At 58.6% G+C, this 46422-nt stretch carries 42 protein-coding genes, 4 tRNA genes, 1 pseudogene and 1 riboswitch; of the genes and pseudogenes, 34 read left to right on the top strand and 13 right to left on the bottom strand.

All coding sequences use genetic code 11. The features are described 5' to 3' along the window. Together AACY30_RS26875 and AACY30_RS26880 are read right to left on the bottom strand one after the other, a co-directional pair. Nucleotides 1-177 (bottom strand): annotated as a pseudogene (locus tag AACY30_RS26875) (ribonucleotide-diphosphate reductase subunit beta); the annotation flags it as partial. 577 nt (nt 178-754) lie between these two features. After that, entirely contained in the window at nt 755-1024 is a 270-nt protein-coding gene (locus tag AACY30_RS26880; protein WP_339472067.1) for a DUF2790 domain-containing protein, read from the bottom strand. 397 nt (nt 1025-1421) lie between these two features. Here AACY30_RS26880 and acs point away from each other — a divergent pair, with 397 nt between their 5' ends. From acs to argR, 7 genes are all read left to right on the top strand, one after another. Then, nucleotides 1422-3377 carry an acetate--CoA ligase gene (gene acs / locus AACY30_RS26885; protein WP_339420780.1) on the top strand — a complete coding sequence of 652 codons (1956 nt, stop codon included), beginning with the start codon at nt 1422-1424 and terminating at the stop codon, nt 3375-3377. Between the two features lie 632 nt (nt 3378-4009). Next, the gene (locus AACY30_RS26890; RefSeq protein WP_339420778.1) at nt 4010-4795 is read left to right on the top strand and encodes an ABC transporter substrate-binding protein; all 786 of its coding nucleotides are present in this window, start codon (nt 4010-4012) and stop codon (nt 4793-4795) included. Between the two features lie 90 nt (nt 4796-4885). Further along, on the top strand, nt 4886-5575 hold the full coding sequence (locus AACY30_RS26895; RefSeq protein WP_032886746.1) for an ABC transporter permease: 690 nt from the start codon (nt 4886-4888) through the stop codon (nt 5573-5575). After that, nucleotides 5572-6270 (top strand): ABC transporter permease, encoded by a 699-nt coding sequence (locus tag AACY30_RS26900; RefSeq protein WP_339457272.1) that lies wholly within the window; start codon nt 5572-5574, stop codon nt 6268-6270. Before AACY30_RS26895 ends, AACY30_RS26900 begins: the two co-directional genes overlap by 4 nt. Before the next feature lies 1 nt (nt 6271). After that, nucleotides 6272-7384, top strand: a complete 1113-nt coding sequence (locus AACY30_RS26905; protein ID WP_339472069.1) for a succinylglutamate desuccinylase/aspartoacylase family protein — start codon at nt 6272-6274, stop codon at nt 7382-7384. Nucleotides 7385-7411: 27 nt separating this feature from the next. Then, nucleotides 7412-8176: an ABC transporter ATP-binding protein gene (locus AACY30_RS26910; protein WP_339472070.1), complete on the top strand. Its 765-nt coding sequence runs from the start codon at nt 7412-7414 to the stop codon at nt 8174-8176. A gap of 160 nt (nt 8177-8336) precedes the next feature. After that, nucleotides 8337-9317: a transcriptional regulator ArgR gene (gene argR / locus AACY30_RS26915; RefSeq protein WP_049711881.1), complete on the top strand. Its 981-nt coding sequence runs from the start codon at nt 8337-8339 to the stop codon at nt 9315-9317. A gap of 3 nt (nt 9318-9320) precedes the next feature. On the opposite strand, the gene AACY30_RS26920 is transcribed toward argR, so the two are convergent. Then, a complete protein-coding gene (locus tag AACY30_RS26920) occupies nt 9321-15212 on the bottom strand; it encodes a dermonecrotic toxin domain-containing protein (protein WP_339541422.1) in 5892 nt (1963 codons plus the stop codon). 246 nt (nt 15213-15458) lie between these two features. On the opposite strand from AACY30_RS26920, the gene AACY30_RS26925 reads away from it, so the two are divergent. The 7 genes from AACY30_RS26925 to astE all read left to right on the top strand — a co-directional run bounded on the left by AACY30_RS26925 (nt 15459) and on the right by astE (nt 23318). After that, complete coding sequence (locus tag AACY30_RS26925) at nt 15459-16679, top strand: aspartate aminotransferase family protein (protein ID WP_339472072.1); 1221 nt, start codon at nt 15459-15461, stop codon at nt 16677-16679. 243 nt (nt 16680-16922) lie between these two features. After that, on the top strand, nt 16923-17942 hold the full coding sequence (gene aruF / locus AACY30_RS26930) for an arginine/ornithine succinyltransferase subunit alpha (protein ID WP_339472074.1): 1020 nt from the start codon (nt 16923-16925) through the stop codon (nt 17940-17942). Between the two features lie 52 nt (nt 17943-17994). Then, entirely contained in the window at nt 17995-19020 is a 1026-nt protein-coding gene (astA, locus tag AACY30_RS26935; protein ID WP_339541423.1) for an arginine N-succinyltransferase, read from the top strand. Further along, the gene (astD, locus tag AACY30_RS26940) at nt 19017-20486 is read left to right on the top strand and encodes a succinylglutamate-semialdehyde dehydrogenase (RefSeq protein WP_339541437.1); all 1470 of its coding nucleotides are present in this window, start codon (nt 19017-19019) and stop codon (nt 20484-20486) included. Before astA ends, astD begins: the two co-directional genes overlap by 4 nt. A gap of 154 nt (nt 20487-20640) precedes the next feature. Continuing rightward, entirely contained in the window at nt 20641-21987 is a 1347-nt protein-coding gene (gene astB / locus AACY30_RS26945; RefSeq protein ID WP_339541424.1) for an N-succinylarginine dihydrolase, read from the top strand. Nucleotides 21988-22011: 24 nt separating this feature from the next. Beyond that, a complete protein-coding gene (locus AACY30_RS26950) occupies nt 22012-22302 on the top strand; it encodes a hypothetical protein (RefSeq protein WP_003214319.1) in 291 nt (96 codons plus the stop codon). A gap of 11 nt (nt 22303-22313) precedes the next feature. Then, nucleotides 22314-23318 (top strand): succinylglutamate desuccinylase, encoded by a 1005-nt coding sequence (gene astE / locus AACY30_RS26955; protein WP_339472076.1) that lies wholly within the window; start codon nt 22314-22316, stop codon nt 23316-23318. 56 nt (nt 23319-23374) lie between these two features. Here the strand turns inward: astE and AACY30_RS26960 are convergent, their stop codons facing one another. Next, nucleotides 23375-23884, bottom strand: coding sequence for a 6,7-dimethyl-8-ribityllumazine synthase (locus AACY30_RS26960; RefSeq protein WP_065874001.1), 510 nt, complete (start codon nt 23882-23884; stop codon nt 23375-23377). Between the two features lie 96 nt (nt 23885-23980). Then, nucleotides 23981-24150, bottom strand: a riboswitch (FMN riboswitch). 190 nt (nt 24151-24340) lie between these two features. Between AACY30_RS26960 and ltaE the strand changes: the two genes are divergently transcribed. The 8 genes from ltaE to mgtE all read left to right on the top strand — a co-directional run bounded on the left by ltaE (nt 24341) and on the right by mgtE (nt 32082). Then, nucleotides 24341-25345, top strand: a complete 1005-nt coding sequence (ltaE, locus tag AACY30_RS26965) for a low-specificity L-threonine aldolase (RefSeq protein ID WP_339541425.1) — start codon at nt 24341-24343, stop codon at nt 25343-25345. 146 nt (nt 25346-25491) lie between these two features. Next, nucleotides 25492-28110 carry an alanine--tRNA ligase gene (alaS, locus tag AACY30_RS26970; RefSeq protein WP_339472078.1) on the top strand — a complete coding sequence of 873 codons (2619 nt, stop codon included), beginning with the start codon at nt 25492-25494 and terminating at the stop codon, nt 28108-28110. A 95-nt stretch (nt 28111-28205) separates the two neighbouring features. After that, entirely contained in the window at nt 28206-29447 is a 1242-nt protein-coding gene (locus AACY30_RS26975) for an aspartate kinase (protein WP_339472079.1), read from the top strand. Nucleotides 29448-29621: 174 nt separating this feature from the next. After that, nucleotides 29622-29810 carry a carbon storage regulator CsrA gene (gene csrA / locus AACY30_RS26980; protein ID WP_003175645.1) on the top strand — a complete coding sequence of 63 codons (189 nt, stop codon included), beginning with the start codon at nt 29622-29624 and terminating at the stop codon, nt 29808-29810. A 62-nt stretch (nt 29811-29872) separates the two neighbouring features. Continuing rightward, nucleotides 29873-29963, top strand: a tRNA-Ser gene (locus AACY30_RS26985). 108 nt (nt 29964-30071) lie between these two features. Continuing rightward, a tRNA-Arg gene (locus AACY30_RS26990) sits at nt 30072-30148 on the top strand. Between the two features lie 72 nt (nt 30149-30220). Beyond that, nucleotides 30221-30297, top strand: a tRNA-Arg gene (locus AACY30_RS26995). 339 nt (nt 30298-30636) lie between these two features. Then, nucleotides 30637-32082, top strand: a complete 1446-nt coding sequence (gene mgtE, locus AACY30_RS27000) for a magnesium transporter (RefSeq protein WP_065873997.1) — start codon at nt 30637-30639, stop codon at nt 32080-32082. Nucleotides 32083-32221: 139 nt separating this feature from the next. Here the strand turns inward: mgtE and AACY30_RS27005 are convergent, their stop codons facing one another. From AACY30_RS27005 to AACY30_RS27015, 3 genes are all read right to left on the bottom strand, one after another. After that, nucleotides 32222-32548, bottom strand: coding sequence for an Arc family DNA-binding protein (locus AACY30_RS27005; protein ID WP_003175643.1), 327 nt, complete (start codon nt 32546-32548; stop codon nt 32222-32224). Between the two features lie 377 nt (nt 32549-32925). Beyond that, nucleotides 32926-33105, bottom strand: coding sequence for a PA3371 family protein (locus tag AACY30_RS27010; RefSeq protein WP_339420755.1), 180 nt, complete (start codon nt 33103-33105; stop codon nt 32926-32928). 11 nt (nt 33106-33116) lie between these two features. After that, complete coding sequence (locus AACY30_RS27015) at nt 33117-33344, bottom strand: hypothetical protein (protein WP_339541426.1); 228 nt, start codon at nt 33342-33344, stop codon at nt 33117-33119. A gap of 325 nt (nt 33345-33669) precedes the next feature. Between AACY30_RS27015 and AACY30_RS27020 the strand changes: the two genes are divergently transcribed. From AACY30_RS27020 to AACY30_RS27030, 3 genes are all read left to right on the top strand, one after another. Continuing rightward, nucleotides 33670-33746: transfer RNA gene (locus tag AACY30_RS27020), tRNA-Arg, on the top strand. Nucleotides 33747-33894: 148 nt separating this feature from the next. Continuing rightward, the gene (locus AACY30_RS27025) at nt 33895-34425 is read left to right on the top strand and encodes a hypothetical protein (protein ID WP_339541427.1); all 531 of its coding nucleotides are present in this window, start codon (nt 33895-33897) and stop codon (nt 34423-34425) included. Beyond that, complete coding sequence (locus AACY30_RS27030; RefSeq protein ID WP_339541428.1) at nt 34422-34769, top strand: hypothetical protein; 348 nt, start codon at nt 34422-34424, stop codon at nt 34767-34769. Before AACY30_RS27025 ends, AACY30_RS27030 begins: the two co-directional genes overlap by 4 nt. A 79-nt stretch (nt 34770-34848) precedes the next feature. Here the strand turns inward: AACY30_RS27030 and AACY30_RS27035 are convergent, their stop codons facing one another. Further along, nucleotides 34849-35064 carry a DUF4224 domain-containing protein gene (locus AACY30_RS27035; RefSeq protein WP_339541429.1) on the bottom strand — a complete coding sequence of 72 codons (216 nt, stop codon included), beginning with the start codon at nt 35062-35064 and terminating at the stop codon, nt 34849-34851. A gap of 235 nt (nt 35065-35299) precedes the next feature. Next, the gene (locus AACY30_RS27040) at nt 35300-35689 is read right to left on the bottom strand and encodes a DUF2946 domain-containing protein (RefSeq protein WP_339541430.1); all 390 of its coding nucleotides are present in this window, start codon (nt 35687-35689) and stop codon (nt 35300-35302) included. A gap of 196 nt (nt 35690-35885) precedes the next feature. Here AACY30_RS27040 and AACY30_RS27045 point away from each other — a divergent pair, with 196 nt between their 5' ends. Both AACY30_RS27045 and AACY30_RS27050 read left to right on the top strand, forming a co-directional pair. Next, nucleotides 35886-36668 (top strand): hypothetical protein, encoded by a 783-nt coding sequence (locus AACY30_RS27045; RefSeq protein WP_339541431.1) that lies wholly within the window; start codon nt 35886-35888, stop codon nt 36666-36668. Nucleotides 36669-36924: 256 nt separating this feature from the next. Continuing rightward, nucleotides 36925-38310: an MFS transporter gene (locus AACY30_RS27050; RefSeq protein ID WP_339420749.1), complete on the top strand. Its 1386-nt coding sequence runs from the start codon at nt 36925-36927 to the stop codon at nt 38308-38310. Nucleotides 38311-38369: 59 nt separating this feature from the next. Here the strand turns inward: AACY30_RS27050 and AACY30_RS27055 are convergent, their stop codons facing one another. The 4 genes from AACY30_RS27055 to flgA form a co-directional block, all read right to left on the bottom strand. Continuing rightward, nucleotides 38370-39119: a flagellar brake protein gene (locus AACY30_RS27055; RefSeq protein ID WP_339472084.1), complete on the bottom strand. Its 750-nt coding sequence runs from the start codon at nt 39117-39119 to the stop codon at nt 38370-38372. Between the two features lie 96 nt (nt 39120-39215). Further along, nucleotides 39216-39686, bottom strand: a complete 471-nt coding sequence (locus AACY30_RS27060; RefSeq protein ID WP_339541432.1) for a flagella synthesis protein FlgN — start codon at nt 39684-39686, stop codon at nt 39216-39218. 48 nt (nt 39687-39734) lie between these two features. Further along, entirely contained in the window at nt 39735-40049 is a 315-nt protein-coding gene (gene flgM, locus AACY30_RS27065; protein ID WP_339541433.1) for a flagellar biosynthesis anti-sigma factor FlgM, read from the bottom strand. 140 nt (nt 40050-40189) lie between these two features. Beyond that, nucleotides 40190-40960 (bottom strand): flagellar basal body P-ring formation chaperone FlgA, encoded by a 771-nt coding sequence (gene flgA / locus AACY30_RS27070; RefSeq protein WP_339541434.1) that lies wholly within the window; start codon nt 40958-40960, stop codon nt 40190-40192. An 81-nt stretch (nt 40961-41041) separates the two neighbouring features. On the opposite strand from flgA, the gene AACY30_RS27075 reads away from it, so the two are divergent. The 7 genes from AACY30_RS27075 to AACY30_RS27105 form a co-directional block, all read left to right on the top strand. Beyond that, the gene (locus tag AACY30_RS27075; protein WP_339420744.1) at nt 41042-41974 is read left to right on the top strand and encodes a chemotaxis protein CheV; all 933 of its coding nucleotides are present in this window, start codon (nt 41042-41044) and stop codon (nt 41972-41974) included. Between the two features lie 43 nt (nt 41975-42017). After that, the gene (gene cheR, locus AACY30_RS27080; protein ID WP_065873988.1) at nt 42018-42845 is read left to right on the top strand and encodes a protein-glutamate O-methyltransferase CheR; all 828 of its coding nucleotides are present in this window, start codon (nt 42018-42020) and stop codon (nt 42843-42845) included. A gap of 243 nt (nt 42846-43088) precedes the next feature. Then, nucleotides 43089-43496 carry a flagellar basal body rod protein FlgB gene (flgB, locus tag AACY30_RS27085; protein ID WP_010208346.1) on the top strand — a complete coding sequence of 136 codons (408 nt, stop codon included), beginning with the start codon at nt 43089-43091 and terminating at the stop codon, nt 43494-43496. Nucleotides 43497-43499: 3 nt separating this feature from the next. Beyond that, on the top strand, nt 43500-43943 hold the full coding sequence (gene flgC, locus AACY30_RS27090; RefSeq protein WP_065873987.1) for a flagellar basal body rod protein FlgC: 444 nt from the start codon (nt 43500-43502) through the stop codon (nt 43941-43943). A gap of 16 nt (nt 43944-43959) precedes the next feature. After that, nucleotides 43960-44685: a flagellar hook assembly protein FlgD gene (gene flgD, locus AACY30_RS27095; RefSeq protein ID WP_339472088.1), complete on the top strand. Its 726-nt coding sequence runs from the start codon at nt 43960-43962 to the stop codon at nt 44683-44685. Nucleotides 44686-44716: 31 nt separating this feature from the next. Further along, nucleotides 44717-46021 (top strand): flagellar hook protein FlgE, encoded by a 1305-nt coding sequence (flgE, locus tag AACY30_RS27100; RefSeq protein WP_339472089.1) that lies wholly within the window; start codon nt 44717-44719, stop codon nt 46019-46021. 116 nt (nt 46022-46137) lie between these two features. Next, nucleotides 46138-46422, top strand: a 285-nt coding sequence (locus AACY30_RS27105) for a transposase domain-containing protein (RefSeq protein ID WP_339541435.1), incomplete at its 3' end; no start/stop codon positions are given.

The raw sequence follows: 46422 nt of genomic DNA on the forward strand, positions 1-46422 counted from the left end.
CTTGGCGCGCACGATGGCGGCGGAGTCATTGGCGGTGACGGCGCGGGCTTCGATGGCGGCGGCAGCGCCGGCACCGTCGAGGCGGTCCATGTTGGCTTCGGTGGCGTGGCCGGCGTTGGCGCCTTTGGTGGCTACTTCGCCTTCTTCTTCTTTGTCGAATTCGTCCCAGCTCAGCATGACGTGTCGTCTCCTGCGTGAGGGCTCAAAGGTGCCCGTGTGAAACCGGATGGTTGGGTGTTCACACGGCCCAGAGGCCGCGGTGGATCTTAAGGAATCGTTTGTTGCAGCAGCTAGCGCAGGCATTAAACGGAATAGGGTTACGGGTACTCTGCGTGAGGCTTGAGGTGCGGAGCGGTGCGTGCTTGCTCCTGCGGAGGCCTCAGGTCTGTCTCTTCGTCCCTGTGTAAAGGGATATTGCAGGCCCGATTTACCCGCGCATTGTAGGGGAAAAAAATGGGTTTGTGTTGGGACGGGTGGTCACGCAGACCGGTCAGAATGGCGTGTTTTTCGGCCAGAGCGCGGTTTTATAAGGCTTTGCTGGGGCTCGAAATTTTTGACGGACGGCGGGAGTTTTTTGTGGGGGAGGGAGAGTGGAAGGCAAGCATGGCTTTGGCGCGTGGCTGTGGCTAAAACCGCTATCGCCGGCAAGCCACACACACATTTGATTTGCGGTGTATTCAAGACTGGTTCTTGGCCGCAAGAACAATTTCTTGCGGCGGCCAAGATCCGGGGTTAAACCTGTCTTTATAAGTTATTACCCGTTAGAGCAACCATTGCCCATCACGTGGTAATTAAGAATATGACGCTGACCGTGCGAGTCTTCATATTCCATCTTCACCGGTACAACTTCGCAAACTTCCGGGACATTGCTCATCGACACTACTTTGGCGACGTCCAGGTGGGTGCTGTAAGTGTAGTCCTCAACAATCGGCGGGTTCTGGCCAGCCAGCTCAGTCGGGGCCTCGTCGGCCAGGGCGGCGGTGACGCACAAGCTGCTCAAGGCCATAACTAATAAAGCTTTCATTTCTTTACTTACCTTCTTCAGGGCGAAAGGGGGCACGGGGCCCTTGTGAGGCCACGTGTGTCACTTAGGATTGGTGAGTTCGGATTAACGTTGCCTTCGTGGGGGCTGTTGCGTTGTCAATCGCGGTGCCTTTGTTGGCGGAAGTGATTCTAGGCGTGTGGGTTATATTCATATACCCGCACTTTTGATAAACACTTTTGGCGGTTTTTGTAACAATCCCGTGGTAAAGCTTTTTTCACACAGCCGCCAAGCGCCGCAGCCCGCGGGCTAGAGGCGCGAACGGGGATGTCAGGGTAATTTGTAGGGGCTTGTTACTACCATCGTCGAATGGTTCTATAGGCCAGCCCCGGCTACAACAGGGCCATACAAAAACAACTATGTCACCGAGGTAAGAAAGATGAGTGCGGCTTCCCTGTACCCCGTTCGCCCCGAAGTAGCGGCCAACACGCTGACTGACGAGGCAACCTACAAGGCCATGTACCAGCAGTCGGTGGTCAACCCCGATGGTTTCTGGCGCGAGCAAGCCAAGCGTCTTGACTGGATCAAGCCTTTCACCACGGTGAAGCAGACCTCTTTCGACGATCACCATGTCGACATCAAGTGGTTCGCCGATGGCACGCTGAACGTTTCCTACAACTGCCTGGACCGTCACCTCGCTGAGCGTGGCGACCAAGCGGCGATCATCTGGGAGGGCGATGACCCAGCCGAGAGTCGCACCATTACCTACCGCGAGCTGCATGAACAAGTCTGCAAGTTCGCCAACGCCCTGCGCGGCCAGGATGTGCACCGCGGCGATGTAGTGACGATCTATATGCCGATGATCCCCGAAGCCGTGGTCGCCATGCTGGCGTGTACCCGCATCGGTGCGATTCACTCGGTGGTGTTTGGCGGTTTTTCGCCGGAGGCTCTGGCCGGTCGTATTATCGACTGTAAGTCGAAGGTGGTGATTACCGCCGATGAAGGCATTCGCGCCGGTAAGAAAATTCCGCTGAAGGCCAACGTTGACGACGCCCTGACCAACCCGGAAACCAGCAGCATCCAGAAAGTCATCGTGTGCAAGCGCACCAATGGCCAGATCAAGTGGAACCAGCATCGCGACATCTGGTACGAAGACCTGATGAAAGTGGCCGGCACTGTGTGCGCACCCAAAGAGATGGGCGCTGAAGAAGCCCTGTTCATCCTTTATACCTCCGGTTCAACCGGCAAGCCCAAAGGCGTGCAGCACACCACCGGTGGCTACCTGCTGTACGCGGCCCTGACCCATGAGCGCGTATTCGACTACCGCCCAGGCGAGATCTACTGGTGCACCGCCGACGTCGGCTGGGTCACTGGCCACACCTACATTGTCTACGGCCCGCTGGCCAATGGCGCGACCACGCTGCTGTTCGAAGGCGTGCCGAACTATCCGGACATCACCCGGGTGGCGAAGATCGTCGACAAGCACAAGGTCAACATCCTCTACACTGCACCGACCGCGATCCGCGCGATGATGGCTTCGGGCACCGCTGCCTGTGAAGGTGCCGATGGCAGCAGCCTGCGTTTATTGGGGTCGGTGGGCGAGCCGATCAACCCGGAAGCCTGGGATTGGTACTACAAGAACGTCGGCCAATCCCGTTGCCCGATTGTCGACACTTGGTGGCAGACCGAAACCGGCGGCAACATGATGAGCCCACTGCCGGGCGCTCACGCGCTCAAGCCGGGTTCGGCCGCGCGGCCATTCTTCGGTGTGGTGCCGGCGTTGGTGGATAACCTGGGCAACCTGATTGAAGGGGCTGCCGAAGGCAATCTGGTGATCCTCGATTCGTGGCCAGGCCAGGCGCGGACGCTGTACGGCGACCATGACCGTTTCGTTGATACCTACTTCAAGACTTTCCGTGGCATGTACTTCACCGGCGACGGTGCGCGCCGTGACGAGGACGGTTACTACTGGATCACCGGCCGCGTGGACGACGTGTTGAACGTGTCCGGCCACCGCATGGGCACCGCCGAGATTGAAAGTGCCATGGTTGCCCACCCGAAAGTCGCCGAAGCGGCGGTGGTGGGTGTGCCGCACGACATCAAGGGCCAGGGCATCTATGTATATGTCACGCTCAAAAATGGCGAAGAGCCGAACGAAGCGCTGCGCCTGGAGCTTAAAAACTGGGTGCGCAAAGAGATCGGGCCGATTGCTTCGCCGGATGTGATCCAGTGGGCACCCGGGTTGCCGAAGACGCGGTCGGGCAAAATCATGCGTCGCATCTTGCGCAAGATCGCCACGGCTGAGTATGACGGCTTGGGGGATATCTCTACCCTGGCAGACCCGGGTGTAGTGGCGCATTTGATTGAAACGCACAAGACTATGAACGTCGCGTAAGGCGGGTTGGTGGGACAGAGCCCTATTCGGTGTGAGCCGGGTGGGGCTTTTTTGTGGGATCCCGAAAACAATGAAGATCAAAGGTGGGAGCAGGCAAGCCAGCGCCCACCTTTTGACGGCATTTCAAAGCAGGCCTTATGGTGTCTGACAGATCTTCATTCCATCCAAGCCAATAAATATCGGTTTCTCACCTAGGAGGTTTCTGAATGTTACCGTCGAACGCAAATGTGTAACCTCACGCCCAAACATGAGGCAAAGTGCTACGTCCCCGCCCGCAAAAGCCGCATTCCAGACACCCCAACAAATTAGATTAAACGCCACACTTGCCGTGCTAGAAGGGTTTGCGAATAATAGGCCCGCAACTTGCAGCGTCTACAGGTTTAATGTCTTTTGTCTCTGCATAAAATCCAGAGGCTGTCAATGAGTTGGAACGGCTTTCTCGGTGCTTCTGTAAATTGTTGTCGCATTGAGGAAATATCGGCTTCCAGCCTGTCGTTAGAATGCCGATCACTCGCTCGTCGTCGCAGGTTTAACTGGCGTAGGACGTAGCACCGCAATTCGGTTTCCTTTAAGTCGCATCGTGGGCCATGGCTCATACTGCTGTTTTTGCCCTATACCGATGGAGTCCCAAGATGAAGAAACTCGTGCTGTTGGGCGCCCTGGCGCTGTCCGTGCTGTCCATGCAGGCTTTCGCTGAAGGCAAGCCGCTGAAAATTGGTATCGAAGCGGCTTACCCTCCGTTTGCCTCTAAAGCTCCCGATGGCAGCATCGTCGGCTTTGACTACGACATCGGCAACGCGCTGTGCGAAGAGATGAAGGTCAAGTGCACCTGGGTCGAGCAAGAATTCGACGGCCTGATCCCCGCGCTGAAAGTGCGCAAGATCGACGCGATCCTGTCGTCCATGTCCATCACTGAAGACCGCAAGAAGTCCGTGGACTTCACCAACCGCTACTACCTGACCCCCGCGCGCCTGGTGTTGAAGGAAGGCACTGCGGTCAGCGACAGTCTGGATGAACTGAAAGGCAAGAAAATCGGCGTGCAGCGCGGTTCGATCCATGACCGTTTTGCCAAGGAAGTCCTGGCCCCTAAAGGCGCCACGGTTGTGCCTTACAGCTCGCAGAACGAAATCTACCTGGACGTGGAAGCCGGTCGCCTCGACGGCACCGTGGCTGACGCTACCCTGCTGCAGGAAGGTTTCCTCGATACCCCAGCCGGCAAAGGCTACGCGTTCACCGGCCCGGCCTTCACCGACGTCAAATACTTCGGCGACGGCGTAGGCATTGCGGTACGTAAAGGCGACAAGGAAAACCTGGACCGCATCAACGCAGCGATTGCCGCGATCCGTGCCAATGGCAAGTACAAAGAAATCGAGAAAAAGTACTTCGACTTCGATATTTACGGCGCTGAAGCCAAGTAAACCGTCGTAGCTGTCTGTCCTAAATGGCGCAAGCAACAGAGTTCCTGAGGTTTGCGCCATTTTTTCATCCCCTTTTCGAGGACCTGAATCATGTTGAAAGGCTACGGGGCCGTCATCCTCGATGGCGCATGGTTGACGCTTCAGCTCGCCTTGTCGTCCATGGCCTTGGCCATTGTTCTGGGTCTGATCGGGGTCGCATTACGCCTGTCGCCGGTGCGCTGGTTGGCTTGGCTGGGTGACTTGTACTCCACGGTGATCCGCGGGATCCCCGACCTGGTGCTGATCCTGCTGATTTTCTACGGCGGTCAGGACTTGCTTAACCGCGTCGCGCCGATGCTTGGCTATGACGACTATATCGACTTGAACCCCTTGGCCGCCGGCATCGGCACCCTGGGTTTCATCTTTGGCGCCTACCTCTCGGAAACGTTTCGTGGCGCCTTCATGGCCATTCCCAAGGGCCAGGCCGAAGCCGGCCTTGCGTATGGCATGAGCAGTTTTCAGGTGTTCTTCCGGGTGATGGTGCCGCAGATGATTCGGCTGGCTATCCCTGGGTTTACCAACAACTGGCTGGTACTCACCAAGGCCACCGCGCTGATTTCGGTGGTGGGCCTGCAAGACATGATGTTCAAGGCCAAGCAGGCGGCAGATGCCACCCGCGAGCCTTTTACCTTCTTCCTCGCAGTGGCGGCGATGTACCTGGTGATCACCAGCGTGTCGTTGCTGGCCTTGCGTTATCTTGAGAAACGCTACTCGGTAGGCGTAAGGGCGGCTGATCTATGATCTTCGACTACAACGTCATCTGGGAAGCCATGCCGCTGTACCTCGGCGGCCTGCTGATCACTCTGAAACTGCTCGCCATCTCGCTGTTCTTCGGCCTGCTCGCCGCCTTGCCCTTGGGCTTGATGCGTGTGTCCAAGCAGCCGATCGTCAATGGCGCGGCCTGGCTCTACACCTACGTGATCCGCGGCACGCCGATGCTGGTGCAGCTGTTCTTGATCTACTACGGCCTGGCCCAGTTCGAGGCGGTGCGCGAGAGTTTCGTGTGGCCGCTGCTGTCCAGCGCCACGTTCTGTGCGTGCCTGGCGTTTGCGATCAACACCAGCGCCTACACCGCCGAGATCATTGCCGGTAGCCTCAAGGCCACGCCCAACGGCGAGATCGAAGCGGCCAAGGCCATGGGTATGTCGCGCTACAAGCTGTATCGCCGCATCCTGCTGCCGTCGGCGCTGCGCCGTGCGCTGCCGCAGTACAGCAACGAAGTGATCATGATGTTGCAGACCACCAGCCTGGCCTCCATCGTCACCCTGATCGACATCACCGGTGCCGCGCGCACGGTGAACGCGCAGTTCTACCTGCCGTTCGAAGCCTATATCACCGCAGGCGTGTTCTACCTGTGCCTCACCTTTATCCTGGTGCGCCTGTTCAAGTTGGCCGAGCGCCGCTGGCTCAGCTACCTGGCTCCGCGGAAGCACTGATATGGAACGTATCGATCACCTGTTGCCCTGGGGCCACCTGGGGTGCGAGCGCCAACTGAGCGTGTTTCGCTTTGGCAAGGGCGAGCGCAAGGCGTATATCCAGGCCAGCCTGCACGCCGATGAATTACCCGGCATGCGCGCTGCGTGGGAGCTGAAAAAGCGCCTGGCCGAGTTGGAACAGCAAGGTGCGCTCAATGGCGTGATCGAGCTGGTGCCGGTAGCCAACCCGATGGGCTTGGGCCAGTTGCTGCAAGGCAGTCACCAGGGCCGTTTCGAAGTGGGCAGCGGCAAGAACTTCAACCGCGATTTCGTCGAGTTGAGCGAGCCGGTTGCTGCGTTGCTGGACGGCAAGTTGGGCGATGATCCTCACGCCAATGTGCGCATGATCCGCCAGGCGATGACCGATGCGCTCAGCGCGTTGCCCGAGCCGAGCAGCCAGCTGCAAGGCATGCAACGCATCCTGCTGAGCCACGCCTGCACCGCCGATGTAGTGCTCGACCTGCATTGCGACGCTGAAGCCGCACTGCACATGTATGCGCTGCCGCAGCACTGGCCGCAGTGGCGCTCGCTGTCGGCGCATTTGGGTGTGAAGGTCGGCCTGCTGGCGGAAGATTCCGGCGGCAGCTCGTTTGATGAAGCCTGCTCGCTGCCGTGGCTGCGCTTGTCCCAGGCGTTCCCCGAAGCACAGATCCCGTTGGCCTGCCTGGCGACGACCCTGGAACTGGGCGGCCAGGCCGACACTGGTCGTGACGAGGCGATCTTCCACGCGGAAGGCATTCTCGCGTTTCTCGCCGAGCAAGGCCTGATCAAGGGTGAATGGCCGGCTGCGCAACACGCACCGTGCGAAGGCATGCCCTTTGAAGGCACCGAGCTGCTGTTCGCCCCCCACGCCGGGGTGATCAGCTACCTGCGTAAAGCCGGTGAGTGGATCGAGAAAGGCGAGCCGATTTTTGAAGTGATTGACCCCCTGGACGACCGCGTGAGCACCGTTTGCGCGGGCACCTCGGGGGTGTTGTTTGCCGTTGAACGGCTACGTTATGCCCAAGCGGGTTTCTGGCTGGCCAAGGTGGCGGGGCGCGAAGCGCTGCGTCACGGGCGCTTGCTCAACGACTGACCACCTGTTTTTGTGAGAACCGACCGCATGTACAAACTTGAAGTCCAAGACCTGCATAAACGCTATGGCAGTCATGAAGTGCTCAAAGGCGTGTCCCTGGCCGCCGCGGCCGGTGATGTAATCAGCATCATTGGTTCCAGTGGTTCGGGCAAAAGTACCTTTTTGCGCTGCATCAACCTGCTCGAGCAACCTCACGCCGGCAAGATTCTGCTCAACAACGAAGAGCTGAAACTGGTGGCCAACAAAGACGGCGCCATGAAGGCCGCCGACCCTAAGCAGTTGCAACGCATGCGTTCGCGCCTGTCCATGGTGTTCCAGCATTTCAACCTGTGGTCGCACATGACCGCGCTGGAAAACGTCATGGAAGCGCCGGTGCACGTGCTGGGCATGTCGAAAAAAGAAGCCCGTGAAAAGGCCGAGCACTACCTGGCCAAAGTTGGGGTGGGCCATCGTAAGGATGCGTTCCCCGGCCATATGTCCGGCGGTGAGCAGCAGCGCGTGGCAATCGCCCGTGCCCTGGCGATGGAGCCGGAGGTGATGCTGTTCGATGAACCCACCTCGGCGCTCGACCCGGAACTGGTCGGCGAAGTGCTCAAGGTGATGCAGGACCTGGCCCAGGAAGGCCGCACCATGGTGGTGGTGACCCACGAAATGGGCTTTGCCCGTGAAGTGTCGAACCAACTGGTGTTCTTGCACAAAGGTATCGTTGAGGAGCGTGGCGATCCGCGTGAAGTGCTGGTGAACCCGCAGTCGGAGCGTCTGCAGCAGTTCTTGTCAGGCAGCTTGAAATAATCAAGGCTGCTTTTGTGCACTGAAGTAGTGCATGCTCGGCAGTCTTCAGGTTGGCCCGCCCCCACATTTGGATCTTCATCAGCTTTAGAGATTTGTGTTGGTTTACGGGCTAGCATTAGCCCTTGTCTTCATTACCGTTCTTCGTTTCGGATAGCCCTCCATGACCGCCCATAAAATTGGTTTCCTGATTTGGCCCAGCACAAAAGCCCTGACGCTTGCGCTGGCTGAGGAGGCCTTGCGCGTTGCTCAGCGGGTGCATCCGGACGTGGTCTACGAGCTGTCGTTTTTGCTCGCGGAACCGGCGGCCGAAGGCGCGTGGCAACTGCCGGGCGAGCCGTGGGCCGGTAAGCTCGAGGGCTTCCAGAAACTGTTCCTGCTGGCGGACGAACCGCCGACCGTCATCGCCTCGCAACTGAGCACCGCGCTCAAGCAGCTGGTTCGCGCCGGTTGCGTGATTGGCGGCTTGTCGGCGGGTGTGTACCCGCTGGCCCAGCTTGGCCTGCTCGACGGTTACCGCGCCGCCGTGCACTGGCGCTGGCAGGACGATTTCGCCGAGCGTTTCCCCAAGGTCATCGCCACCAGCCATCTGTTCGACTGGGACCGCGACCGCCTCACCGCCTGCGGTGGCATGTCAGTGCTCGATCTGCTGCTGGCAGTACTCGCCCGTGATCACGGCGCCGAACTGGCCGGTGCAGTCTCCGAAGAGCTGGTGGTGGAGCGCATTCGCGAAGGCGGCGAGCGCCAGCGCATTCCACTGCAAAACCGCCTGGGTTCCAGTCATCCGAAGCTGACCCAGGCGGTTTTGTTGATGGAGGCCAATATCGAGGAACCGCTGACCACCGATGAAATCGCCCAGCACGTCTGTGTATCGCGACGACAACTCGAACGCATCTTCAAGCAATACCTCAACCGCGTCCCCAGCCAGTACTACCTGGAATTGCGCCTGAACAAGGCGCGCCAGATGCTCATGCAAACCAGCAAGTCGATCATTCAGATCGGCCTGTCATGCGGCTTCTCTTCGGGGCCGCACTTCTCCAGCGCCTACCGCAACTTCTTCGGCGCCACGCCGCGTGAAGACCGCAACCAGCGGCGCAGCAGCAGTCCGTTCGAGTTGTCTTCAGTGCCGTCCGAGCGCGGTTAGCCGTTACTCCTCATCCATGGCGTCGTCTGATTCCGTGACCAATGGGGCACCGTGTTCATCCACGGTCACGCCTTGGATCTGGAAATCGATCCCTGTCTGTTGGTAGTACGCGCGCAAGCGCCTCATGCTCTTTGGCGACCAGGAGTTGCCACTCAAATCCGAGTCCGCGTCGAACACCTGCAGCATTTCCATCAGTTGCGCTGGGATCTTCGTAATGGAGTTACTGCTCAGGTCGAGGCTTTGCAGCAGGGGTAGTTGAAACACACCGGCAGGCACTTCGCTTATTTTCGTGTGCGGTAAGTGCAGTGAGCTCAACTGTTGCAGGTGGGTGACGTCCGGCGCGTTATTGAGTGGGTTGTTGCCTAAGCGCAGATACTCAAGGCTGTGCAGGTCACCCATTGCGCGGGCCGCGGTCGTTGTCAGGCTGATCTCGCAGTGCGACAGGTCCAGCGTGTTCAGATGGGGCATGCTGAAAATCGCAGATGGCAACTCACCGAGCGTGCAATGGCTGACGATCAAGGTCTGGAGGGCACCGAAGCGGGTAAGCGTGCCATTCACATCCGTGACGGTGAATGCGCCTTTGATTTCGAGCGATGTCACATGTTCGAAACCTGCCCTCAAGACTGGCATTGCGCCGATGATCGACACGTCGAGTACTACGGCGTGAGAAAAACGATCGTCCAGGCTTTCTGTGTCTTCCGGGGTCTCGCGGCGCCACGCCTTTTCAAGCTGACGCTTCAGGCGCCGGCGATTGAGCTCTTCTTCGACGCGCAGACTGTCGCCCAGTACGCCGCCAACCAGTGGATGCTGCTCAGGAATAGCATCAGTCCAACGCTGGAGGTCGGCGACCAGTTGATGGTAGTCAGCCTCAAGTGCAATCAGTGCGTTATCGATGCCGTCCAGGTCGCCGGGTAGTCCAAAAATCAATCTGTTCAGGTCTTTTTCCTGTTTTTTGGGGTAGAGCTGTTTAGCGCGACGTCGTTGTATGGCAGGTGTCTGGATATTAAAAAATACGTCAGTACGCTGGCAGTGGGTTTTGACCCGCTCAAGGGCCTGGCGCGTCAGTGGGTTGGCAGACAGGTCGAATGCTTGGCTGACGTGGCTTGGTAGCGCGAAAAGATCGGGGGGCAGTTCCGTGATGCTGTTCCCGCACAGATCAATGAGGGCGCGCGGTGTTTCCGTCAACAGGCTGGGGGGCACGGCCGAGAGTCCAGTGTCCCGCAGAAGCAGGGTCGTCAGGTGGGTCAGTTGACTGAAGTCCGCTGTCTCGCCCAAGGGGTTGTTGCTCAGGTTCAAGTAGTTGAGTTGGGTCATGCGTTCCAGGTTCGCGCGGCTGGTTTGCGTCAGGTGGACTGAGCAGTTTTCCAGATCCACGAATTCGAGTTTGAGGTGCGCAAAAATTGCGGATGGGATATCGCCCAGTCTCGCTCGATAAAGACTGATCGCCCGCAGTTCGGGAAAGCGGTTGAGGAAGCTTTCGACGTTGATGAATGCGTCGTTGCCCCGGATCATCAGCGAGGTAATGTGCGTGAACGAAGCGTCCAAAGTGGGCAGTTCGCCAGCCAGGTTGTGGGGAATGATCAGCGAGTGCCGTTGTTGGCTGCCGGTGGTCAATTCGCGTCGCCAGCTGCTTTCCAGTAACCGGCGCAGCGCGATTCTGCGTGCAACCTCTTGTGGGGCAGTGCCTGGTGTCTGTTCCCACTGGGTGAGTTGCCCTTGCAGTGTTTCCAGCTCAGCCGCCCTGCGCGCCAGTTCGATACGGCCGGCTTCGAGTGTGCCTGGCAGGTTGTAGATCAATCGGTTGAGCTCTGTTTCTGCCAGGCTTGGGTACAGTCTATGTGCCTCGAGCACCTGCGCGGGCGGTGCGTCGGCTCCGAAATCAACGCCGTGGCGTTGGTAGTAGTTCTTGACCTGTTCCAGCGTGGGCAGCGACAACGGGTTGTCGCTCAGGAAGAAAGTATTGGCTTTTTGCGGGGTGATCTCAAAAAAACCAGATGGCAGCGTCTGGATTTGGTTGTCGTTGAGCAGCGCCACTTGTAGTTCGGCGCGACTCAGGGCACCGGCGGGCAACTGCGCGATACCCGTGTTCGAGAAGTCGACGTGAATCAGATCGGGCATGTTTTCGATACTGGGGGCCAGGCCCAGAGGGTTGTTAGCCAGTTCCAGCGTCTGCAAGCGGCGCAGCGATGCAATCCGGGCCTGGCTGGCCGGGTCCAGGCGGATCTGGCAATTGCTCAAGCTCAGGGAATTCAAGCGTGGCAGGGTAAAAATGGAGTCTGGAACGCTGCCGAGGTTGAAGCCCCTGACCGAAAGGTGACGCAGTTGCCGGAAGCATTGCACAAACGCGTTGGCGCCAGGGGTGTGGGGGTGTCCGCTCAGCGTCAGCAGCGACACGTGGTTGAAGTTGGCCCTCAGTTCCGGCAGCGCGCCGAGGATCGGGTACTCCAGTCGCAGGCTGTGGCCATCAACGGAGGGGTCGTCGAAGTAGTCGTCGACTTCGGTTTCGCGTCGCCAGCAGCGTCGCAACGCTTGGGCGAGCATGCGCCGGTTCTGGCGCTCGTTGCTGCGTTCAAGCGCGGTTAAAGGCTGACCTGTGTCGGGGTGGACGTCGATGACGTGTCGCCGCCAGGTACTCAGGTCACTGTCCAGTTGGCGGTACTCCTCGGCCAGTGCCGCAAGGCCGTTAGCAGCACCTTCCGGTTGGCTGCGCAGATAGTTGAGCACGTCGTTGATTTGTCGCGCGTCGAATGCCGGGTAGAGTGCCCGTGCGCGTTGCTCCAAGGTCAACGGTAACGCTGCCGGCCCTGCCTGGACGCGGTAGCCCGCATCCATTCCCAGTGCGTGCAGTGTTTCCCGGCTCGGTGGGCGGATCACCTCGGGATCCAGGACTTTTCGCAGTTCGTCGCGGGGCAGTGGGTGTTGCCGCAGGCGTTGTTGCAGCGCCGGGCCTTGATTGACGTGGAACCCTAGGGCGCTTCGTTGTGCGTCGGGCAGCGCGTTGAGCGTCGCGGTATAGAGGTCGGTTTCGCCAAACAGGGGGCCTTTTTCGTCGTGAGGGACATAGCGTCCGTCGGCGGTGCGCACCAGCGTGCGTAAGAGCGGCGCATCATCCGAGCCGATGTGCAGCCATGTCTCCCCGTCGACGGTCAGGTGTCGGGCTTCAATGCGCATATTTGGCGACCAGCCCGGTTGGACTCTCAGCGTGTTCAGGGCCAGTCTTTCGCTGTCCAGATTGGGGGATGCGATTAGGTGCTGACCCTCGTAAGCACGGTTCAGGCGTAGTTCGGCCAGTGCGGCGCTTGCCAAGTCTGCCAGGCGCGGTGGTGTGCGTTGATGGTCGAGCTCAGACCGTTCATTTGCGCTGGCGTGGTCCAGCAAGTGTGTAGCGACCTTGGCCGGCAAGCCTGGCGCCGCCTGAACCAACCGCTGCGTCGACGTACCTTGGCCCAGTTGCTGCTGGGCGTAACGCGACTCGAACAGCTCGATACGATTTTGCTCGGCGAGTCGCCCAAGCTTTTTGCGCAGTTGCTTGACGCGGTTATCCAGGCTCAGTTGCGGGTCAGCGGCGCTTTCGCCGAACTGGGCGCGGATTTCTTCCGGGCTAAGGGCTTGCAGTACGGTCTTGAGCAGTTCGCCATTGGCCAGTTGGGTTTCATGGATCTGCACGACCGGCATGCGCATGTCGCCAAACTCCCAGGCAGCCCTGCCTTCGGCGTTGAGCATGCGCAGGGAGCGGGTTTTGGGCCAGTTGCCGTGGGTGGTCAGCAACTGGAGCGTGTCCTGGGGGTCGATCTGGGCATGGTCGTCAGGGTTGTCGCTGTTGAGCTGGTCTATCAGTGTTTGCAGGTCGCGATCGATGCGCAGCCGCTCAAGGGTATCGTCCAGCAGGGGCGGTATCGGCTCACCCCGTACGTGCATCTGGCGCAGGGCGTTTTCCTTGACGTCGCTGAGGTTCAAGGCCAAGCGTCGGTCGGCCTCACCCAGACCGCGCGCGCCATGTCCCAGGCGCCCCAGCAGGGTGGGTTCGTCCCATTGCAAGGGCGTGTCCAGTTCGCTGTGCCATGCGCCTGCGCCGTTGTGTTGCAGACGTGGGGTGTAGGCGTCGGGGCGGGTAGGGTGTTTGATCACATAGTCTTCGTCCCCAGCAGCTTTTTGCACGGTGTACAGCTTGTCTTCCAGTGCCAGCATGGGCTCGCCGCGCATCTGGTGCAGACCCAGGCGGTCATGGCCCAGTTTCGGCGGCAGTTTGATGTCTTGTTGATAAGGGGCAAGGTCGGGTTTCCAATAGCGCTTGGCACCATTGGCCAAGGTGACGGGCTTGAAGCGATCGATAAAGGTCAGCACTTCCTGAGGCAAAACTTTGCGCAGCTCGGCGACGCCGATGTGGCCCCCCAGGCCGAAAATACCCAGCTGTACCAAGGATTGCAGCACACTCATCAAGTGGCCAAAGGCTTCTTGTTCAAGCCCTTCGGCCCAGTCGATGACACCTTCGAAGAGGTCATCGAGCAGTTGATAGGCCATGTACGCCAGCATCAGCTCGCCCAGCCCGGGAATGAACGGTGCAACGATAAGCAGCGCGGCGTTGAGGATCGACGACGCCACATTGACGAACGAGTCCCAGCGCGCCCACCGCGCTGCGCGATCGGCCTCGGCGGTCGACACGGCCTGGGAGCGGGCGTCGTTGAGGATCTGGTTGAGTTTTTGTTGATAGAGGTGCTGCCAGGCATCGTCCTGAATCGGGGTGGCAACGAACTGTAGTTTGGGGTCGTCGGTCGGCTCCTTGCGCCACGGCGCCTGGCCGCTGCCATGCTCGGGCGGGTGCCAGGTAATGCGCGCCAGGCGCTGGCTCAGGCCTGCGAAAAACACCCCGCGGCGCTCATGGGAGACGAAACGGCTGAAAAACGTCTGGTAATTGGCATTACGCAGTTGACGGGTGAGCTCCTGCTTGAACGCCAGCGCCGATGGGTATTCCTTGAGCGGATGCAGCGGGTCATCCGGTACGTAGGCGACCAGGCGCTGCACGGTGCGCGTGGTTTCCAGGTTTGGGGCAAGCAGCAGGATGCCGGCCAGCGGCGCACCCATCAGCGTCAAGCCGTGGCAACGCAGTGGCAGGTTGCCGAGCGTCAGGTCGCTGCGCCCTTGTAATAACCCCTCGACCTGTTGCGCAAAGTCGTCCTTGATATCTGCACCGATTTTCGCCAAATGCAGTGCGGCACGCAGGGCGGCTTTTTGGCTGGTTTCGACTTTGTTCTGAATGACAGCAGCGCTCAGCGGTTCGGTCAGACCCAGTTGCAGGCGCAGGTAACGACTGTAACGCGCGCCGATATCCAGTTCGCGGCACAGGCCGGTAAACGCACGGATACTGATTTTTTCCAACGTGGCCGGCAGGGTATCGAACTGTCCACTGGGCGTGGGGCGGGTGATGAAGGTTGATGCCGCCTCGTAGGCGCCCTCGACGGTTTCACCCTGCTCGAAGTTGTGCAGCGCGGCGTCCAGCACTGACACGGTCCAGGTGCGCGCGGCACCGGACGGTATCTTAAACAACGTGATGGTCTGGGGAATGTACAGGCGCAGGTAGACGGCTTCGCTGTTGAGGTCCAGGCCGTAACGCGTCAGCAGCGCTTCTTCGAGGATGCTGCGTGCGTAGGTCCTGGGGTCCTGCACATTGTTAAGCGCGTCATCCACGGTATTTTGCGCGCTCCAGTGAGCGGCGTTCAGGCGTTTGAGTTCGCCCAGCAGCGCGGGGCGGGTGTGCAGGGCTGTTGGTTTGGCTTGGGACATGGCTTGGTGCTTGGCGCTGGAGGCCTTGCCCAGCCAGTCGGGAATGGCGGTTTGCAGCAGGTGATAGTGGCTGTCGGGCTGAACAGTATCAGTAGGGGGTGTTGGCGTGCTCATGGGCGCAACTCTGAATGGCAACAAAGCACATCAGTAGATCAGTGCGTTTCCCCCGGCCTGCTCTAGATAGTTAGTTTAAACTGCGCCATTGCGATGCTATTTGTCGCATTGGCGTAAACCCGCCAAAATCGCGGGTTGGCGCTATAAGAAGTTGTCGCTTGGCGGCAAGGCCCTACTGAAAACTGTCCTTACAATCCCTGCATCGCCCGCCAGTTCCAGGCAGGCGTTCCTCTTCAGGAGACTCCGATGTCCGTTGAGCAAGCCCCGGTGCAACGTGCCGATTTCGACCAGGTCATGGTTCCCAACTATGCACCTGCTGCCTTCATTCCCGTACGTGGCGAAGGTTCGCGCGTGTGGGACCAGGCCGGTCGCGAGCTGATCGACTTTGCCGGCGGCATCGCGGTCAACGTATTGGGCCACGCCCACCCGGCGTTGGTCGGGGCTCTGACCGAACAGGCCAACAAGCTGTGGCACGTCTCCAACGTCTTCACCAATGAGCCGGCCCTGCGCCTGGCGCATAAACTGATCGACGCCACCTTTGCCGAGCGGGTGTTTTTCTGCAACTCCGGCGCCGAAGCCAACGAGGCCGCGTTCAAGCTGGCCCGTCGCGTCGCGTTCGACCGTTTCGGCACCGAGAAGTACGAGATCATCGCGGCGCTGAACAGCTTCCACGGCCGTACCTTGTTCACCGTTAACGTCGGTGGCCAGTCCAAGTACTCCGATGGCTTCGGGCCTAAAATCACCGGCATCACCCACGTGCCTTACAACGACCTGGCTGCGCTGAAAGCCGCCGTGTCTGACAAGACCTGCGCCGTGGTGCTGGAGCCGATCCAGGGTGAAGGCGGCGTACTGCCGGCCGAACTGGCTTACTTGCAAGGTGCCCGTGAACTGTGCGACGCGAACAACGCATTGCTGGTGTTCGACGAAGTGCAAACCGGCATGGGCCGCAGCGGCCATCTGTTCGCCTATCAGCGTTACGGCGTGACGCCGGACATCCTCACCAGCGCCAAGAGCCTGGGCGGCGGTTTCCCGATCGCAGCGATGCTCACCACCGAAGCGCTGGCCAAGCACCTGGTCGTCGGCACCCACGGCACCACCTACGGCGGCAACCCGCTGGCGTGCGCAGTGGCCGAGGCAGTGATCGACGTAATCAACACGCCTGAAGTGCTGGCCGGTGTGAACGCCAAGCACGATCTGTTCAAGGCGCGCCTGGAGCAGATCGGCAAGCAATACGGCATCTTCACCGAAGTGCGCGGCATGGGCCTGCTGATTGGTTGCGTGCTGAGCGATGCGTTCAAAGGCAAGGCCAAGGACGTGTTCAACGCGGCCGAGAAAGAAAACCTGATGATCCTGCAAGCCGGCCCGGATGTTGTGCGTTTTGCACCGAGTTTGGTGGTTGAAGAAGCGGATATCAACGAAGGTCTGGACCGTTTTGAGCGTGCTGTAAAAGCACTGACGCAAGGTTGATCTACCGCTCGGCGCCTGGCGATCGGGCGTCGAGCAAAAATTCTATATGCCGGACCGAGTCAGATGTGGGAGCTGGCTTGCCTGCGATAGCATCACCTCGGTGCAACTGACAGACCGAGTTGCCTGCATCGCAGGCAAGCCAGCTCCCACATGGATCTGCTTGCACATCGAGATGTATGTGAACTCAGATCTCGTGTCCGGCATTTTTCCCTCTATGAAGTTTTCGAGTTAAGGAGTGACACCATGCTGGTGATGCGCCCCGCGCAAATGGCTGATCTGGGCGAGGTACAGCGTCTGGCTGCGGACAGCCCGATTGGTGTCACCTCCTTGCCGGACGATGTGGAACGCCTGAGCGACAAGATCGCTGCCAGCGAAGCGTCCTTCGCGGCCGAGGTCAGTTTCAACGGTGAAGAAAGCTATTTCTTCGTGCTCGAAGACACCGAGACCGGCAAGCTGGCCGGCTGCTCGGCCATCGTCGCCTCGGCCGGTTACTCGGAGCCGTTCTACAGCTTCCGTAACGAGACCTTCGTGCACGCCTCCCGCGAGCTGAAGATCCACAACAAGATCCACGTGCTTTCCCAGTGCCATGACCTCACCGGCAACAGCCTGCTCACCAGTTTCTACGTGGTGCCGGAGTTGGTCGGTTCAGCGTGGTCTGAGCTCAACTCCCGTGGCCGCCTGTTGTTCGTCGCCAGCCACCCCGAGCGTTTTGCCGACTCGGTGGTGACCGAAATCGTCGGCTACAGCGACGAGAACGGTGATTCGCCGTTCTGGGACGCCATCGGCCGCAATTTCTTCGACCTCAACTACGCCGCCGCCGAGCGCCTGTGCGGGCTGAAAAGCCGTACGTTCCTCGCCGAGCTGATGCCGCATTACCCGATCTACGTGCCGCTGCTGCCGGACGAAGCCCAGGAAGCGATGGGCCAGGTGCACCCACGGGCGCAGATCACCTTCGACATCCTGATGCGCGAAGGCTTCGAGACCGACCATTACATCGACATTTTCGACGGCGGCCCGACGCTGCACGCACGGGTTTCGGGCATTCGCTCGATTGCCCAGAGCCGCGTGGTACCGGTAAAGATCGGCGAGAGGGTCAAGGGTGTGGGCCGCCAGTACCTGGTGAGCAACGTGCAGCTGCAGGATTACCGTGCGGTGATGCTGGAGCTGGACTATGCGCCCGGCAAACCGGTGACCCTGGACATGGCAGCCGCTGAGGCCTTGGGCGTCGGCGAAGGCGCGAGCGTGCGCTTGGTAGCGGTTTAAAAGCAGAGTTTCGCGGGTGGCCTGAAGCAGGCGGCCCGTCTGAGGAGATAGCATGATCGTTCGTCCCGTACGCAGCAGCGATTTACCAGCCCTGATTGATCTGGCGCGCAGCACCGGCACCGGTCTCACCACTTTGCCGGCCAACGAAGAGCGCCTGACCCACCGGGTTGGCTGGGCGGAAAAAACCTTTCGCGGCGGCGCCGGGCGCGGCGATGCCGACTACCTGTTCGTGTTGGAAAACGACGAGGGCCGCGTGGTGGGCATCTCCGCCATCGCCGGCGCCGTTGGCCTGCGTGAGCCCTGGTACAACTTCCGGGTCGGCCTGACTGTCAGCGCCTCCCAGGAGCTGAATATCTACCGCGAGATTCCGACGCTGTTCCTGGCCAATGACCTGACCGGAAATTCCGAGCTGTGCTCGTTGTTCCTGCACGCCGATTACCGCACCGGCCTCAACGGCCGCATGCTGGCCAAGGCGCGCTTGCTGTTTATCGCTGAATTTCCGCAACTGTTCGGTAACAAGATCATTGCCGAGATGCGCGGTGTGTCCAACGACGCCGGGCGTTCGCCGTTCTGGGAAAGCCTGGGCCGCCATTTCTTTAAAATGGAGTTCAGCCAGGCCGATTACCTCACCGGCGTGGGCAACAAAGCGTTTATCGCCGAGCTGATGCCGAAGTTTCCGCTGTACAGCTGCTTCCTGTCGGAAGACGCACGCAACGTAATCGGCAAGGTCCACCCGGACACCGAACCTGCGTTGAGCATGCTCAAGAGTGAAGGCTTCAGCTACCAGGGCTATGTCGACATCTTCGACGCCGGCCCTGCGGTGGAATGCGAGACCAGTAAGATCCGCGCGGTCCGCGACAGCGAAGCGCTGGTGCTGGCGATCGGCACCCCCGGCGACGACGCCACCCCGTTCCTGATCCATAACCGTAAACGCGACGATTGCCGCATCACCGCCGCCCCCGCGCGGCTGGCGGCAGGCACCCTGGTGGTTGACCCGCTCACCGCCAAGCGCCTGCAACTGATCGCCGGCGATCAAGTGCGTGCCGTACCGTTGTCCGCTGCCCGGGAGTCGAAATAATGAATTCGCTGTATATCGCAGGTAGCTGGTTGGAAGGCCAGGGTGAACTGTTCGAATCGCGCAACCCGGTGACCCAGCAAGTACTGTGGGCCGGCAATGGCGCCACTGCCGAGCAGGTCGAATCCGCCGTGCAGGCCGCACGCCAGGCATTCCCTGCGTGGGCCAAGCGCCCGCTGGAAGAACGCATCAGCGTGCTGGAAACCTTCGCCGCCACCCTGAAAAGCCGCGCCGATGAAATGGCCCGTTGTATCGGCGAAGAAACCGGCAAGCCGCTGTGGGAATCGGCCACCGAAGTCACCAGCATGGCCAACAAGATCGCGATCTCGGTGCAAAGCTACCGCGAACGCACCGGCGAGAAGAGCGGCCCGTTGGGCGACGCCACCGCCGTATTGCGTCATAAACCTCACGGTGTGGTTGCGGTGTTCGGTCCGTACAACTTCCCTGGTCACTTGCCGAATGGGCATATCGTGCCGGCGTTGCTGGCGGGCAATACTGTGCTGTTCAAACCGAGTGAGCTGACCCCCAAAGTCGCCGAGTTGACCGTGCAGTGCTGGATCGACGCGGGGCTGCCGGCGGGTGTGCTGAACCTGCTGCAAGGCGCGCGGGAGACCGGTATCGCGCTGGCGGCCAATCCTGGCATCGACGGTTTGTTCTTTACGGGCTCCAGCCGCACCGGCAATCACCTGCACCAGCAGTTCTCCGGGCGCCCGGACAAGATCCTGGCCCTGGAAATGGGCGGCAATAACCCGCTGGTGGTGGACGAAGTGGCCGATGTGGACGCGGCGGTCTACACCATCATTCAGTCGGCGTTTATCTCCGCCGGCCAGCGTTGCACCTGTGCCCGCCGTTTGCTGGTGCCGGAAGGCGCCTGGGGCGATGCGTTGCTGGGGCGCCTGGTGGCGGTCAGCGCGACGATTGAAGTGGGTGCGTTTGACCAGCAACCGGCGCCGTTCATGGGCTCGGTGATCTCTCTTGGCGCCGCCAAGGCCTTGATGGACGCCCAGGAACTGATGCTGGCCAACGGTGCCGTGGCGTTGCTGGAAATGACTCAGCCTCAGGATCAGGCCGCCTTGCTGACCCCGGGCATCATCGACGTGACGGCCGTGACCGAGCGCGAAGACGAAGAACTGTTCGGCCCACTGTTGCAAGTGATCCGCTACGCTGATTTTGAAGCGGCGATTGTCGAGGCCAACAACACCCAGTACGGGCTGGCCGCCGGTTTGTTGTCGGATTCTGAGGAACGCTACCAGCAGTTCTGGCTGGAAAGCCGCGCTGGCATCGTCAACTGGAACAAACAGCTGACCGGCGCCGCCAGTACCGCGCCGTTCGGTGGGGTAGGGGCGTCGGGCAACCACCGCGCCAGTGCGTATTACGCGGCGGATTATTGCGCGTACCCGGTGGCGTCGCTGGAAACGCCTAGCCTGGTTGTTCCAGCCACACTAACCCCCGGCATTACGCTGATCTAAATGTGGGAGCGGGCTTGCTCGCGAAAGCGGTGTGTCATTCAACAGTTCAGGTGACTGATCCAGCGCATTCGCGAGCACGCCCGCTCCCACTTGATTTGTGGTGTATTCAAGTAATTTGAAGCCTATAAAAACAGATGTTCGTGGAGCCTCGCCGATGAAATCCTATGAAGTCAATTTTGACGGTCTAGTGGGGCCGACCCATAACTACGGCGGTTTGTCCTTCGGCAACGTCGCGTCCCAGAGCAACAGCCAGCAGCATTCAAGCCCCAAGGAAGCGGCGTTGCAGGGCCTGCAAAAAATGAAAGCCCTGATGGACATGGGCTTTGTGCAAGGCGTATTGGCGCCGCAGGAGCGCCCGGACGTGGCCGCTTTGCGCAGCCTTGGTTTCAGCGGCACCGATGCTCAGGTGATTCAGCAGGCGGCCAAGCAGGCAATGCCTTTGCTGGTCGCGAGCTGCTCGGCGTCGAGCATGTGGGTAGCCAATGCCGCGACCGTCAGCCCAAGCGCTGATACGGCTGACGGCCGCGTGCATTTCACCGCTGCCAACCTCAATTGCAAATACCACCGCAGCATCGAACACCCCACCACCAGCTGTGTGCTGGGCGCGATGTTTGCCGATGAAAAGCACTTTGCTCACCACACTGCGTTGCCGGCAGTGGCGCAGTTCGGCGACGAAGGCGCGGCCAACCACACGCGCTTCTGCCGGGAATACGGTGAGGCCGGCGTTGAGTTTTTCGTGTTCGGTCGCAGTGCGTTCGACCCCCGCTACCCGGCGCCGCAGAAGTACCCGGCGCGCCAGACGCTTGAAGCGTCCCAGGCAGTTGCACGCCTGCACGGCTTGAAGGATGACGGTGTGGTGTACGCCCAGCAGAACCCGGCGGTGATCGATGCCGGCGTGTTCCACAATGATGTGATCGCGGTGGGCAACGGTGAAGTGTTGTTCTATCACGAGGACGCGTTCCTCAATACCGAGCAGATGCTTGGCGAGCTGCAACGCAAACTGGGCAAGTTGGGCGGCAACTTCCAGTCTGTTTGCGTGCCCCGCGCCCAGGTCAGCGTCGAGGACGCGGTGCGTTCCTACCTGTTCAACAGCCAGTTGCTGACCCGTGCCGACGGCTCAATGCTGCTGATCGTGCCGGAAGAATGCCGCGTCAATGAACGCGTCTGGCACTACCTGCAAAGCCTCACGGCTTCAGGCGGGCTGATTCGTGAAGTGAAAGTCTTCGACCTCAAGCAAAGCATGCAGAACGGCGGTGGTCCGGCGTGCCTGCGCTTGCGCGTAGCCTTGAACGAAACCGAGCTGGCGGCGGTGAATCCAGGCGTTATCATGACTGCACCGTTGTACGAAACCCTGACCCAGTGGGTCGACAAGCACTACCGCGACAGCCTGCGTGAAACCGACCTGGCTGACCCGCAATTGCTGCTGGAGTGCCGGACGGCATTGGATGAACTGACGCAAATCCTTAAACTGGGCTCGGTTTATCCTTTCCAGATCAATTAATGCCGTATGGCTGAGAGTTATTTTATGACCACCGACACCCTGAAACTGATCCTTGAAGACACCGACGGCACCCAGCTGGAAACCTCCTGCACCCGCGTCGCTGTGGTCTGGCAGGGCAAGGAAATCTGGATTCAGCACGACGGCCGTGGCCAACTGCTGATCGGCGTAGACGTGGAAGAAGGTGACGCGGAATACGCCAACCTGCTCATGCGCCCATTGGCCACCAACCTGATGAGCCTGCAACTGGAAATGGAACCGGCCGACGTCGAAGGTGATGACGACGATCACGTCCACGGCCCAGGCTGCAACCACTAAGGAAGCTGCGTATGCTCGCCCTCGGCAAACTGCTTGAACTGACCCTCGCCGGTCGTGAACCGGCGCAAAAAATTCAACTGACTGTCGACGGCGTGCAAATGCGCTGGCTCAGCGAGGGCGCACTTGAAGTGCGCCCGCCGCAAGCCCAGGACAAAGGCAGCGACTTGCTGCTGTCGTCCGGCATCCATGGCAACGAAACCGCGCCGATCGAACTGCTCGACCGCCTGTTGCATGGCATCGCCCGTGGGGAGATCAAACCCCGCAATCGTATTCTGTTCCTGTTCGGCAACCCCGAGGCCATGCGCCGCGGCGAGCGTTACCTCGAACTGGACGTCAACCGGCTGTTCAACGGCCGTCATGAAAAAAACATCGGCCCTGAAGCCATGCGTGCCGCCGAGCTTGAGCAATTGGCCCGCAGCTTCTTCAGCGTGCCTGACCGTTCGCGCCTGCATTACGACCTGCACACGGCCATTCGCGGCTCGAAGATCGAGCAGTTTGCCCTGTATCCGTGGAAGGAAGGTCGCCAGCACGCTCGCCACGAACTGGCGCGCCTCAACGCTGCCGGCATGCAAGCGGTGCTGCTGCAAAACAAGACCTCGATCACCTTCACCGCGTTTACCTACGAGCAGCTGGAAGCCGAGGCCTTCACGCTGGAATTGGGCAAGGCGCGACCGTTTGGGCAGAACCAGAGTGTGGATGTGTCGCGCCTGGAAACTCGCCTCAAGCAGATCATTGAAGGCACTGAGCCTGAGACCGATAGCCTTGAAGGCTTGAAGCTGTTCGCCGTTGCGCGCGAAGTGATCAAGCACAGCGATGCCTTCCTGATGCACTTGCCGGCGGATGTGGAAAACTTTTCGGAACTGGAAAAGGGCTATCTGCTGGCCGAAGACGTGGCCAAGACCCGTTGGGTGATCGAAGAGGAGGGCGCGCGCATCATCTTTCCCAACCCGAAGGTAAAGAATGGCTTGCGGGCGGGGATATTGATTGTGCCGACGACGGACGCTGGTTTGGCCTGAATTCCAAGCCAGCTCCCACACAAGCCCAGCTCTGAGGCTGGGCCTGGCGGTATTGTTTAGACCGCTACAGCACGCGGCTCGCTGCGACGGATCGCACGCACTTTGTGCAGCGTATCGGCGCAGGTCCGCGCCGCTTCCTGGCCTTTGTGCACGAAGTGCTCGTAGAAAAAGGTGTGGTGCTCAGTGCCCGCATGGAAGTGATGCGGTGTCAGCGATACCGAGAACACCGGCACTTCAGTTTCCAGCTGCACCTGCATCAGGCCGCTGACGACCGATTGGGCCACGAATTCGTGACGGTAGATGCCGCCATCCACCACCAGCGCAGCAGCGACGATACCCGCGTAGCGGCCGGTCTTGGCCAGCAGCTTGGCGTGCAGGGGCATTTCAAAGGCGCCGCCGACTTCAAAGAAATCAATATCCGATTCCTGGTAGCCCTGGGCGATCATTTCGGCGAGGAAGCCTTTGCGGGATTGGTCGACAATATCCTTGTGCCAGCAGGCCTGGATAAACGCGACGCGCTCGCCGTGATGGTTTTTGCTTTTGCTGTCGATTGCGGTGGGTTGCATGTTCTGACTCCTGTTTAAGAAAAAAACAGGGCGTTATGAATCGAATGGGATTTAAGGGTACGCAAGCACAGTTCGTGCGCGGCCCTTAGGCGCCAATCCCGTTCTCTCTTCATCCGGACTATGACCGTCGGCCCCGGGATCACACCGGGTCTGCTGACCTTGTCGCCGTCCTGCGTGAGCAGTTCAAGGCGCCAAGCGCTCGCGGGCTATACACATTGCGTGTAATTACCGCCGGTGGGGAATTGCACCCCGCCCTGAGAACGTTGCCACCAGAACCCTGGCGGCGGAGAGTTTTTAACACGGTTTTTCGCAAACTGCACGATCACCGTATCGATAAGCTATATCGGTTTGTTTGGTTGGTATTCGATTGAATGCAGCGGGGGCTTGATATTCCGTGGCTTTGCCCGCAGTAATCACTCAGAAAAGGAACTTACTGAACCCCTAGAGGCGTGTTTCATGTCTGTGATCGACCTGCGCAGTGACACCGTGACCCAACCCACTCCCGGCATGCTCGACGCCATGGCCACTGCTGTCAGCGGCGATGACGTGTATGGCGAAGACCCCAGCGTCAATCGTCTGGAGGCCGAGCTGGCGAAGCGCCTGGGCTTTGCCGCTGCGCTGTTCGTGCCCACCGGCACCATGAGCAACCTGCTGGCGTTGATGGCTCACTGTGAGCGTGGCGAGGAATACATCGTCGGCCAGCAGGCCCACACCTACAAATACGAAGGTGGCGGGGCAGCGGTGTTGGGTTCGATCCAACCGCAACCGCTGGACGTGCAGGCGGATGGCTCCCTGGACCTGGACCAGGTGCTGGCGGCGATCAAGCCGGACGACTTCCATTTCGCCCGTACCCGCCTGCTGGCATTGGAAAACACCATGCAGGGCAAGGTATTGCCGATGGACTACCTGGCGAAGGCACGAGCATTCACCCGGGAACAGGGTCTGGCCCTGCATTTGGATGGCGCACGGCTCTACAACGCCGCGGTCAAGCTGGGCGTGGAGGCGCGTGAGATTGCCAAGCACTTTGATTCGGTGTCGGTGTGCCTGTCCAAGGGCCTTGGCGCGCCGATTGGCTCGGTGTTGTGCGGTTCCACGGCGTTGATCGCCAAGGCCAGGCGCCTGCGCAAGATGGTCGGCGGCGGCATGCGCCAGGCCGGTTCCCTGGCGGCGGCCGGGCTGTATGCGCTGGATCACCAGGTGCAGCGCCTGGCCGACGACCACGCTAACGCCCAATGGCTGGGCGATGAGCTGCGCAAAGTGGGTTATGAAGTGGAGCCGGTACAGACCAACATGGTCTACGTGCAGATCGGTGATCGGGCCGAAGCCTTGAAGGTTTTTGCTGCCGAGCGTGGGATCAAGTTGAGCACTGCGCCTAGCCTGCGCATGGTCACGCATAGGGATGTCAGTCGGGCGCAGATCGAGCAAGTCGTGCAGGCATTCGTCGAGTTTTCGCGCAAATGAGCGTGCAGACCGTCTAATTGAACCTTTCAATCGTATAAACACGCTGTACCCCCGGCAAAGGGCCGATATAATGCGGCCCTTTGCCGTCGCTCCGTCTGATGATGTTGCGCACTGGCCTTTGGCCGCAGCCTCCGTGGAAGAACCTAATGAAAAGCGCAGAAATCCGTGAAGCCTTCCTTCGCTTCTTCGAAGAGCAAGGTCACACCCGTGTCGCCTCCAGCTCCTTGATCCCAGGCAATGACCCAACCCTGCTGTTCACTAACGCGGGGATGAACCAGTTCAAGGACTGCTTCCTGGGCCAGGAAAAGCGCGCCTACACCCGCGCCACCAGCAGCCAGAAGTGCGTGCGTGCCGGCGGCAAGAACAGTGACCTGGAAAACGTGGGCTACACCGCCCGCCACCACACGTTCTTCGAAATGCTGGGTAACTTCAGCTTTGGTGACTACTTCAAGAAAGATGCGATTACGTTCGCCTGGACCTTCCTGACCGGCGTGTTGAAGCTGCCAGAGGAAAAACTCTGGGTTACCGTGTACGCCACGGACGACGAAGCGTACGACATCTGGACCAAGGAAGTCGGCGTGCCCGTCGAGCGCATGATTCGCATCGGCGACAACAAGGGTGCGCCGTACGCTTCCGACAACTTCTGGACCATGGGCGATACCGGCCCGTGTGGCCCTTGCACCGAGATCTTCTACGACCACGGCGCCGACATCTGGGGTGGCCCCCCGGGTTCGCCGGAAGAAGACGGCGACCGTTACATCGAGATCTGGAACAACGTGTTCATGCAGTTCAACCGCACCGCCGATGGCGTGTTGCATCCGCTACCTGCGCCGTCGGTGGATACCGGCATGGGCCTGGAGCGGATCAGTGCGGTGCTGCAGCACGTTCACTCCAACTACGAAATCGACCTGTTCACCCAGTTGTTGAGCGCGTCGGCCGCGGCCATTGGTTGTGCCAATGAAAGCCAGTCTTCCCTCAAGGTGGTGTCTGACCACATCCGTTCCTGCGGTTTCCTGATCGCCGACGGTGTGTTGCCGTCCAACGAAGGCCGTGGCTATGTGCTGCGCCGTATCATCCGTCGCGCCTGCCGTCACGGTAACAAGCTGGGCGCCACTGGCAGCTTCTTCTACAAAATCGTGGCCGCACTGGTTGCCGAGATGGGCGAAGCCTTCCCGGAACTCAAGCAGCAGCAAAGCAATATCGAGCGCGTGCTCAAGGCTGAGGAGGAGCAGTTCTCCAAGACCCTCGAACACGGCCTGAAAATCCTCGAGCAGGACCTGGCTGAACTCAAAGGCACCGTGGTGCCAGGCGATGTGGTGTTTAAGCTGTATGACACCTATGGCTTCCCGATGGACCTGACCGCCGACATCGCCCGTGAGCGTGAGCTGACCATTGATGAAGCGGGTTTTGAGCGTGAGATGGAAGCTCAGCGCGTGCGTGCTCGCTCCGCCAGCTCCTTTGGCCTTGACTACAACACCCTGGTCAAGGTTGACGTGCCCACCGAATTCATCGGTTACAAGGCTACCGTTGGCGCTGCCAAGATCGTTGCCATCTATAAAGACGGCAAGTCGGTCGACGTGTTGAGTGAAGGCGAAGAGGCGGTTGTGGTCCTCGACCAGACGCCGTTCTACGCCGAGTCGGGTGGCCAGATTGGTGATTGTGGTTTCCTGAGTTCGACGTCCGGCCGTTTTGAGGTGCGCGACACCACCAAGACCGGCGGTGCGTTCCTGCATCACGGTGTGTTGGTGCTGGGCAACTTGACGGTTGGTGCGCCGGTGGACACCCAGGTCGATGCCGATGTACGCCATGCGACCGCGTTGAATCACTCGGCCACTCACCTGCTGCACGCCGCGCTGCGCCAGGTACTGGGCGAGCACGTCCAGCAGAAAGGTTCGTTGGTCGACAGCCAGCGCCTGCGCTTCGACTTCAGCCACTTTGAAGCGATCAAGCCCGAGCAGATCAAGGCCCTGGAAGACATCGTCAACGCTGAGATTCGCAAGAACACCGCGGTAGAAACCGAAGAAACCGACATCGAGACCGCCAAGGCCAAAGGCGCCATGGCGCTGTTCGGCGAGAAGTACGGCGACAACGTGCGTGTATTGAGCATGGGCGGCAGTTTCTCTGTGGAACTGTGTGGCGGTATCCACGCCAACCGTACCGGCGACATCGCCCTGCTGAAAATCATCAGCGAAGGGGGTGTAGCGTCCGGTGTGCGTCGTATCGAGGCCGTCACTGGCGCTGCAGCCCTGGCCTACCTCAATGCGGCTGAAGAACAACTCAAGGAAGCGGCCAGCCTGGTCAAGGGCAGCCGCGACAACCTTATCGACAAGCTGTCCGCTGTACTGGAGCGCAACCGTACGCTGGAGAAACAGCTGGAGCAGTTGCAGGCCAAGGCGGCCAGTGCGGCGGGCGACGATTTGTCGGCTTCTGCGGTGGACGTCAAGGACGTGAAAGTGTTGGCTGCGCGCCTGGACGGTCAGGACGGCAAGGCGCTGTTGGCCTTGGTCGATCAGTTGAAGAACAAGCTCGGCCGCGCAGTGATCCTGCTCGGCGGTGTCCATGAGGATAAGGTCGTTCTGGTTGCCGGTGTAACCAAGGACCTGACTGGCCAACTCAAGGCCGGTGATTTGATGAAGCAAGCCGCCGCGGCAGTGGGCGGGAAGGGCGGTGGTCGTCCGGACATGGCGCAAGGCGGTGGTGTAGACGCTGGCGCCCTGGACGCAGCCCTGGCCCTGACCGTGCCGTTTGTCGAGGCAGGTATTTAAGGCACTGTTAATCAGCCCGTGGTCTAGTCGCGGGCGGGTTCGGTGCTGGTTGATTGGTTATCAGGCGCCCCTTTACGGGCTGAGGCGGCTTAGAAATGGCTTTGATCGTACAGAAATTTGGAGGCACCTCGGTCGGCTCTGTCGAAAGAATCGAGCAGGTGGCCGACAAGGTTAAGAAATTCCGCGATGCTGGCGACGACTTGGTGGTGGTGCTGTCGGCCATGAGCGGCGAGACCAATCGCCTGATCGATCTGGCCAAGGCAATCAGTGGTGATCAACAGCCGCTCCCGCGTGAGCTGGATGTGATCGTGTCCACCGGTGAGCAGGTGACCATTGCCTTGCTGGCCATGGCGCTGAATAAGCGCGGTGTGCCGGCGGTGTCCTACACTGGCAGCCAGGTGCGTATCCTCACTGACAGCGCGCACACCAAGGCGCGCATCCTGCAAATTGATGATCAGAAAATTCGCACTGATCTAAAAGCCGGCCGCGTGGTAGTTGTAGCGGGCTTCCAGGGTGTGGATGAGCAGGGCAATATCACCACCCTCGGGCGTGGCGGTTCAGATACCACCGGCGTGGCGCTGGCGGCGGCGCTCAAGGCCGATGAATGCCAGATTTACACCGATGTGGATGGCGTCTATACCACCGATCCGCGTGTAGTGTCCGTGGCTCAGCGCCTGGATAAGATCACCTTTGAAGAGATGCTGGAAATGGCCAGCCTTGGTTCCAAGGTGTTGCAGATCCGCGCGGTGGAGTTTGCCGGCAAGTACAACGTTCCGCTGCGCGTATTGCACAGCTTCAAAGAGGGTCCGGGCACCCTCATTACTATTGATGAAGAGGAATCCATGGAACAGCCAATCATTTCCGGTATCGCTTTCAACCGTGATGAAGCCAAGCTGACCATCCGTGGCGTGCCAGACACCCCGGGCGTGGCGTTCAAGATCCTGGGCCCTATCAGCGGCGCGAACATCGAAGTCGACATGATCGTGCAGAACGTATCGCACGATAACACCACCGATTTCACCTTCACCGTGCACCGCAACGAGTACGATGCGGCGGAGCGGATCCTGCAGAACACTGCGAAGCAAATCAGTGCCCGCGAAGTGATCGGCGACACCAAGATTGCCAAGCTGTCGATCGTGGGTGTGGGCATGCGTTCGCATGCCGGCGTTGCCAGCCGTATGTTTGAGGCCCTGGCCAAGGAAAGCATCAATATCCAGATGATCTCTACCTCAGAAATCAAGGTTTCGGTGGTGATCGAAGAGAAGTACCTGGAACTGGCTGTACGTGCGCTGCATACCGCTTTTGAGCTGGACGCTCCGGCCCGACAGGGCGAGTGATGCAGTGCCAGAAAGGCGCGGTTTACCGCGCCTTTCATTTTTTTGTAGGGCGCATGTTCTTTTGCGTGGGCTCGACAATACTTAGGTGGTAGGGCTACGGCTTTTGGGTTGTAGGTCGAATGCCTTTTTTTTGCAGACTGTTGTTCCTGAACTGAAATGCGTGAGGAGAAAGGTATGTTGATTCTGACTCGTCGTTGCGCAGAAAGCCTGATTATCGGTGATGGCGAAATCACCGTGACCGTGCTTGGCGTCAAAGGCAATCAAGTACGTATCGGGGTTAACGCTCCGAAAGAGGTAGCGGTGCACCGCGAGGAAATCTACCTGCGGATCAAGAAAGAGAAGGACGAAGAACCAAGCCTTTAATTTTTATCGTTTTTTATGTTTGCAAACGGGGATGAACGTGGTTAATATACGCCCCGTGTTGCGGAGAGCTGGCCGAGTGGCCGAAGGCGCTCCCCTGCTAAGGGAGTACACCTCAAAAGGGTGTCGGGGGTTCGAATCCCCCGTTCTCCGCCATTATTTGCTTAGTACGTTGCAATCTGGTTTTTTCGGTAAGTTGTTGAAGTTACTCGAAAAAATAGCTTTACATAGAGATTGAACGGCCTATAATGCGCGGCAACAAATGCACTCGTAGCTCAGCTGGATAGAGTACTCGGCTACGAACCGAGCGGTCACAGGTTCGAATCCTGTCGAGTGCACCATTTAAGAGTCAATTGCAGCAATGCAGTTGATTCGGTTGGAACCAGTTGTGATCTGGTCTAAAAACACAATATGCACTCGTAGCTCAGCTGGATAGAGTACTCGGCTACGAACCGAGCGGTCACAGGTTCGAATCCTGTCGAGTGCACCATACAAACAAAAAGCCCGCCTAGTGCGGGCTTTTTGCCGTCTGGAGTTTGTGTAGGATTTTTTCTTTTTCTCTTCTCTCATGTGTTTTCCTTCCACACTGCGTCGTCGCAGTTCATAGATGCAGCCAATGCTTAGCTTTGGCTCGCAAGCGCTTGTTCTTTCCAGTTTTTTAACGTTTAAAGTGGCCGGGCGGTGTATCATTGCGCCCGTCAGCCCCGCCGGGGCTTGTGGAATACCTCCATGGACTTACCCAGTAGTTACTCAGTACCCCGTTTTACCAATCATGAATTGACTGATTGATCCTTCCGGCGTGCCCCGCTGCTGGGAGTGGAGTTCGCCTATGACCGAAGTAGAAGTAAAGAAAAAAACACAAGACAGCCTGCAGGATCGCTTGGCTCAAGTCATTGAGCTGCTGCAGCGCCAGCGCGTGGTCGAAGACCTTACGCACCGCCAGGATGGCCCGAATAACGACTTGGTCGAAAACCTGGTCCACCGGCAAAACCTCGTCGAGCTCCAACGCAAGCTCGATGACCTGCACTCCGCCGACGTCGCCTATATTCTCGAAGCCCTGCCGCTGGATGACCGACTGGCCCTTTGGCAATTGGTCAAGGCTGATCGTGACGGCGACATCCTGCTCGAAGTATCCGACTCAGTCCGTGAAACCCTGATCGCCGACATGGACGATCATGAGCTCCTGGCTGCGGCCAAGGAGATGGACGCCGATGAGCTGGCTGACCTTGCCCCCGAGCTGCCGCGTGATGTTGTCCATGAGCTGATGGAGGCGCTGGACACGCAACAGCGCGAGCGCGTGCGCTCTGCGTTGTCTTACGATGAGGACCAAGTCGGCGCGCTGATGGACTTCGAGATGGTCACCATCCGCGAAGACGTCAGCCTGGAAGTGGTCCTGCGCTACCTGCGCCGGCTGAAAGAGCTGCCTGGTCACACCGACAAGCTGTTCGTGGTCGACTACGAAGGCATTCTCAAGGGTGTACTGCCGATCAAGCGTCTGTTGGTCAATGATCCGGACAAGATGGTTGCGGATTTAATGGCCAGCGATACGGTGAGTTTTCACCCAGATGAAGATGCCTACGACGCGGCGCAAGCATTCGAGCGTTATGACTTGATCTCGGCGCCGGTGGTCGACAAGAACGGCAAATTGATTGGCCGTTTGACCATCGATGAGATCGTCGACCTGATTCGTGAAGAGAGTGAAACTGAAGTCCTCAACATGGCGGGTTTGCGTGAAGAGGAAGATATCTTTGCGTCGGTCTGGCGTTCGCTGCGTAACCGCTGGGCCTGGCTGGCGGTCAATCTGGTTACCGCCTTTATTGCCTCGCGTGTGATCGGCTTGTTCGAAGGTTCCATTGAGAAGCTGGTAGCCCTGGCGGCATTGATGCCGATTGTGGCCGGTATTGGCGGCAACTCCGGCAACCAGACGATCACGATGATCGTGCGCGCGATGGCGCTGGACCAAGTGAGTACGGCTAACTCATCGCGTCTGTTGCGCAAAGAACTGGCTGTGGGCCTGATCAACGGGTTGGTGTGGGGTGGGGTGATCGGTGTGGTGGCCTACTTGCTATATGGCAGTTGGTCGCTCGGCGTGGTGATGACTGCTGCCATGACCCTCAACCTGCTGTTGGCGGCCCTGATGGGGGTGTTGATCCCCATGACCCTGGCGCGTCTTGGACGGGACCCTGCGATGGGTGCCAGCGTGATGATCACAGCCATGACCGACAGTGGTGGCTTCTTCATCTTCCTGGGCTTGGCAACAATTTTCCTGCTCTGATCCCTTTCGGCGGGGGGGCAAGTCTGCCCCCTAACGAGCTCCCCGCGTAGCACCAGCACATCAAAAATGTTTGGATGCCTATACAAATTCCAGGCAAAAAAAAGCCAGCACATGGCTGGCTTTGGCTTTCAGCTGCAAATCAATTGGCTTCTGCGGCCGCCTCAACGTCGTGCGCGATGAGCGAGACGAGAGCATTTTGCTGGCGGTGGGAAAGCTGGCGAAAACGCTGCAGCAGTTCGCGTTCGTGCAGCGACAGCTCGGGGCTGTCCAGACGCATGCTCAACTCGTCGCCCAGCGCACCTTCCTGAATGAGGCTTTGTTCCAGGCGCGCGATGATTTCGGAGTTCATGCTGCGGTGATGATTGCGAGCCACCTCGGCAATGCGTTCACGCATTCCGTCTGGCAGACGTACGACGAACTTGTCAGCCGTACGGCTGGAATAAATTGCCTGTTTCAATGGGCGCATATATTTAACCGGTTAGTTCAGGGGAGCGGTTTTTGGAATTGGCCGCAAGATGAATGTTAAGACAAGGCTCACGACCAAAGTTCAACCCGAATTGCAAAGAGGCCGCATCATGCCTCAGATTTGCCAGTTCCTTGGCGTCAATTCTGTGACAAATATTGAACTGACTAGAGGCTTTATGCCAGCATTCATTTGTTTTTTTGCGGACTGGTTGGAAAAATCTTCTACGGGTGATTCCGCGAGGGAACTTCCCAGAACTCCAAACCAGCACAGGGCTTGAGGCCGCACATCTTATAGCAAAGTGGCACTTTGCCCTTAGTTTTAAGAATAGTGGCAATCTGCCGATTAGCCAAAGCCAGGCGACGTAAGGTAGGAGGGAATCAGCGCAGGACCGGGTCGAACTTGATACGACGACCGACAATGAGGGAGATCAACAACAGGCTGGCAAACACACCCGTGGCAATGAATGCGGTTGTTTGGCCGTCTTGCGATTCGGCGCCCAAGCCCACAGCGCCGGTGAAGGCGGTCAGGCACAAAAACAGCCAGGCAGATTTGGTCATTTACGATTTCCTTAGAAAACCCAGTGTTCAGATGCAGGTGCAGCCTGGGTGACTTCGGTCAGGCGTACCGGCGATTGCGCGTTGGGCGTCATTACCGCCAGTTGCGGCCGCTGTTGCAGGTGATGCGGGACAGCCTGGCCGATCTGCGCAGGATCGTTAGCGCCAGTCGATTGAAAATGGAATGTTACTAATGCAGCCAAGGCTACGGTGTTGAGGGCTAACAGAAGGGCACTGTTCATGGTCATGTTCTCCGCTTAACGCCGTGGCCTATTGGGTTTGTAGGAGAGGTATTGCAGGTCTCGTGCCAATCTATTAATCCATTAAAATCAATGGGTTGAGTGTACTTTAAAGGACCGAAAGGTTGCAATTTGCAATGATGGCATTTTGAGGGAGTGCATTTTGCACGATGGCGGCAAGTGCCCGGATTTACGGGTCGAAACTGCGATCAGCCCGGCAGGGATCGACCTACACTCAAAAAGCCGACGGACGACATGACAAAACCCACCTCGGCCGTTAACATGCACGCCGTCCGTCGCCGTGTCCTTGGCCAGACGACTGTCATTTGTCCCAGTAGCTCAATTGGATAGAGCATCCCCCTCCTAAGGGGAAGGTTGGCCGTTCGAACCGGCCCTGGGACGCCATATTTAAAAGGGTTTCGTGAGAAAACTCGTGTCTTATCGCTCTTAGGTACCAGTTGTGTACCAGCACTAAAAGTTTAATTCCTGAACGTGCTCGGTCTTCTCGCACTGCTTAGATTGATAATTAAGGCCAAGGAGTGTGCTAACGGTTATGGATTTCGCCCAGATAAACCATTTTTTGGAAATTTATCGGATAGGCGATTATGCAGGCCTGTTTGGTCTTCTAATCTCTTTTGTGGGTTTCTTCATCACTATCAAAACCTCGCTCAAAGCAAGGGCGGCGGCGACCCAAGCCACTGCCGCCGTTGAAAGCATGAGGGAGGATTTGAGGAAGGGTGACACCGTTGCCGACTTCTCGAGTGCGCTTGCGATAATGGACGAAATAAAGCGAATGCATCGATCGCCGAACCTCCAATTATTACCTGATCGATACTCACAGCTGCGCAGGTTCCTCGTCAGTATCCGCTCCTCCAATCCACTATTGAATGATGCTGACCAGGGCACTATCCAAAATGCCATAACCCAATTCTCTGCTTCTGAGCGCATAGTGGAAAAGGCGCTTGAGGGGGCGGGTTCTATTTCGGTAGCCAGAATGAATTCGCTTGTTTCAAAGCATTCTGAGGCAATTCAAGAGCTTTTGGTTAGGATCAAATCTGAGATTACGAAAGGTGGTGAGTCATGAGTTACCCAAAAATAGCGAAGCTAGTCGATGTTTTGCTATCACAGACAGAGAGCGGTGTGCTTCGTTGGGCGGCGACTGAAAAGTCGGACATGTTTCAAGCATCATTTCCGAGATACTCAGTAAGATTGTATCCGCACGAGCGAAATCCGATTGAGGTTGACTACATTTTGCAGATTCTTAACGAACTGGGAGACATAGTTGAGGAGGTCTCTGACCCAGATCTGAGAAGCGTGATGGAAAGACCGTTTGATGTCATGAGAAGGTTGCACGATGCAGCCCGTCGAAGTGCCATGGGGGTAGAAACAGCGCTGGATGACATTTTAAATTTCTTAGAACCCTTCTGACAGTGAGGGTATCGCCATTGGTTTGCACCTGTAGTGACGCTAGGGCCCGGCGGTTTGCCCCCAAATTCGCTCCCAAACATTAAGTCAGCCTCAACTGGGGGCTAGGCCTGGGTTTCTCATGCGCTGAGCCTCCCAGGCGGCGCACCACGAGCTCCCTAAGCACCTTCGGGCGGCCATCGCCGCCGATTAGAAAGGGGAACCCCTCCCTTTCAAGCCATCCGAATTGAGCATTTGGTTTTTGATAACCAGTCAGCTCGGCAACCTCTGCAGGGCTTAACAAAAAAGAATCGCTCATAGTCACCGACGTCAGCCAACGCGGAGCACAAGGGGCTTATTGCGAATAAACCAGCGGACATCATCGGCCACAGGGGACGGGGCACAGGCAAACGCTTTGCGTGACGCAAAGTCAATGGAGCAGGCATAGCACGCACTTCCTGATGATCAAGAAACTCTAAGGGCGTTCAGCGTCCTTCGCGGGCCGCTAAAAGGATTTAAAGAGAGCTGCACCGGACAATGTCGCGGTGTTGTGATCAGGCGAGGGGGGAGGCGCGTGGACTGAGGCTGGGCCAACGAATCCTTGGGTGCCGGGTTGGCAACTCTGGATTTTCGAGGGAGGTGTCGGGTGTGTACTGCGGCAGAAAATGCCGGTAATAGTTGGAGGGTAATGCTGCCAGTCCGGCGTGGCCACAACAGCAGTCGCCGTGTTGCATGACCGATTTCGACTGAGGTACCTGTAAGGCATCGATCACTTTGCTGAATGCTTGAGGCAACGCGCTCGAGTTTCCACCCGAACAGAACCCGCCCCAGAGCATCAGGCGCGTGTCGGGCGTCTGCATCGCACGGCTCAAGGGCATGGCGAACAGGTTCAGCAAGACCGCCAGGCAGGCGATCCAGGGGCTGATGCGCTTCAACGAAGCCATAAATGAAATCGCCGTAAAGGGGCCACTATTTAGCCCGCTTTAACGGATGAAGTAAATTTTTCCAGGGTGCGCTATTTCGCCACAGGTGCTACATCTTTGCGGGCGCGTGATGTTAATCAGGGGCATTATCGCGGCCTATTCACGGCACCCCCCACATCCGTTTGATCAAGTGACAGCAGGGAGTAGGCGACCTTTGATGGATATTCAATTTTGCGGTAATGGCACGCGTGATAACCCGTCTATAGGTACATGCGATGAATACCGCGTGAGCGGCATTACCAGCATCGATGATCTGACCGGGGCTTATCGTAAGCTGGCTGACACCCATCCTGGTTTTAAGCCCTTATTCTCGCTTGATGATCTGTCCCAGGCCCGTTACACCTCAGGGCATGCGCGCAATAATCTGGGGATGGACGACGCATCGGCGCAGGACATCATCGGGTTGCCTCCAGCGTGCTTCGAGAAGGGTGAATACATCGGTTATCCGACGACAAAAGCGGAGTTTGCGATGTGCTTTCGCAATTTTACGAACCTGGTCTCAGCCACGTCTTTTGAAGAGGCTTGCACTCATGGCTTGACGCTTGATGAGCAGGCCCTGCAAGAATGGGTGGCCTACCAGGAAAATCCTGTTTCGCTACTGGACCAGCCGCTTTCAGCGCTTTTGGTGCCCGTTCAGCAGTCCTTTCAGACGCTCGCTGCTTTTCCGAACGGCTATTTCACTTGCGACCTGGACCCAGCGAAAAACCATGCGGTTGCGCGTCACTTCTCAGAATTACATGGCTATGAGCTGATGGGCGTCGGTGCCTCTTACATCGGCTTCATTCGTGCTGAGCCGCCCGATGTATCCCTGGCTGACCGCGTTGCGAAGGATTTTTGTGCGCTCTACAACACTGGCGATGAAAGCCTGCCAGCACGGGTTCGTGCAGTCACGGAGGCGATTTCCGGTCGCACGCACCTGTGGTTGCGTTACGTGGAGTGACGCTTTGTGAAAGCCATAAGCCCTGACGGCCGAGCATTTTCGATACTTTGTCGAACCTTGTCGGTGTTCAGGGTTCTCAGCATGTGCGCGGTGTATTTATCTCAACTTATGTACCTTGCAAGCGGTCGGGCAGCGTCTGAGCTACTACGCACAATAATCCCCGGAAACAGCGAATGTTGCCTGTCCGGACCCGGCCACCCCGGACTATCATGCCGATAGCCCTACCTCTCACTGCAAGGAGCCGCTCGGAACGCCGATGCGCCAAATCTGGAAATCTTTTCGAGCCCTTTATTTCGCCTCTTTGATGATGCTGATCGGCTCCGGCTTGCTCAGTACCTACCTGGCGTTGCGCCTGGCGGCCGACCATGTCGACAGCCTGTGGGTGGGTGCGCTGATGGCGGCCAACTATTTTGGCCTGGTGCTGGGAGGCAAGATCGGGCACCGCCTGATTGCCCGGGTCGGGCATATCCGCGCCTATGCCACCTGTGCTGGCATTGTCGGCGCGGCGGTGTTGGGCCATGGCCTGGTCGACTGGCTGCCGGCCTGGATTGTGCTGCGGATCATCGTAGGCCTGGGGATGATGTGCCAGTACATGGTGATCGAAAGCTGGCTCAATGAGCAGGCTGACGTCAAGCAGCGTGGGGTGGTGTTCAGCGGCTACATGATTGCGTCCTACCTGGGCCTGGTGCTCGGTCAACTGATCCTGGTCATGCACCCCCAGCTTGGCCTTGAATTGCTGATGCTGGTCGCGCTGTGTTTTGCCCTGTGCCTGGTGCCGGTGGCCATGACCCAGCGTATTCACCCGGCACCGCTGCATCCGGCGCCGATGGAGCCGCGCTTCTTTATCAAGCGCGTGCCGCAGTCACTGAGTACTGTGCTGGGGTCGGGCTTGATTGTCGGTTCTTTCTACGGTCTGGCGCCGCTCTATGCGTCGCAGCAAGGGCTCAGCACCGAGCAGGTCGGCTTGTTCATGGGTAGCTGCATTTTTGCCGGCCTGCTGGTGCAATGGCCGCTTGGCTGGTTGTCGGATCGGTATGACCGGGCGCTGCTGATCCGCTGTTTTGCCTTGTGCCTCGCGGTGGCGGCGTTGCCGCTGGCCATCATGTCCAAAGTCCCGCTGGAAGTGCTGTTTGTCGCTGGGTTCTTGTGCTCGTTGGTGCAGTTTTGCCTGTACCCGTTGGCCGTGGCGTTTTCCAATGACCACGTCGAAGGTGATCGTCGGGTCTCCCTGACAGCGATGCTGCTGGTGACCTACGGTGTCGGCGCCAGCATCGGGCCTTTGTTGGCGGGCGTGGTGATGAAGCTCTTTGGCAGCCAGATGCTGTACGCGTTCTTCAGTCTGTGCGCGGTGATCCTGGTATGGCGTATCCGCCCGAAAGCCGTGACCAACCTGCACCAAGTGGAAGATGCGCCACTGCATCACGTGGCGATGCCTGACAGTATGTCCAGCTCACCGCTGGTCGCTGCCCTGGACCCGCGGGTTGATGAGCAGGTGGTGCAAGAGCAGATGCAAAACACCGTTCCCGACCCGGAGCCGGAGACCGAGCCGCAACCACCCACGGATGAGCCGCCCTTTGAGGGGCCGCCGGAGCCGCTGGGGCCCGAAGAGCATCCGCATGACTTGAGCAGGGCGCGTCCCTGAAAGCAAAAACGGGCAGAACCCTCAAGGATCTGCCCGTTTTTTATGGCGGTTGTTAAGCCTTAAAAATCGTCGTCTTTGTCGAAGCGCCGTGCTTCACGTTGGAGCTGGTATACAAAACGCTCGACCTGACGCTGCACCAAACCAGTCATGTTATGGAAGCGCACGCCGGCGAAGGTGGTGTTGATCCTTTCTTCGAAATGCAGATAACGCAGTTCGACCGAGGTGGTCATGCTGCCAAAGGGCAGTGCCGCGATAAACCGATCGTAGACCTGGCCCAGTTGCAAGCGCTCGGAAATGTCGCCTTCAAAACGCAGTTTGCAGCCGGTAGCGGAAATATCCAGCAACTTGCCGTTGACCGGCGCCTGGAGTTTCTCGCCGCCCAATTCGATGTTGATCAGTTGCGCCAGCTTCAACGCGGCGCGAAAGGCATTGCGCCGTTGATGGTAGACCACCTCGTCAGGCAGGCCGCCGGTGTAAATACGGTGGCCGTCCTTTTCGCTTACGGTAAGCGTACCGTTGCTTTCCCATGCGATACGCACACCGTCATGGAAACCTTCAATGCGGAACGGTTCGCCATTTTCGAGGTGGCGTTCACCGTCGCGGGGGATCATTTCATCCAGGGCCAGGGTACCGCCGTCCCGATTGACGTCCACCAAGTAGCTCTGGAAGCGTTGGCTGCGTTCATGGAAGGTAATGATCAGCGGGTCATGGCTTTCTTGCAGCATCCGCAAGGTGCTGGCGATTTCCAGAGGGGTGGTGAGGACCTTGGGTGGCTGCGGGGCATCTTCCGCATTAAGGGCGTTGAACACGGTTCTTCCATCTCCAGACAAAATACGACTACACGCAAGAGCAGGCATTCTGCCAGTATGTTGCGCGCCTTGGATAGGCCGCGCTGTAAACGGGCGTCAGGCTTGGCTGCGGGTGCTTGGCTTGACCAGGCGCGAGGTGGAGCCTTGCGCGTTATATAGCGCCGGAGGCTCACCGCCGTGAAGTATACGCAACTGGTTGGCGGTCGTAGCTTGCTGAAGCTGGATCGACTGACCGTTGAGCCGGTTGGCTTCCTGGCACAAGGAGAGCAATTGATTGAGTTCTTTGCTCTGGGCCAGTAATTGGTCGCAGACCGAGGAGTGGCTGGCCAGCTGCGCCAGGCCGTCCTGGTCGGCGGGCAGGCCCAGGCTGATGAGGATCTGACTGCGTTTTTTGCCGTGCTGTTCCAGCAGGACAATCAACGACTGTTTGCGCGCCAGAATTTCTTCCAGCAAGGGCATATCGCGGCCGTAGAGGGCCAGGGATTCTTCCCTGAGCAGCTCTAGCAACTGTTGCGTCGGCGCTAGATCATCAATGATCAGCTGAAGCAGATTTTCGTCGTGATGCATGGCTGGCCTTGGGTTTTAAGCGTCCAAAAGCCCGGCGCAGGCCTTTGCCTAGCGCTCGGCTTCGAAGTTAAGCAGCTTGCTGGCTACACGGTTGCTGTCGACTTTATAGCTGCCATCGGCGATTGCCTGTTTCAATTCAGCCACACGGGCTTTATTGACCACCGGTTGATCGCGCAGCGAGTCAGTGACCTTCTGCAACTGTTGAGCCTCATTGCTCAGGTGTACGGATTCCCCGCTCTGGCTGGCGCTGGCCTGTTCTGCCTTGGCTGGCAGTGGCTGGGCCTTGGCTTCCACGCTTTCCTTGGCGCGCGTAGTGCCTGCCGTTGATGGGGCGTTATTCAAACGACTGAAATCGATGACCATGATAAAAAACCTCTGGGTATTTGGACGCTTGCCATGTTTTCGGCAATACCCGGATTAACTTTAGGCGCGAATGACAATAAATCTCCGCACGGAACATCTCGTGCACAGTGTAGAAAAAGCTAGCGTCCACTACCAGCAATCTATAAAGCGACCTCGACTTGCCCCGGCGCCGTTACCCTGGCCCTGATTACCCGGTTGGAATTGAGGTTCTTGACGCGTATCTGTTCACTCATACCGCCGTTGGACAAGGCTTCCCCCGGCATTTTTACCTGCAGTGCACCACTGCTGGCGGAAATGACCACCTGTTCGCCTTTGCGAATCACCTCTGCCTGCTCAAGATGCACCAGCGTGATCACCTGGTCAGTGACCACTGGTCGGGTCAATTTCTGCCCGATGGCCTGATCGAGGGACGTCAGGTAGCCCTGACTGATCATGCTGATGTCGCGCTCGCGCAACACAACGTCCTCGAAACCGATGATGCCGGTGCGTTTGAGTGGGCGGGCCACCACCACCACATCGCGAAACAACTTGACCTGGGCCGGCACGAACACGGTCCAGGGCGAGGCGCCGTCGCAGCGAACCTTGACCGTCACGCGGCCGATGGGCTGTGCCGGGCTTTCCAGGGTGGCTGTCAATTCCTTGTCGCACATTGGCATGCGCAAACGCGGGTCCAACTGGTTGACCTGGATTTCATAACGCCCTGGCGTCTGGGTGGTCGCCAGATAATCTTCTACAGTGAACTCAAGAAAGCCTTGAGTGACGCCGATAAGTAGATCAGGCAGGGTGACGTTATCTGCGCGGGCTGTGGCGCTCAGGCCCAAGGCGAGGGCGAGTATCGCCAGCGGTGTGCAGAACAATCTGCAAAACCGTGTAGGGTTGGGGCGTCGGGAAACCGTCGTTTTAATGTCCATAATCAATAAATAGCAAAGCTCGTGCCGTTTAGCGTTGGGTGCGCGTCGCACCCTCAAAGGTTTTAGCGTAGGAGTCTGGGCATGGCAGGAGTAATGGATTCAGTAAACCAGCGCACACAGCTGGTAGGGCAGAATCGCCTGGAGTTGTTGCTTTTTCGCTTGGATGGCAAACAGCTGTATGGCATCAACGTGTTCAAGGTGCGGGAAGTGCTGCAATGCCCCAAGCTGACGATCATGCCCAAGTCCAGCCCGGTGGTGTGCGGCGTTGCCAATATCCGTGGCGCGACGATCCCGATTCTTGATCTGGCCCTGGCCACCAGTTCTGCAGGTTTGCAGGATCGCCAGAATCCATTCGTGATCATCACCGAGTACAACACCAAGACCCAGGGTTTCCTGGTGCGCTCGGTGGAACGCATCGTCAACATGAATTGGGAGGAGATCCATCCGCCGCCCAAGGGCACGGGTCGCGATCATTACCTCACGGCAGTGACGCGGGTAGATAACCAGTTGGTCGAAATCATCGACGTGGAAAAAATCCTCGCCGAAGTGGCACCCACCTCGGAATCGATTTCCGTGGGTGTCGTGGACGCTGAAACTGCGCACAAGGCAGTCTCCCTGCGCGTGTTGACGGTGGACGACTCTTCTGTGGCACGTAAACAGGTGACCCGTTGCCTGCAAACCGTCGGCGTGGAAGTGGTGGCTCTCAACGATGGTCGCCAGGCGTTGGATTACCTGCGCAAGCTGGTGGATGACGGCAAGAAGCCGGAGGAAGAATTCTTGATGATGATCTCCGACATCGAGATGCCGGAAATGGACGGCTACACCCTCACGGCCGAGATACGCAACGATCCACGCATGCAAAAATTACATATCATCCTGCATACTTCGTTGTCGGGTGTATTCAACCAGGCAATGGTCAAGAAGGTCGGTGCCGATGACTTCCTGGCCAAATTCCGCCCCGATGACCTGGCATCCCGGGTCGTCGAGCGGATCAAAGCAGCAGATCACGGCTAGGGGCTTTTTCCCTGGCGATCACACGATTTAAGAGGCGGTATCAGTGTCTACAGGTAATTTGGATTTTGAACAGTTCCGGGTCTTCCTGGAAAAGGCCTGTGGCATATTGCTTGGTGAAAACAAGCAGTATCTGGTATCCAGCCGTCTCAACAAACTGATGGAGCAGCAGGGCATCAAGTCGTTGGGTGAGCTGGTCCAGCGCATCCAGGGCCAGCCGCGCAGCGGTCTCAAGGAAATGGTGGTCGATGCAATGACCACCAACGAAACCCTGTGGTTTCGCGACACCTACCCCTTTGAAGTGCTCAAGAGCAAAGTGCTGCCGGAGGCCATCAAGGCCAGCCCGGGCCAGCGCCTGCGCATCTGGTCGGCGGCGTGCTCCTCGGGGCAGGAGCCGTACTCGATCTCGATGTCCATCGATGAGTTCGAGCGTACCAACATGGGCCAGCTGAAGGCCGGGGCGCAAATCGTGGCCACCGACCTGTCCGGCACCATGCTCACCAACTGCAAGACCGGCGAGTACGACAGCCTGGCCCTGGGCCGTGGCTTGTCCCCGGAGCGCCTGCAACGTTTCTTCGACCCGAAAGGGGCAGGACGTTGGGCGATCAAGGCGCCGATCAAGAACCGTGTGGAATTTCGCTCGTTCAACCTGCTCGACAGCTACGCCAGCCTGGGCAAGTTCGACATGGTGTTCTGCCGCAACGTGTTGATCTACTTCTCCGCTGAAGTGAAGAAGGACATCCTGCTGCGCATCCACGGTACGCTCAAGCGGGGCGGCTATCTGTTCCTCGGTGCATCCGAAGCGCTGAACGGTTTGCCGGATCATTACCAGATGGTGCAGTGCAGCCCTGGGATCATCTACCAGGCTAAATAGTACGCAAATCTAAAGGTGGGAGCGGGCAAGCCCGCTCCCACTTTTTTTTTGCGGCAATTCTCCCAGTAGCGGCAACCCTCCATTGCCGCTTTACTGGCGCCACGCGGAAACCCCTTGCCGCTTTTCTGGCATTGCCGCCGGCAACCGCCCCGCAAACCCTTGATATATGGGCCTGCGCAAGATTGGCATGCACCTTGCTATAACCTTGTTAACGAAAAGCAGGTCAGCCTAAAGGTTTCCGCCATGAGCATCAGCTTCGATAAAGCGCTCGGTATCCACGAACAAGCCCTGGGCTTCCGCGCCCAGCGTGCCGAAGTCCTGGCCAACAACATTGCCAACGCCGACACCCCGAACTACAAGGCTCGGGATCTGGACTTCTCCGCCGTGCTCGCCGCACAGCAGGACAAGACCAAAAACGGCACCTTCGCCTTGAACATGACCAACAGCCGTCATATTGAAGCGCAAGGCCTGAGCAATGGTGACGAGTCGTTGCTGTATCGCACGCCGATGCAGCCGTCGATCGACCAGAACACCGTCGACGCCCAGCTGGAGCAATCGGCCTATGCCGAGAACTCGGTGAACTTTCAAGCCAGCTTCACCCTGCTTAACAGCAAATTCAAAGGGCTGATGTCAGCCCTGCGTGGAGAGTAAGCCATGTCCCTGTCCAGTGTTTTCAATATTGCCGGCAGTGGCATGAGCGCGCAGACCACGCGTTTGAACACCGTCGCCAGTAACATCGCCAACGCCGAGACCGTGTCTTCGAGCATTGACCAGACCTACCGTGCCCGTCACCCGGTGTTCGCCACCATGTTCCAGGGTGGTCAGGCTGGCGGCAGCGATTCGCTGTTCCAGGACCAGGGTAATGCCGGTTCTGGCGTCCAGGTGCTTGGTGTGGTCGAAGACCAGAGCAACCTTGAAGCCCGCTACGAACCCAACCATCCCGCCGCGAACGAAAAGGGTTATGTCTACTACCCCAACGTCAACGTGGTTGAGGAAATGGCCGACATGATTTCCGCCAGCCGTTCGTTCCAGACCAATGCGGAAATGATGAACACCGCCAAAACCATGATGCAGAAGGTCCTGACCCTGGGTCAGTGATAAGGGGCGCCAAATAATGGCCATCGTTGATACGAGTAACAACACGGCAGTCCAGGACCTTTTCAACTCCAAGGTCAAGACCGCGACAGACAACAGCAGCGTCGGCGATGCAGCCAAGACGGCAACGGGCAGCCAGTCGCTGGGCAAGGATGCGTTCCTGCAACTGCTGGTGACCCAACTGAAAAACCAGGACCCGTTGTCGCCGCAAGACAACGGCGCGTTCGTGGCCCAGTTGGCGCAGTTCAGCAGCCTGGAAGGCATCAACACCCTGAACGACTCGGTGAACAACATCTCGAGCAACTTCAGCTCGTCGCAAGCTTTGCAGGCATCGTCGCTGGTAGGGCGTTCGATCATCACCCAGACCGACAAGGCGCTGGTGGACACCAGCAAGAGCATGACCGGTTCGGTTGCAGTGACTGCGGCGACAGGCAACGTCGCCATCAAGATCACCGACAAAGACGGCAACGTGGTGCGCACCATTGACATGGGCGCCCAGAGTGCAGGCAACTCCGACTTTATCTGGGATGGCAAGAATGACAACGGTGAGGTCGCCCCAGCGGGCACTTACACCTTCGCGGCCACTACCAAGAATGACAAGGGCGACGCGGTTGCCTTGGCAACTTCGCTGCCAGCAACGGTAACCAGCGTGACGTTGAGCAAGACCGGCGGCGAAATGCTGCTGAACCTTGCCGGCGGCATGGGCAGCGTCAGGCTGTCGCAAATCCAGACTATCGGTACATAGAGCCGGCTAACTACGGCAGAGGGAGAGAAACATGTCTTTTAATATCGGCCTTAGCGGCCTCTATGCGGCCAACAAACAACTGGACGTGACCGGCAACAACATCGCCAACGTCGCGACCACTGGCTTCAAGTCGTCCCGTGCAGAGTTCGCGGACATCTACGCGGCCTCCAAGCTGGGCACCGGCCAGAACAGCATCGGCAACGGCGTGAACCTGGCGGCTGTGTCCCAGCAGTTCACCCAGGGTGACGTCAACAACAGCGGCGGCGTACTGGACATGGCGATCCAGGGCGGTGGCTTCTTCGTTCAGAAGGGCAGCGACGGCTCGCTGGAGTACACCCGCAGCGGTGCCTTCCGTGCCGACAAAGACGGCTATATCACCAACAATACCGGCACTTCGCGCTTGCAAGGCTACGCCGCGGACGCGGACGGCAACATCGTCAAGGGCGGCTTGACCGACCTGCAACTGAACCTGTCGTACCTGCCACCCAAGGCGTCCACCAAGGTGGATTCCACCAGTAACCTGAACTCGTCGTCGCCGGTGATCGACCAGGTTACCAAGCTGTTTGATCCTACTGATACGAGCACCTTCACCACCCAGAACAGCACCACGTTGTATGACGCCCAGGGTAACTCCCACGAAATGGTGCAGTACATGGTGAAATCGGACGCCAACGAGTGGAAGGCTTACACGTTGATCGACGGCCGTAACCTGGATGGCTCTAAGCCTACAACCACCGGCGCCACCGCCCCCGTGCCGGCGACCTATACCTTTGACGGTGCCGGTAAGCTTCTGGGGGTCACCGGTACAGGTGTGGTCGGCACGACCCTGACACTCACGGGTTGGGTCCCGGGTACGGTGACCAACGGTACATGGGCGCCAAACAACGCTACAGCGCCGGATATTGCCGTCAATCTGGGCAATGTCACCCAGTACAACTCGGCCAGTTACCGCAACCCGCCGACCACCGATGGTTACGCTACCGGGCAGATCACCGGCCTGAAAATCGACGGCAGCGGCGTATTGTTCGCCACGTTCAGCAACCAGCAGAGCAAGGCCATCGGCCAGATCTCCCTGGCCAGCTTCAACAACGAACAAGGTTTGCAGCCGTCGGGCGGCACCACTTGGAGAGAGACCTTCGCCTCCGGTCAACCGGGTTACGACACTCCGCAATCCGGTACCCTGGGTTCGATCGTGGCCAACTCCCTGGAGAACTCCAACGTCAACCTGACCAACGAGTTGGTGGACCTGATCAAGGCCCAGAGCAACTACCAGGCGAACGCCAAGACCATCTCCACCCAGAGCACCATCATGCAGACCATCATTCAGATGACGTGATGCAGTCGTGCTCCATAAGAAGCCCCTCGTAAGAGTAATGCTGTTCACTTAAGCATTTGAGCTCACGTCGAAGCTCCTAGAAAATCCGATGCCAGATATCTGGCATCGGATTTTTTATGTCTGTTCAGCAGCACCTGCTCGACCTCAGCGACCTTTTCAACTTTTCTGACCTGAGTACCTTCACTCAAAATATCCCCGTTGAGTGGGTGGCATCTGCGTTGGATCTCTCCAGTCAGGCAACTATCAGGCGCCGTCGTTTGCCTGCCGATCAAGAGCTCTGGCTTGTGCTTGGCATGGCGCTGTTTCGCGACGAACCGGTGCACGAGGTCGCGAGGCGGCTCAACATCTGCGCCCAAGGCTTGGCAACCGATCATCTGCTGGCTCGTAGCGGTGTAACAGAA

The organism is Pseudomonas sp. RA_5y_Pfl1_P24, from assembly GCF_963970945.1.
Classification (GTDB): domain Bacteria; phylum Pseudomonadota; class Gammaproteobacteria; order Pseudomonadales; family Pseudomonadaceae; genus Aquipseudomonas; species Aquipseudomonas tritici.

What these genes read in the sequence shown, in the direction of transcription:
- alaS (WP_339472078.1), top strand. Translation starts at nt 25,492, where the DNA reads ATGAAAAGCGCAGAAATCCGTGAAGCCTTCCTTCGCTTCTTCGAAGAG.
- AACY30_RS26960 (WP_065874001.1), bottom strand. Translation starts at nt 23,884, where the DNA reads ATGCAACCCACCGCAATCGACAGCAAAAGCAAAAACCATCACGGCGAG.
- AACY30_RS26905 (WP_339472069.1), top strand. Translation starts at nt 6,272, where the DNA reads ATGGAACGTATCGATCACCTGTTGCCCTGGGGCCACCTGGGGTGCGAG.
- acs (WP_339420780.1), top strand. Translation starts at nt 1,422, where the DNA reads ATGAGTGCGGCTTCCCTGTACCCCGTTCGCCCCGAAGTAGCGGCCAAC.
- flgC (WP_065873987.1), top strand. Translation starts at nt 43,500, where the DNA reads ATGTCCCTGTCCAGTGTTTTCAATATTGCCGGCAGTGGCATGAGCGCG.
- astE (WP_339472076.1), top strand. Translation starts at nt 22,314, where the DNA reads ATGCTCGCCCTCGGCAAACTGCTTGAACTGACCCTCGCCGGTCGTGAA.
- AACY30_RS27075 (WP_339420744.1), top strand. Translation starts at nt 41,042, where the DNA reads ATGGCAGGAGTAATGGATTCAGTAAACCAGCGCACACAGCTGGTAGGG.
- AACY30_RS26880 (WP_339472067.1), bottom strand. Translation starts at nt 1,024, where the DNA reads ATGAAAGCTTTATTAGTTATGGCCTTGAGCAGCTTGTGCGTCACCGCC.
- AACY30_RS26900 (WP_339457272.1), top strand. Translation starts at nt 5,572, where the DNA reads ATGATCTTCGACTACAACGTCATCTGGGAAGCCATGCCGCTGTACCTC.
- astB (WP_339541424.1), top strand. Translation starts at nt 20,641, where the DNA reads ATGAAATCCTATGAAGTCAATTTTGACGGTCTAGTGGGGCCGACCCAT.
- AACY30_RS27025 (WP_339541427.1), top strand. Translation starts at nt 33,895, where the DNA reads ATGGATTTCGCCCAGATAAACCATTTTTTGGAAATTTATCGGATAGGC.
- flgB (WP_010208346.1), top strand. Translation starts at nt 43,089, where the DNA reads ATGAGCATCAGCTTCGATAAAGCGCTCGGTATCCACGAACAAGCCCTG.
- AACY30_RS27005 (WP_003175643.1), bottom strand. Translation starts at nt 32,548, where the DNA reads ATGCGCCCATTGAAACAGGCAATTTATTCCAGCCGTACGGCTGACAAG.
- AACY30_RS27050 (WP_339420749.1), top strand. Translation starts at nt 36,925, where the DNA reads ATGCGCCAAATCTGGAAATCTTTTCGAGCCCTTTATTTCGCCTCTTTG.
- AACY30_RS26895 (WP_032886746.1), top strand. Translation starts at nt 4,886, where the DNA reads ATGTTGAAAGGCTACGGGGCCGTCATCCTCGATGGCGCATGGTTGACG.
- ltaE (WP_339541425.1), top strand. Translation starts at nt 24,341, where the DNA reads ATGTCTGTGATCGACCTGCGCAGTGACACCGTGACCCAACCCACTCCC.
- AACY30_RS26890 (WP_339420778.1), top strand. Translation starts at nt 4,010, where the DNA reads ATGAAGAAACTCGTGCTGTTGGGCGCCCTGGCGCTGTCCGTGCTGTCC.
- argR (WP_049711881.1), top strand. Translation starts at nt 8,337, where the DNA reads ATGACCGCCCATAAAATTGGTTTCCTGATTTGGCCCAGCACAAAAGCC.
- AACY30_RS26925 (WP_339472072.1), top strand. Translation starts at nt 15,459, where the DNA reads ATGTCCGTTGAGCAAGCCCCGGTGCAACGTGCCGATTTCGACCAGGTC.
- aruF (WP_339472074.1), top strand. Translation starts at nt 16,923, where the DNA reads ATGCTGGTGATGCGCCCCGCGCAAATGGCTGATCTGGGCGAGGTACAG.
- AACY30_RS27035 (WP_339541429.1), bottom strand. Translation starts at nt 35,064, where the DNA reads ATGAGCGATTCTTTTTTGTTAAGCCCTGCAGAGGTTGCCGAGCTGACT.
- AACY30_RS27060 (WP_339541432.1), bottom strand. Translation starts at nt 39,686, where the DNA reads ATGCATCACGACGAAAATCTGCTTCAGCTGATCATTGATGATCTAGCG.
- AACY30_RS26910 (WP_339472070.1), top strand. Translation starts at nt 7,412, where the DNA reads ATGTACAAACTTGAAGTCCAAGACCTGCATAAACGCTATGGCAGTCAT.
- AACY30_RS26920 (WP_339541422.1), bottom strand. Translation starts at nt 15,212, where the DNA reads ATGAGCACGCCAACACCCCCTACTGATACTGTTCAGCCCGACAGCCAC.
- AACY30_RS27010 (WP_339420755.1), bottom strand. Translation starts at nt 33,105, where the DNA reads ATGACCAAATCTGCCTGGCTGTTTTTGTGCCTGACCGCCTTCACCGGC.
- flgM (WP_339541433.1), bottom strand. Translation starts at nt 40,049, where the DNA reads ATGGTCATCGATTTCAGTCGTTTGAATAACGCCCCATCAACGGCAGGC.
- mgtE (WP_065873997.1), top strand. Translation starts at nt 30,637, where the DNA reads ATGACCGAAGTAGAAGTAAAGAAAAAAACACAAGACAGCCTGCAGGAT.
- AACY30_RS27015 (WP_339541426.1), bottom strand. Translation starts at nt 33,344, where the DNA reads ATGAACAGTGCCCTTCTGTTAGCCCTCAACACCGTAGCCTTGGCTGCA.
- csrA (WP_003175645.1), top strand. Translation starts at nt 29,622, where the DNA reads ATGTTGATTCTGACTCGTCGTTGCGCAGAAAGCCTGATTATCGGTGAT.
- astA (WP_339541423.1), top strand. Translation starts at nt 17,995, where the DNA reads ATGATCGTTCGTCCCGTACGCAGCAGCGATTTACCAGCCCTGATTGAT.
- AACY30_RS26975 (WP_339472079.1), top strand. Translation starts at nt 28,206, where the DNA reads ATGGCTTTGATCGTACAGAAATTTGGAGGCACCTCGGTCGGCTCTGTC.
- flgD (WP_339472088.1), top strand. Translation starts at nt 43,960, where the DNA reads ATGGCCATCGTTGATACGAGTAACAACACGGCAGTCCAGGACCTTTTC.
- AACY30_RS27045 (WP_339541431.1), top strand. Translation starts at nt 35,886, where the DNA reads ATGGATATTCAATTTTGCGGTAATGGCACGCGTGATAACCCGTCTATA.
- flgA (WP_339541434.1), bottom strand. Translation starts at nt 40,960, where the DNA reads ATGGACATTAAAACGACGGTTTCCCGACGCCCCAACCCTACACGGTTT.
- AACY30_RS27030 (WP_339541428.1), top strand. Translation starts at nt 34,422, where the DNA reads ATGAGTTACCCAAAAATAGCGAAGCTAGTCGATGTTTTGCTATCACAG.
- AACY30_RS26950 (WP_003214319.1), top strand. Translation starts at nt 22,012, where the DNA reads ATGACCACCGACACCCTGAAACTGATCCTTGAAGACACCGACGGCACC.
- AACY30_RS27040 (WP_339541430.1), bottom strand. Translation starts at nt 35,689, where the DNA reads ATGGCTTCGTTGAAGCGCATCAGCCCCTGGATCGCCTGCCTGGCGGTC.
- flgE (WP_339472089.1), top strand. Translation starts at nt 44,717, where the DNA reads ATGTCTTTTAATATCGGCCTTAGCGGCCTCTATGCGGCCAACAAACAA.